Annotated in this window: 55 protein-coding genes and 2 pseudogenes (2 of these 57 cut by a window edge); 25 read left to right on the top strand and 32 right to left on the bottom strand. The window is 71.8% G+C overall.

Going from position 1 to position 57245, the window contains the following annotated elements; genetic code table 11:
- The 3 genes in view from LY41_RS21395 to LY41_RS21385 are tightly spaced (at most 5 nt apart) and all read left to right on the top strand, a layout consistent with a single transcriptional unit that may run on beyond the window.
- Positions 1–1080, top strand: the 3' portion of a protein-coding gene (locus tag LY41_RS21395) for a magnesium transporter MgtE N-terminal domain-containing protein (RefSeq protein ID WP_253866003.1). The gene continues 339 nt to the left of window position 1, outside the view; the window shows 1080 of its 1419 coding nt (coding positions 340–1419); its start codon lies beyond the left edge, outside the window; it ends in the stop codon at positions 1078–1080.
- Positions 1073–1615: a DUF1003 domain-containing protein gene (locus LY41_RS21390; RefSeq protein ID WP_253866001.1), complete on the top strand. Its 543-nt coding sequence runs from the start codon at positions 1073–1075 to the stop codon at positions 1613–1615. The genes LY41_RS21395 and LY41_RS21390 overlap by 8 nt, the downstream gene beginning before the upstream one ends.
- Before the next feature lie 5 nt (positions 1616–1620).
- Positions 1621–2757, top strand: a complete 1137-nt coding sequence (locus LY41_RS21385; protein ID WP_301297471.1) for an Mrp/NBP35 family ATP-binding protein — start codon at positions 1621–1623, stop codon at positions 2755–2757.
- A 561-nt stretch (positions 2758–3318) separates the two neighbouring features.
- Here the strand turns inward: LY41_RS21385 and tatB are convergent.
- The 4 genes from tatB to sigE form a co-directional block, all read right to left on the bottom strand.
- Positions 3319–3798 carry a Sec-independent protein translocase protein TatB gene (tatB, locus tag LY41_RS21380; RefSeq protein WP_253865998.1) on the bottom strand — a complete coding sequence of 160 codons (480 nt, stop codon included), beginning with the start codon at positions 3796–3798 and terminating at the stop codon, positions 3319–3321.
- Between the two features lie 48 nt (positions 3799–3846).
- Positions 3847–5394 carry a S1C family serine protease gene (locus LY41_RS21375; RefSeq protein WP_253865996.1) on the bottom strand — a complete coding sequence of 516 codons (1548 nt, stop codon included), beginning with the start codon at positions 5392–5394 and terminating at the stop codon, positions 3847–3849.
- Between the two features lie 188 nt (positions 5395–5582).
- Positions 5583–6449: a zf-HC2 domain-containing protein gene (locus LY41_RS21370; RefSeq protein ID WP_253865994.1), complete on the bottom strand. Its 867-nt coding sequence runs from the start codon at positions 6447–6449 to the stop codon at positions 5583–5585.
- Complete coding sequence (gene sigE, locus LY41_RS21365; RefSeq protein ID WP_372493336.1) at positions 6446–7090, bottom strand: RNA polymerase sigma factor SigE; 645 nt, start codon at positions 7088–7090, stop codon at positions 6446–6448. Before sigE ends, LY41_RS21370 begins: the two co-directional genes overlap by 4 nt.
- 386 nt (positions 7091–7476) lie before the next feature.
- Between sigE and LY41_RS21360 the strand changes: the two genes are divergently transcribed.
- The gene (locus tag LY41_RS21360) at positions 7477–8142 is read left to right on the top strand and encodes an O-methyltransferase (protein WP_253865990.1); all 666 of its coding nucleotides are present in this window, start codon (positions 7477–7479) and stop codon (positions 8140–8142) included.
- A 155-nt stretch (positions 8143–8297) separates the two neighbouring features.
- On the opposite strand, the gene LY41_RS21355 is transcribed toward LY41_RS21360, so the two are convergent.
- Entirely contained in the window at positions 8298–9431 is a 1134-nt protein-coding gene (locus LY41_RS21355; RefSeq protein ID WP_253866151.1) for an MFS transporter, read from the bottom strand.
- A 137-nt stretch (positions 9432–9568) separates the two neighbouring features.
- On the opposite strand from LY41_RS21355, the gene LY41_RS21350 reads away from it, so the two are divergent.
- Positions 9569–10528, top strand: coding sequence for a LysR family transcriptional regulator (locus LY41_RS21350; RefSeq protein ID WP_253865988.1), 960 nt, complete (start codon positions 9569–9571; stop codon positions 10526–10528).
- A gap of 122 nt (positions 10529–10650) precedes the next feature.
- On the opposite strand, the gene LY41_RS21345 is transcribed toward LY41_RS21350, so the two are convergent.
- Both LY41_RS21345 and LY41_RS21340 read right to left on the bottom strand, forming a co-directional pair.
- Positions 10651–12297 (bottom strand): leucyl aminopeptidase family protein, encoded by a 1647-nt coding sequence (locus LY41_RS21345; RefSeq protein WP_253865986.1) that lies wholly within the window; start codon positions 12295–12297, stop codon positions 10651–10653.
- 82 nt (positions 12298–12379) lie between these two features.
- The gene (locus tag LY41_RS21340; RefSeq protein ID WP_048807468.1) at positions 12380–12547 is read right to left on the bottom strand and encodes a DUF3117 domain-containing protein; all 168 of its coding nucleotides are present in this window, start codon (positions 12545–12547) and stop codon (positions 12380–12382) included.
- A 199-nt stretch (positions 12548–12746) separates the two neighbouring features.
- Between LY41_RS21340 and LY41_RS21335 the strand changes: the two genes are divergently transcribed.
- Entirely contained in the window at positions 12747–13547 is an 801-nt protein-coding gene (locus LY41_RS21335) for an enoyl-CoA hydratase-related protein (protein WP_253865984.1), read from the top strand.
- A gap of 131 nt (positions 13548–13678) precedes the next feature.
- Here the strand turns inward: LY41_RS21335 and LY41_RS21330 are convergent, their stop codons facing one another.
- The gene (locus LY41_RS21330; RefSeq protein ID WP_308292290.1) at positions 13679–14278 is read right to left on the bottom strand and encodes a DNA-3-methyladenine glycosylase I; all 600 of its coding nucleotides are present in this window, start codon (positions 14276–14278) and stop codon (positions 13679–13681) included.
- 152 nt (positions 14279–14430) lie between these two features.
- Positions 14431–14715, bottom strand: a pseudogene (locus tag LY41_RS21325) (DivIVA domain-containing protein); the annotation flags it as partial.
- Positions 14716–14793: 78 nt separating this feature from the next.
- Here LY41_RS21325 and LY41_RS21320 point away from each other — a divergent pair.
- Positions 14794–15468 carry a lysophospholipid acyltransferase family protein gene (locus tag LY41_RS21320; protein ID WP_253865982.1) on the top strand — a complete coding sequence of 225 codons (675 nt, stop codon included), beginning with the start codon at positions 14794–14796 and terminating at the stop codon, positions 15466–15468.
- Positions 15469–15597: 129 nt separating this feature from the next.
- Here LY41_RS21320 and LY41_RS21315 read toward each other — a convergent pair whose 3' ends face one another.
- The 4 genes from LY41_RS21315 to dapE all read right to left on the bottom strand — a co-directional run bounded on the left by LY41_RS21315 (position 15598) and on the right by dapE (position 19671).
- Complete coding sequence (locus LY41_RS21315; RefSeq protein ID WP_253865981.1) at positions 15598–17010, bottom strand: hypothetical protein; 1413 nt, start codon at positions 17008–17010, stop codon at positions 15598–15600.
- A gap of 90 nt (positions 17011–17100) precedes the next feature.
- Entirely contained in the window at positions 17101–17670 is a 570-nt protein-coding gene (locus LY41_RS21310) for an LOG family protein (RefSeq protein ID WP_253866148.1), read from the bottom strand.
- A 2-nt stretch (positions 17671–17672) separates the two neighbouring features.
- Positions 17673–18452: an LOG family protein gene (locus LY41_RS21305; protein ID WP_253866146.1), complete on the bottom strand. Its 780-nt coding sequence runs from the start codon at positions 18450–18452 to the stop codon at positions 17673–17675.
- A 145-nt stretch (positions 18453–18597) separates the two neighbouring features.
- On the bottom strand, positions 18598–19671 hold the full coding sequence (gene dapE / locus LY41_RS21300; protein WP_253865979.1) for a succinyl-diaminopimelate desuccinylase: 1074 nt from the start codon (positions 19669–19671) through the stop codon (positions 18598–18600).
- 193 nt (positions 19672–19864) lie between these two features.
- On the opposite strand from dapE, the gene LY41_RS21295 reads away from it, so the two are divergent.
- Together LY41_RS21295 and dapD are read left to right on the top strand one after the other, a co-directional pair.
- Entirely contained in the window at positions 19865–20335 is a 471-nt protein-coding gene (locus LY41_RS21295) for a hypothetical protein (protein WP_253865978.1), read from the top strand.
- A 21-nt stretch (positions 20336–20356) separates the two neighbouring features.
- A complete protein-coding gene (gene dapD / locus LY41_RS21290) occupies positions 20357–21343 on the top strand; it encodes a 2,3,4,5-tetrahydropyridine-2,6-dicarboxylate N-succinyltransferase (RefSeq protein ID WP_253865977.1) in 987 nt (328 codons plus the stop codon).
- A 182-nt stretch (positions 21344–21525) separates the two neighbouring features.
- On the opposite strand, the gene dapC is transcribed toward dapD, so the two are convergent.
- From dapC to LY41_RS21275, 3 genes are all read right to left on the bottom strand, one after another.
- Positions 21526–22617, bottom strand: coding sequence for a succinyldiaminopimelate transaminase (gene dapC, locus LY41_RS21285; protein WP_253865976.1), 1092 nt, complete (start codon positions 22615–22617; stop codon positions 21526–21528).
- Complete coding sequence (gene fdxA / locus LY41_RS21280) at positions 22614–22934, bottom strand: ferredoxin (protein ID WP_253865975.1); 321 nt, start codon at positions 22932–22934, stop codon at positions 22614–22616. The genes dapC and fdxA overlap by 4 nt, the downstream gene beginning before the upstream one ends.
- A gap of 146 nt (positions 22935–23080) precedes the next feature.
- The gene (locus LY41_RS21275; RefSeq protein ID WP_253865974.1) at positions 23081–23356 is read right to left on the bottom strand and encodes a hypothetical protein; all 276 of its coding nucleotides are present in this window, start codon (positions 23354–23356) and stop codon (positions 23081–23083) included.
- A 41-nt stretch (positions 23357–23397) separates the two neighbouring features.
- On the opposite strand from LY41_RS21275, the gene LY41_RS24200 reads away from it, so the two are divergent.
- From LY41_RS24200 to LY41_RS21250, 6 genes are read left to right on the top strand one after another with little or no spacing between them, the layout of a single operon-like run.
- Entirely contained in the window at positions 23398–23754 is a 357-nt protein-coding gene (locus tag LY41_RS24200) for a GNAT family N-acetyltransferase, cg3035/Rv0428c family (protein WP_443678875.1), read from the top strand.
- Entirely contained in the window at positions 23687–23938 is a 252-nt protein-coding gene (locus LY41_RS24135) for a GNAT family N-acetyltransferase (RefSeq protein WP_372493332.1), read from the top strand. Before LY41_RS24200 ends, LY41_RS24135 begins: the two co-directional genes overlap by 68 nt.
- Before the next feature lie 41 nt (positions 23939–23979).
- Complete coding sequence (cofD, locus tag LY41_RS21265) at positions 23980–24981, top strand: 2-phospho-L-lactate transferase (RefSeq protein ID WP_253865973.1); 1002 nt, start codon at positions 23980–23982, stop codon at positions 24979–24981.
- On the top strand, positions 24974–26311 hold the full coding sequence (locus LY41_RS21260; protein WP_253865972.1) for a coenzyme F420-0:L-glutamate ligase: 1338 nt from the start codon (positions 24974–24976) through the stop codon (positions 26309–26311). Before cofD ends, LY41_RS21260 begins: the two co-directional genes overlap by 8 nt.
- Positions 26312–26851: an NUDIX hydrolase gene (locus tag LY41_RS21255; protein ID WP_253865970.1), complete on the top strand. Its 540-nt coding sequence runs from the start codon at positions 26312–26314 to the stop codon at positions 26849–26851.
- A 43-nt stretch (positions 26852–26894) separates the two neighbouring features.
- On the top strand, positions 26895–27269 hold the full coding sequence (locus tag LY41_RS21250) for a GntR family transcriptional regulator (protein WP_253865968.1): 375 nt from the start codon (positions 26895–26897) through the stop codon (positions 27267–27269).
- A 176-nt stretch (positions 27270–27445) separates the two neighbouring features.
- On the opposite strand, the gene LY41_RS21245 is transcribed toward LY41_RS21250, so the two are convergent.
- The 4 genes and pseudogenes from LY41_RS21245 to LY41_RS21230 form a co-directional block, all read right to left on the bottom strand.
- The gene (locus LY41_RS21245; RefSeq protein ID WP_253865966.1) at positions 27446–28243 is read right to left on the bottom strand and encodes a putative hydro-lyase; all 798 of its coding nucleotides are present in this window, start codon (positions 28241–28243) and stop codon (positions 27446–27448) included.
- Positions 28240–29196, bottom strand: a complete 957-nt coding sequence (locus tag LY41_RS21240; RefSeq protein ID WP_253865964.1) for a 5-oxoprolinase subunit C family protein — start codon at positions 29194–29196, stop codon at positions 28240–28242. The genes LY41_RS21245 and LY41_RS21240 overlap by 4 nt, the downstream gene beginning before the upstream one ends.
- Before the next feature lie 125 nt (positions 29197–29321).
- Positions 29322–29924, bottom strand: a pseudogene (gene pxpB / locus LY41_RS21235) (5-oxoprolinase subunit PxpB); the annotation flags it as partial.
- 40 nt (positions 29925–29964) lie between these two features.
- Positions 29965–31350, bottom strand: coding sequence for an NRAMP family divalent metal transporter (locus LY41_RS21230; RefSeq protein WP_253865962.1), 1386 nt, complete (start codon positions 31348–31350; stop codon positions 29965–29967).
- 120 nt (positions 31351–31470) lie between these two features.
- Between LY41_RS21230 and LY41_RS21225 the strand changes: the two genes are divergently transcribed.
- Positions 31471–32181 carry a GntR family transcriptional regulator gene (locus LY41_RS21225; RefSeq protein ID WP_253865960.1) on the top strand — a complete coding sequence of 237 codons (711 nt, stop codon included), beginning with the start codon at positions 31471–31473 and terminating at the stop codon, positions 32179–32181.
- Positions 32182–32639: 458 nt separating this feature from the next.
- On the opposite strand, the gene LY41_RS21220 is transcribed toward LY41_RS21225, so the two are convergent.
- Together LY41_RS21220 and manB are read right to left on the bottom strand one after the other, a co-directional pair.
- Positions 32640–33536 carry a DNA-3-methyladenine glycosylase family protein gene (locus tag LY41_RS21220; RefSeq protein ID WP_253865959.1) on the bottom strand — a complete coding sequence of 299 codons (897 nt, stop codon included), beginning with the start codon at positions 33534–33536 and terminating at the stop codon, positions 32640–32642.
- Positions 33529–34617, bottom strand: coding sequence for a mannose-1-phosphate guanylyltransferase (gene manB / locus LY41_RS21215; RefSeq protein ID WP_253865957.1), 1089 nt, complete (start codon positions 34615–34617; stop codon positions 33529–33531). The genes LY41_RS21220 and manB overlap by 8 nt, the downstream gene beginning before the upstream one ends.
- Before the next feature lie 149 nt (positions 34618–34766).
- Between manB and LY41_RS24130 the strand changes: the two genes are divergently transcribed.
- Positions 34767–35471 carry a hypothetical protein gene (locus LY41_RS24130; RefSeq protein WP_372493331.1) on the top strand — a complete coding sequence of 235 codons (705 nt, stop codon included), beginning with the start codon at positions 34767–34769 and terminating at the stop codon, positions 35469–35471.
- A gap of 246 nt (positions 35472–35717) precedes the next feature.
- Here LY41_RS24130 and LY41_RS21205 read toward each other — a convergent pair whose 3' ends face one another.
- From LY41_RS21205 to LY41_RS21195, 3 genes are all read right to left on the bottom strand, one after another.
- A complete protein-coding gene (locus tag LY41_RS21205) occupies positions 35718–36581 on the bottom strand; it encodes a glycosyltransferase family 2 protein (RefSeq protein WP_253865955.1) in 864 nt (287 codons plus the stop codon).
- 312 nt (positions 36582–36893) lie between these two features.
- Positions 36894–38024 (bottom strand): glycosyltransferase family 4 protein, encoded by a 1131-nt coding sequence (locus LY41_RS21200; RefSeq protein WP_253866145.1) that lies wholly within the window; start codon positions 38022–38024, stop codon positions 36894–36896.
- A 211-nt stretch (positions 38025–38235) separates the two neighbouring features.
- On the bottom strand, positions 38236–39525 hold the full coding sequence (locus LY41_RS21195; RefSeq protein ID WP_253865953.1) for a glycosyltransferase family 4 protein: 1290 nt from the start codon (positions 39523–39525) through the stop codon (positions 38236–38238).
- A gap of 248 nt (positions 39526–39773) precedes the next feature.
- Between LY41_RS21195 and LY41_RS21190 the strand changes: the two genes are divergently transcribed.
- Genes LY41_RS21190 through LY41_RS21180 form a run of 3 tightly spaced genes read left to right on the top strand, consistent with a single transcriptional unit; the run spans position 39774 to position 44436 of the window.
- A complete protein-coding gene (locus tag LY41_RS21190) occupies positions 39774–40763 on the top strand; it encodes a glycosyltransferase family 2 protein (protein ID WP_253865952.1) in 990 nt (329 codons plus the stop codon).
- A gap of 30 nt (positions 40764–40793) precedes the next feature.
- Complete coding sequence (locus LY41_RS21185; protein ID WP_253865950.1) at positions 40794–43307, top strand: glycosyltransferase; 2514 nt, start codon at positions 40794–40796, stop codon at positions 43305–43307.
- Entirely contained in the window at positions 43300–44436 is a 1137-nt protein-coding gene (locus LY41_RS21180) for a glycosyltransferase family 4 protein (protein WP_253865949.1), read from the top strand. The genes LY41_RS21185 and LY41_RS21180 overlap by 8 nt, the downstream gene beginning before the upstream one ends.
- A gap of 105 nt (positions 44437–44541) precedes the next feature.
- Here LY41_RS21180 and rfbD read toward each other — a convergent pair whose 3' ends face one another.
- Together rfbD and rfbB are read right to left on the bottom strand one after the other, a co-directional pair.
- Positions 44542–45456 carry a dTDP-4-dehydrorhamnose reductase gene (rfbD, locus tag LY41_RS21175; RefSeq protein ID WP_253865947.1) on the bottom strand — a complete coding sequence of 305 codons (915 nt, stop codon included), beginning with the start codon at positions 45454–45456 and terminating at the stop codon, positions 44542–44544.
- Between the two features lie 44 nt (positions 45457–45500).
- Positions 45501–46475, bottom strand: a complete 975-nt coding sequence (rfbB, locus tag LY41_RS21170) for a dTDP-glucose 4,6-dehydratase (RefSeq protein ID WP_253865946.1) — start codon at positions 46473–46475, stop codon at positions 45501–45503.
- A 192-nt stretch (positions 46476–46667) separates the two neighbouring features.
- Between rfbB and LY41_RS21165 the strand changes: the two genes are divergently transcribed.
- From LY41_RS21165 to LY41_RS21155, 3 genes are read left to right on the top strand one after another with little or no spacing between them, the layout of a single operon-like run.
- Complete coding sequence (locus tag LY41_RS21165) at positions 46668–48338, top strand: LCP family protein (protein ID WP_253865945.1); 1671 nt, start codon at positions 46668–46670, stop codon at positions 48336–48338.
- A gap of 46 nt (positions 48339–48384) precedes the next feature.
- Positions 48385–50193 (top strand): LCP family protein, encoded by a 1809-nt coding sequence (locus LY41_RS21160; protein ID WP_308292289.1) that lies wholly within the window; start codon positions 48385–48387, stop codon positions 50191–50193.
- A 26-nt stretch (positions 50194–50219) separates the two neighbouring features.
- Positions 50220–50921, top strand: coding sequence for a TIGR03089 family protein (locus LY41_RS21155; RefSeq protein ID WP_253865944.1), 702 nt, complete (start codon positions 50220–50222; stop codon positions 50919–50921).
- Here LY41_RS21155 and LY41_RS21150 read toward each other — a convergent pair.
- Positions 50914–51342, bottom strand: coding sequence for a DoxX family protein (locus LY41_RS21150; protein ID WP_253865943.1), 429 nt, complete (start codon positions 51340–51342; stop codon positions 50914–50916). The genes LY41_RS21155 and LY41_RS21150 overlap by 8 nt on opposite strands.
- Before the next feature lie 868 nt (positions 51343–52210).
- Here LY41_RS21150 and LY41_RS21145 point away from each other — a divergent pair.
- A complete protein-coding gene (locus LY41_RS21145; RefSeq protein WP_253866141.1) occupies positions 52211–52720 on the top strand; it encodes a GNAT family N-acetyltransferase in 510 nt (169 codons plus the stop codon).
- A 14-nt stretch (positions 52721–52734) separates the two neighbouring features.
- Here LY41_RS21145 and LY41_RS21140 read toward each other — a convergent pair whose 3' ends face one another.
- Complete coding sequence (locus tag LY41_RS21140) at positions 52735–53316, bottom strand: hypothetical protein (protein ID WP_253865942.1); 582 nt, start codon at positions 53314–53316, stop codon at positions 52735–52737.
- A gap of 420 nt (positions 53317–53736) precedes the next feature.
- The gene (locus LY41_RS21135) at positions 53737–54906 is read right to left on the bottom strand and encodes an acyl-CoA dehydrogenase family protein (protein ID WP_253865941.1); all 1170 of its coding nucleotides are present in this window, start codon (positions 54904–54906) and stop codon (positions 53737–53739) included.
- A 195-nt stretch (positions 54907–55101) separates the two neighbouring features.
- On the opposite strand from LY41_RS21135, the gene LY41_RS21130 reads away from it, so the two are divergent.
- Positions 55102–55983 carry a LysR family transcriptional regulator gene (locus LY41_RS21130; RefSeq protein WP_253865940.1) on the top strand — a complete coding sequence of 294 codons (882 nt, stop codon included), beginning with the start codon at positions 55102–55104 and terminating at the stop codon, positions 55981–55983.
- Between the two features lie 243 nt (positions 55984–56226).
- Here LY41_RS21130 and purE read toward each other — a convergent pair whose 3' ends face one another.
- Positions 56227–56727 (bottom strand): 5-(carboxyamino)imidazole ribonucleotide mutase, encoded by a 501-nt coding sequence (gene purE, locus LY41_RS21125; protein ID WP_253865939.1) that lies wholly within the window; start codon positions 56725–56727, stop codon positions 56227–56229.
- Between the two features lie 136 nt (positions 56728–56863).
- A protein-coding gene (locus LY41_RS21120) for a 5-(carboxyamino)imidazole ribonucleotide synthase (RefSeq protein WP_253865938.1) crosses the window boundary here: on the bottom strand, positions 56864–57245 show its end. 821 nt of this gene lie beyond the right edge of the window; the window shows 382 of its 1203 coding nt (coding positions 822–1203); the start codon falls outside the window, past its right edge; it ends in the stop codon at positions 56864–56866.

The raw sequence follows: 57245 nt of genomic DNA, 5'->3' as shown, positions 1-57245 counted from the left end.
GTCGACGCGGCGATGGAACCGACCCGCACGCGCGACTGGGTACTCGCCAAGCTGGCGGTCCGGCAGCGCACGGCACCACTGAAACTCACCGGCCGCCGCGGCGAACTGCAGGTGCTGAGCTGGGACGACGTGTCCGGACTGGGCCTGGCCGACCTCGGCGCCCAGCCGCAGGGCGCAGGGCAGCTGCTGATGCTGTTCGACACGATGCGCGCGGTCGACGTCGCCGCGACACTGCGGGACCTGCCGCTCAAGCGCCGCCACGAGGTCGCCGACGCGATGGACGACGAGAAGCTCGCCGACGTCATCGAGGAGCTGCCGGAGGACGACCAGAAGGAGCTGGTCGACTACCTCACCGACGAACGCGCGGCCGACGTGCTCGAAGCGATGAGCCCCGACGACGCCGCCGACCTGCTCGCCGAACTCGGGCCCACCGAACAGACCCGGCTCCTCGAACTCATGCACCCCGACGAATCCGGGCCGGTGCGCAGGCTGCTGGCCTACTCGCCGGACACCGCGGGCGGCCTGATGACCCCGGAACCGGTCGTGCTCGCCCCGGACGCCACGGTCGCCGAAGCGCTGGCCCACATCCGCAATCCCGACCTGACCTCGGCGCTCGCCAGCATGGTGTTCGTGTGCCGGCCGCCGCAGGCCACCCCGACGGGCCGCTACATCGGCTGTGTCCACTTCCAGCGGCTCCTGCGCAGGCCACCCGCCGAGCTCGTCGCCTCCGTCGCCGACACGGACCTGCCGCCACTGCCGCCGGGCGCCCCGCTCACGCAGCTGACCCGCTACTTCGCCGCCTACAACCTCACTTGCGCACCGGTCGTCGACACCCGCGATCACCTGCTCGGCGCCGTCACCGTCGACGACGTGCTCGACCACCTGCTGCCCGACGGCTGGCGCGAGACCGGTCTGCGCGACCTCGACCCCGCCGCCCCGGACGGTCCCGATCCCCGCTCCGACACCGCGTCCCCTCCCGACACCGCAGCCCCTCCCGACACCGCAGTGTCCCCCGGCACGCCGACGTCCCCCGGCACCGCAGCGTCCCCCGGCACCACAGCGGAGAACGACCATGCCTGAACCGACCGGCCGCAGGCGTCTCGACCAGCCCCGGCAGCACTCGCACCGGCTCGGGCGCCTCACGCCGAACCTGGACTCGGAGTCGTTCGGCAGCATGGCCGAACGACTCGCCCGGTTCCTCGGCACGGGCCGCTACCTGTTCTGGCAGACGCTGACGGTGCTCGTGTGGATCACGCTGAACCTCACCGCAGTGACGCTGCGCTGGGACCCGTACCCGTTCATCCTGCTCAACCTGGCCTTTTCGACGCAGGCGGCGTATGCGGCCCCGTTGATCCTGCTGGCACAGAACCGGCAGGACGACCGCGACCGCGTCTCGCTCGAGGAGGACCGGGCCCGCGCCGCACAGACGAAGGCCGACACCGAGTTCCTGGCACGGGAACTGGCCGCGCTGCGACTGGCCGTCGGCGAGGTCGCGACCCGGGATTACCTGCGCAGCGAGCTGGACAAGTTACGCGAAGACCTCGACGGGACGCCACGTAGCATGGGGAGGCAACCGCAGTCCGCCAGCGACAGAAGGTCGGTGCCCGAGCAGTGACCACCATGCAAGAACAGCCCAGTGTCGAGACCGTCCGCACCGCGTTGAACTCGGTGCAGGATCCGGAGATCCACAAGCCGATCACCGAGCTCGGCATGGTCAAGGACATCACCGTCGGCGACGGCGGGGTCGTCACCGTCGAGGTGTACCTCACGGTGGCCGGGTGTCCGATGAAGGACACGATCACCAAGGACACCAAGGCCGCCGTGGCCGAGTTGCCCGGTGTGACCGAGGTGCAGGTCGAGCTCGACGTCATGAGCGACGAGCAGCGCACCGAGCTGCGCAAACAGCTCCGCGGCGACGCCGAGGAGCCGGTGATCCCGTTCGCCCAGCCCGGCTCGATGACGCGCGTGTACTGCGTAGCGTCCGGCAAGGGCGGGGTCGGCAAGTCCAGCGTCACCGTCAACATGGCCGCGGCGATGGCCGAGCGCGGGCTCAAGGTGGGTGTCGTCGACGCCGACATCTACGGCCACTCGGTGCCCCGCATGCTGGGCGCCGACGAGAAGCCCACGAAGGTCGAGTCGATGATCATGCCGCCGCAGGCGCAGGGCGTGAAGGTGATCTCGATCGGCATGTTCACGCCCGGCAACACCCCGGTCGTGTGGCGTGGCCCGATGCTGCACCGCGCACTGCAGCAGTTCCTCGCGGACGTGTTCTGGGGTGACCTCGACATTCTGCTGATCGACCTGCCCCCGGGCACGGGCGACATCGCGATCTCCGTGGCACAGCTCATCCCGAACGCCGAGATCCTGGTCGTCACCACGCCGCAACAGGCTGCGGCGGAGGTCGCCGAGCGTGCGGGCGCGATCGCGCTGCAGACGCGGCAGCGCGTGGCGGGCGTGATCGAGAACATGTCGTGGTTCGAAGCCCCGGACGGGTCGACGATGGAGCTCTTCGGTTCCGGCGGCGGGCAGACGGTCGCCGAGTCGCTGTCGAAGTCCGTCGGCGCCGAGGTGCCGCTGCTGGGGCAGGTGCCGCTCGACCCGCGGCTGCGCGAACAGGGCGACGCGGGTACGCCGCTCGTGCTGTCCGCGCCCGACGCGACCGCCTCCGAGGTCATGCGTGCGGCAGCGGACAAGCTGTCGGTCCGGGCCCGCGGCCTCGCGGGAATGATGCTGAACGTCTCCCCGGCAGGCAGCTGACCGACCCGAGTGTCCCTGCACTCGGCACCGCGTGTTCCGCACTCGTGCGGCCGTGGGCGCGCGGTGACTGTGCTGACGCGCCCACGGACCGCTCGGTCACCGCGCCGACCACTGCGACGACCACTGCGCCGGTGCCCGACGGCGTGAGCCGTGATCCCGAGGCCTCCACCCCCAGTGCGAGGGATGCCTCGGGACCACCGGCGCGGACACGACCCGCGCATGCGTTCCCTGCCGGAACACCGCCCGCCGGTACCGATCCCCGGTCCGGCAGCCGGTATCACCGCCGACGGTGCAGCGCCCCGCCATCCTGGTCCACGTTCGGGGCCGACGGCCCGGACGCGAGGCTCACGCGGTAGCCGCGACGATAGTTGCCTCGCCGGGACGAAGAATCCGACGAAAGTAGGATTCACCAGGCACGAGCCGTCCCCCGAGTGAGTGATCAGCGGATCGGACGGCGGGCCGAGTGCAGATCTCGGCGGGTCTGAGTGCAGAGCACGCGGGTCCGAGTACAAATCTCGGCAGGCCGAGTGCAGGACACGCGGGGTGGGGCCGTCGGTCAGGTCAGGTGGCGTCCGGGTCGACCGGGGGTTTCTCGCCGGACGTGAGCGGATCCTGGCGCGGTTTGGCCGCGGTTCCCGCACCTCCGGCGCCGATACCGCCGACGCCGGCACCACCCGTGTCGCCGCTCCTGTCACTCGCATTCGGCGTGGTCTGCGCGCCGTCGCCGCCGATGGGGCGGCTGCCGTTGAGGTTGTTCAGGCCTGCCGGATCGGAGTCGCCGTCGAACAGGTGCTGGGTCACGGCACGCTTGGGGTCGAAGTCACGCAGCCCGCGCAGATCCTCGATGGGCTTGCGGAACTCCTCGTACTCCGGGCCCATCTCGTCTTTGAGCTGCTGCCGGGCGCCGGTGGCGAAATCCCGGACCTTGCGCACCGACCGGCCCATCCACGCCGCTGCCTCCGGCAGCCGCTCGGGACCGAGGATGAACAGGGCAGCCACGAGCATGACGAGGATCTCGGACCAGCCAATGCTCTCGAACACCTGGGAAACCTCCGCCTTGTACTGCCGACGTGACCGAGCCTACAAGGTTCAGTCTGAACCCAGGGTGACATCGACGGTAAGTGCTCGTCCGCTGCGCACGAGCCGCACCGGGACGGTGTCGCCGACCTCGTGTTCGCGGACGGCAACGGTGAGTTCGGCGGCGTTGCGCACCTGCCGCTCGCCGACCTTGGTGATCACGTCGCCCTCCTGGACACCCGCCTTCCCCGCGGGCCCCTGACCCTGCACGTGCTGCACCTGAGCGCCCTCCGAGCTGCCGGCCGACACCGACGCGGCGTTGACGCCGATGTCGGCGTGCTGCACCTCGCCGTCGCTGATCAGGTCCTCGGCGATACGCATGGCCTGGTCGACGGGGATCGCGAAGCCGAGGCCGATGCTGCCACCCTCGCCTTCACCGACGGTGCGGATCATCGAGTTGATGCCCACGAGCGCGCCGCGGGAGTCGACGAGCGCGCCTCCGGAATTACCCGGGTTGATCGCGGCATCGGTCTGGATGGCGTCGTAGGTGACGTTGGCGTCGCCGTTCTCGCCGGGGGCGGTGACCGGGCGGCCCACGGCGCTGACGATGCCCTCGGTGACGGTGTTCTCGAGGCCGAACGGGGATCCGACGGCCACGACGCCGTCGCCGGGAGCGATGTCGGAGGACTTGCCGACCTCGAGCACGACGGGGTCGGACACGTTCACCTTGATGACCGCGAGGTCGGTCTTCGGGTCCGTGCCGACGACCTCGGCACCGGCCCGCGTGCCGTCGATGAACACGGCGGCGATGTCGGCGCCGTCGGCCTCGGCGGCCTGCGAGACCACGTGGTGGTTGGTGAGCACGTAGCCGTCGGAGTCGATCATCACGCCGGAGCCGACACCGCCGCTGCGGCCGGACGTGACCTCGAGGGACACGACCGCGGGCGCCACGCGCTTCGCGATACCGGCGATCGACCCGGCGGGGCGTTCCTTCGCGGCGTCGGCCTCGGCGACGTCGAGTTCACCGGTGAGTTCGTCCCCCGTGGTGGCCACGGCCCAGCCGACGAGGCCGCCCGCGCCGCCGAGCAGCACGGCGATCACGGCCAGTATCGCCAGTGCGGCCGGCTTGACGCGCCTGCCGAACAGCACCTCGGGCAGGCTCAGCTGCGCTCCCGGTGCCGTGGCGGCCTCGGCTCCGGCGTCGGACCCGGTGACGGCGGGCCTGCCGAGCACGGCGGGCGCGCCGGGGTCACGCCAGGGATCTGCCTCCGACGTCCACAACGGAGCCTCGTCGGTGTCGGCCGCGCCCGTCTCACCGCCGTCGGTGCCGTCGGCTCGCTGCAGCACGACGTCGTCCGCGCCGGGAGGGCGGCCGAACGCCTGGGCCAGCGATTCCGGGGTGGGCGGTGCGAGCACGGGGCCCGCAGCCCCGTTGCCGGGTGCGTTGCCGTTGCCCGTGGCCGATCCGGGGTGGGACAGCGCATCGAACGAGCCCTCCACGCCGCGCGGCCTGCCGAACGCCGAAGCGGCTGCCGAGTCCACGGACGGGCGCGCGATGGGCCGCGGCCGGAGCCGTTGCTCCTCGTCGCCCTCGTGGGACGGGGTCGGTGGCTGGCTCATCTTCCCCCGGCATCCGATTCATCGCGTGCTCGTGCCTCGCACGCAGAGTACGCGTGTGCGGCGCGTCGCACCGACGCACCATGAGGCATCTCGGGACGATCCTGTCGCGGCACCGGTGAAATGGGCGTGGGCCGCTTCCGGCCTCTGCTCCCGCGACCCGGTCACGGGGACCGGCGGTCCGGCACCGGTCAGCGTCCGCTCGAGGCCGGGGTGAGCTCGGGAGTGGTGGCCGCCGCGGAACCGCGGGATGCCGTGCCCGTGGGTACCGCCGCCCCCGCAGCTTCGCCTGCGGCCGGCGCGCCGGAGGCCGGAGCGCCCGTCGTCGTGCTCGTCGGCGTGCTCGTGCTCGTCCGCGCAGTCGTGCTCGTCGGCGTGCTCGTGCTCGTGCTCGTCCGCGATCCTGCGGCCGAACCCGACGAGCCGTCGCCGCCGAACTGCGCGCGCAGTACATCCGTGTTGGTCTGGCCCCCGCCGGGACGGGGCCGCTCCGGGTCGGCGGCCGTACCACCCGTCGTCGTCACGAGCGCGAGTGCGCTCAGGACGAGCCCGGACACGACCACACCCGCGCCCTGGGCGGCGCGGCGCCTGCCGTTTGCGGCGTCTCCGCCGAGAACACTGGCGGAACGGCCCAGCGGTGTCGCACCGCCGAGCGGCTCCGAACCGCCGAGCGGCTCCGGTCCGCCCACGGCGCTCGTGCCCGTGGAATTCCCGCGCAGGCCTGCCACCCGGTCGGGCCGCTGCACGGCGACGAGCTGTCCGTCCTCGGTCATCGCGAGGTTGTCCGGCGTCTCGTCGAGTTCGGTGTCCTGAGGGATCGACCGCAGGCTGGCCAGAAAACCCGCCGACATGGACGGTTCGTCCGCATCGCGCACGGCCGAGCGCACCTGCCGCTGGGCGTCGACGTCGGCCACGCACCACGGGCAGTGCGCGAGGTGTTCGGCGGCGCGTTCGGTGGCACCGGTCGACAGTTCGTTGTCGACGAACGCCACGACCGCGTCCGGCAGCAGGTGCGACTCGGGAAGGCCGAACCCGCCGGACCCGTGGTGACGGCTCATCCGAGCGCCTCCCGCTGACGTGTCGCGGACGCGCGCTCGAGCGACGCCTTCAGCGCCTGGCGGCCGCGGTGGATCCTGCTGCGCACCGTGCCGAGCTTGACGCCGAGCGTCGCGCCGATCTCCTCGTACGAGAGTCCTTCGACGTCGCACAGCACGACGGCGGCGCGGAACTCCGGCGGCAGCTCGGCGAGCGCGGCCTGCAGATCGGGGTCGAGGTGAGTCTCGGAGTAGACCTGCTCCGGGCTCGGATCGTCGCCCACGATGCGGTCGGTGTCGTCGGGCAGGCCCTCCATGCGCACGCGCGAGCGGCGGCGGGCCATGTCGAGGAACAGGTTCGTCGTGATGCGGTGCAGCCAGCCCTCGAACGTGCCGGGCTTGTACGAGGCGAGGGAACGGAACACGCGGATGAACGTCTCCTGCGTGAGGTCCTCGGCGTCGTGGGCGTTGCCCGAGAGCCGGTAGGCCAGCCGGTAGACACGGTCGGCGTGCTCGCGGACGACCTCGTCCCACGTCGGCGGGGTCCAGCTCGCCGCAACGTCGTCGCCGGGCGACGCGGTTCCGGGCGACGTGGTGCCCGCCGGCGCCGCACCCTCCGAGGCAGCTGCTGCAGGCGCCGTGGCTGCCGTGGGCGCTGCCGACACTGCAGATGCTGCGGGCGCGGCGTCACCGCCGGCCCGCTCGACGACCGGCACGCTCGCGTGCTCCTGTGTGGGTTGCGTCGTGCTGCTCCGAGACAGCTGAGGCACCTCCATCGGCCTGATCCCCTTCGTTAGCCGTTCAACGTTCGGCGTGGTCCACATGTTCCCGCCGGAGCGGTATGTCCCTCGTGAGCCGAGTTCGCGGGATCGGCCTGCCCTTCGCAGGCCGGACGCGGCCACGGATGAGACATCCTGTGACTGAGACGCAGTCTGGTCGGTTTCCTTACGGATTCCATGAGGTGCGACTGAGAAGGACCTGAGAACTTGCCGGCCCCGGCGGTGCCGTGGTGCTCCGGTCTGCTCGCGTGCGTCGCGCTAACCTTTCGCGCGTGACCTCGGAAACCGATCCCACTGCGGCGCTCGCCGACGCCGTCAGCGGGTTCGTCGACGGCTTCGCGGCCGAAGACGACGTGATCACCGGAGCCCGCGGCCGCGCGCGCGAACTCGGCTGTCCGGCCGTGTCCCCCGCCACGGGCGCCGCACTCGGGCTGCTGGCCACGACGGTGCAGGCGAGGTCGGTCGTGGAGATCGGGACCGGCACCGGGGTGAGCGGGCTGCACCTGCTGCGCGGCATGACCGCCGACGGAGTCCTGACCACCATCGACTGGGAGCCGGAGTTCCACCGGGCCGCGCGTCGCGTGTTCACCTCCGCGGGGTACCCGTCCGGCCGCGTGCGCACCATCACCGGGCGGGCTCTCGACGTGCTGTCGCGGCTCACCGCGGGCGGCTACGACCTGGTGTTCGCCGATGCCACTCTCGTCGAGTACCGGGGGTACTTCGACCAGGGCGTGCAGCTGCTGCGACCCGGCGGGGTGATCGTCCTGCACAACGTCCTCGCCGACGTGCACATCGGCGAGGACGGCAGGCGCGACCCGGAGCTGCTGGCCCTGCGCGACGTCGCCAGGACCATGCGCGACGACGACCGCCTCCGCCCCGCCGTACTGCCCTTGGGCGGCGGCCTGCTCGCCGCCGCCGTGGTCGGCCCTGCCACCTGACGCGTGCCGCCGCGTGCGTGCCCTCAAGGGCACCTTCGGGGCGTTCGACGCCCCAGATCTTCCCCTCACGCCCACACCGCAGTCGCACCGTGCCGGCCCGGCCCACCCGCCGGCTCGATACCTGCCCCGAGGACACCGGGGTACGGGCGTCTCGGTCAGCGTCGCCGTACGGACAGGACGGCCAGGATCCCGACGGTGAGCCAGCCCGCGACCGCCGCCACGAGGCCGCCCCAGCCGGCGTGGCCGTACAGCGCGGCGCCCGCCGCTCCCCCGGCACTGCTGCCGAGGTAGTAGCAGGCGTTGTAGAGCCCGCCCGCCTGCCCACGGCCCGCCGCCGGTGCCTCGGCGGCGGCCCACCCGCCCGCGACCGAGTGCGCGGTGAAGAATCCCAGCGTGAGCACCACGAAGCCGGCAGCCACCAGCGGAACCGAATCCGGCAGTGTCAGTACTGCGCCGGCGATCGTCAGCATCAGCCCCGCGCACGCCGACGGCACGCGCCCGAATCGCGCCACCAGCCGTCCCGCCCTGCTCGAGGCGACCGCCCCACCCGCGTAGGCCAGGAACACCAGCGAGGCGGCCGCCGGGTGCAGACCGAGATCACCGGTGAGCCGGAATCCGGCGACGTTGTACAGCGCGACGAACGAGCCCATCGCGACCGTGGCGACGACGTACTGGGCGAGCAGCACGCGGTCCGAGGCCGCTGCGACGAGTCCGCGTCCCACGTCGGCGAACGTCGGACGCGCGGTGCGGGCCGGCAGGCCGGGCAGGGTCGCCGCGGTGATCAGCGCACACACCAGGCCGATCCCGCCGACGACGGCCAGCGCCCCGTTCCAGCCGAGCGCGTCCGTGGTGAAGCCGACGCTGAGCCGTCCGGACAGCCCGCCGAGCGTGTTTCCCGCGATCATCGCCCCGACGGCACCGGCCACGCCTGCGGCGCCGAGGCGTTCGGCCAGATAGGCGGCCGCCACCCCCGGGAATCCGGCGATGGCCACGCCCTGCACCCCGCGCATCAGCAGCAGCGCCTCGAACGACGGCGCGAGCGGCAGCAGCAGTCCCAGTACGGCCGAGGCCAGCACCGACGCGACGATCACGGGTTTGCGCCCGACGATCTCCGACAGCACGGCCAGGGGCAGCACGGCGACGGCCAGAGCGCCGGTCGCCACGCTGATCGCCAGCGACGCACCACCCGGATCGAGCGCGTAGTGCTCGGCGAGCTGGGGCAACAGCGGCTGCGGCGCGTACAGCAGCGCGAACGAACACAGCCCGGCCGTGGTCACCGCCAGCCTCACGCGACGGACCGGGACCGCAGCAGCGGCGGCCACCGGCACGGATCCGACCGGCTCGGACGAACGAACGGACATGGTTTCCGACGCTAAGAATCCACAGACCGATACGTCTAATGCAGAACTGATGGATAATCGATTCAATGATGGATGAGTACGAGGATCTGCGGGTCACCGCGGAGCTGGCACCGCACGTGGCGCTGCTGCGGGTGCTCAAGGTCACCGGAAACCTCACCCGCGCGGCCGCCGAACTGGGCGTGCCGCAACCCACGGCGAGCAGGAGGCTGGCCACGCTGACGGACCTGCTGGGCACCCCGGTGACCGAACCGGACGGCCGCGGCATCCGCCTCACCCGCGCGGGCGTGCTGCTCGCCGACGCCGCCGAACGCGCGCAGGCCGAACTGGCCCACGGCGTGCGCAGGCTGCGCGAGGAGGTCGACCCCGAACGCGGGCACATCGCGCTCGGCTTTCTGCACCTGCTCGGCCGATCGCTCGTACCCGGTCTGCTGAGCGAATTCCGCCGCGACCGGCCGCACATCCGGTTCACGCTGGTCCAGGGATCGCGGCAGGACATCGTCGGCAGGCTCGGCTCCGGCGAGCTCGACCTCGCGCTCGTCGCGCCGGTCGCCGACGGGCCCGGCCTCGGCTCGCTGCCGCTGACCGAGCAGGAGCTCTTCGTCGCCGTACCGCAGGGTCACCGGCTCGCCGGCAACGCGCACGTCCGCCTCGGTGAACTCGAACGCGAGGTGTTCGTGATGCTCGAGCACGGCTACGGCCTACGGCAGATCACCGATGACCTGTGCGCGCAGGCGGGATTCGCCCCGGTGGTGGCGTTCGAAGGCCAGGAGTCGGAGACGGTGCGCGGCCTGGTCGCAGCGGGTATGGGCGTGGCGCTGCTGCCGAAGTTCGAGCCCGGCACGCCTGCGGGCGTCGTCGAGGTGCCGCTGCGCCCGCGGGTGAGCAGGACCGTCGGATTCTCCTGGCACGGCGACCGGCCGTTGCCGCCCGCGGTGGCCGCGTTCCGCGATCACGTACGCGCCCGCGCGCCGCTCCCGCCCGCACCCACCTCGGCAGACGGCACGGGCACGGGATCCGCCCGGTAATAGCCCGCTCGGCAGTAGCCCCTCAGTAACAGCCGTAGCGGCAAGTAGCCGCCCGGTAATTGCCGCTCAGCGACAGCTCCTCAGCGACAGCTCCTCAGCGACAGCTCCTCAGTGACAGCTCCTCAGCAGTAGGACGCGGCGAGCTCGACGAGCGTGCGGGCACCGAAACCGGTGCCGCCGGACGTCACCTCGTCGTAGGTCTTCTCGGCCCGCGCGGGGCCCGCGATGTCCAGGTGTGCCCACGGCAGCCCGCCCGTGAACTCGCGCAGGAACAGCGCCGCCGTCACCCCGCCGGGCCCGGGGGCTGCCTGCTTGACGTCCGCGATCTCGCTGCGCACGTCGCCCATGTGGTCCTCGAGCAGCGGCATCCGCCACCACTGTTCGCCCGCACGGTCCCCAGCGGCGCACACGCTCTCCGCGAGCGCGTCGTCGGTGGCGAACACGCCTCCGGTGCGCAGCCCGAGCGCGACCTTCATCGCGCCGGTGAGCGTCGCGGCGTCGACGACGGCGTCGGGACGGAACCGCTGGATGCCGTAGCCGAGCGCGTCGGCGAGCACCATGCGGCCCTCGGCGTCGGTGTTGCCGACCTCGCTGGTGCGGCCGCCGAAGTGGCGGACGATGTCACCGGGCCGGTAGGCCGAACCGGACACGTGGTTCTCCGCGGCGGGCACGAGCGCCGTGACCTTCACGGGCAGGCGCAGCGCCGCGATCGCGCGCACGGCGGCGATGACGGCACCACCCGCGGCCATGTCGGTGCGCATCAGGTGCATACCCGCGGCGGGCTTGATGGAGATGCCACCGGTGTCGAACGTGATGCCCTTGCCGACCAGCAGCAGGTGCGACGTCGCACCGCGCGGCCGGTAGGCGAGCTCGATCAGCCGCGGCGGGCTGGCCGATCCGCCGCCGACGGCGAGCATGCCGCCGAACGCCTGCTCCGCGAGCCACGTCTCGTCACGGACGGTCGCGGTCAGGCCCCGGGTCTGCTCGGCGACCCGGGCGGCCACCTCGGCCAGCCACTCGGGAGTCTTGATGTTGGAGGGAGCGTTGGCCAGGTCACGCGCCAGCGCGGACGCCGCGGCGATCTCACGGGCACGGGCGACGGCGGCGGTCAGCTCCTCGTCGAGGTCACCGTCGAACCGCACCGCAGTGACGGCAGGCTTCGGCTTCTCCCCGGTCACGCGGAAGCGGTAGCCACCCAGCACGAGGCCCGTCGTGAACGCGGCGACCTGCTCGGCGTCGGCACCGTCGGGCAGCCGCACCGCCACGTGGGACGGCACCCGCCTGCCCGCGTCGGACTCGGTCTCGGCGAACGCGTTGGCCGCCCGCACCAGCGCCGCCCCCGCCGACCGGTACCGGGCGGGTTCACCGTCGCCGACACCGACGAACCAGGTCGGCACAGGTGAGTCCGCACTCGCGGAGTGCACGCTCGCGGAGTTCGCGCTCGAGGTCGTGGCGCTCGAGGTCGTGGCATTCGGGGACTTGGCATTCGAGGACTTGGCGCCCGAGGCCTTCGCGCCCGGGGATGTGGCCTTCGAGGACTTGCCCTTCGAGGACGTCGCGCCGAGTGCCGTGACGGGAACGTCGACGATCTCGCTCGCCTTGCCCGTGGCCTGCAGCTCCGCCGCCAACTCGGCGTGCGGCGATCCGGCCCCGGCCAGGGCGTCGGGACCGGCGTGGACGACGGCGAGCCGCTCCCCTCGGCGGGCGGCACCGCCCGTCTCCACCTCGACGATCGGACTCGGTACGGGCGGCAGGACGGCACGCGCCATGTGTGGGACCCTCCAGGCACAAGAAGATCGGCCGGCCGGGCTCGTCCGCCCGACCGGCAGTGGGGACAACGGGGACGGTTGACTAGCTCGTGGCCTCCTGAAGGGCGGCGCCGAGGTCCTTGGCCTCCTCGGCCGTCAGCTCGACGACGAGGCGCCCGCCGCCTTCCAGCGGTACACGCATCACGAGGCCCCGTCCCTCCTTAGCAACCTCGAGGGGACCATCTCCGGTCCGGGGCTTCATGGCCGCCATAGCGTGCTCCCTCCATCTTCAGCCAGCACCCGGCTCGCGTTCGCGTCATGCTCCGGGTCAAGCACCTCACCACCATTGTCCCCCATCAGCAGTTGGCGGCGAACGCCGGACCGATCTTAGCCCCGGAGCATAGGCGCTGGTATGCGCTTCACAGGACTGACAGACTCGCGGCCGAGACAACGATTCGGAGGGCTTTCCCGTGACGACAGACGACGTCCTGCAGGTGACCGACAGTGGCGACCCCGGTGTGCGGACGCTGACGCTCAACCGCCCCGAGGCCTACAACGCGCTGACGGTCGAGCTGAAGGAGCGCCTGCTGACCGCGCTGCGCGAGGCAGCGGCCGACGACGGGGTACGGGCCGTCGTACTCACCGGGGCGGGCAAGGCGTTCTGCGCAGGCCAGGACCTGAAGGAACACGTCGGCCTGCTGCAGTCGGGCGACGACGCACCGCTGCGCACGGTCGCCGACCACTACACCCCGATCATCGAGGCGATCACCGGCATGGCCAAGCCCGTGATCGCCGGGGTGAACGGGCCCGCCGCCGGTGCGGGTGCAGCGCTGGCGTACGCGTCGGATCTGCGGATCGTCGCGGGGTCGGCGAACTTCCTGATGGCGTTCGCGAACGTCGGACTCGGCCCCGACAGCGGCGCCTCGTGGACGCTGCAGCGCCTCGTCGGGTACGGGCGCGCGATGGAACTGATGATGCTCGCGCGCACGGTCGACGCCACGGAGGCGTTGCGCATCGGCCTGGTCGGCGAGGTCGTGGCCGACGACGAGCTGGCCGCCCGGGTCCACGAGGCCGCCCTGAAACTGGCAGCCGGCCCGACGGTCGCCTACGCCAAGATCAAGTCGACTCTCGCAACGGCCGCCGAGGGCACGCTCGCCGACGCGCTGGCCGCCGAGGACGCGGCGCAGACCGTGCTCGGCGGCACCGCCGACCACACCGAGGCGGTCGACGCGTTCGTCAACAAGCGCAAGCCGGTCTTCACCGGCAAGTAGTACCGGCAGCGCCAGGGGCCGTGTTGCGGATTCCAGGGGCCGTGTTGCGGATTCCAGGGGCCGTGTTGCGCGTCCCCGGTCTACACCGGGGACGCGCACCGGTCACGTCCGTCGGCGGTGCGGGCCGCCGGTCACCCGACGCGGTGACAGCCCGCGACGTGGTCGTCGACCATGCCGGTGGCCTGCATCATCGCGTAGCAGGTCGTCGGCCCGACGAACGTGAATCCGCGCTTCTTCAGTGTCTTGGCCATCGCCGTGGACTCGGGCGTCACCGCGGGCACGTCGGCCATCGTCGCCGGGCGGTCGTGCCGGTCCGGGGCGAACGACCACAGCAGCTCGTCCAGCGGGGTGTCCAGCTCGGCGATCGCGCGAGCGTTACCGATCGTGGCCCGGACCTTCGCGCGGTTGCGGACGATGCGGGCGTCGGCGAGCAGCCGCGCCACGTCGTCATCGGTGAACGCCGCGACGGCCCGCGGCTCGAACCCGGCGAACGCGCTGCGGAACGCCTCCCGTTTGCGCAGGATCGTCAGCCACGACAGGCCGGACTGGAACGCCTCGAGCGACAGCCGTTCGAACAGCGCCGTCTCGCCGCGCAGCGGGACGCCCCATTCGGTGTCGTGGTACTCGGCGTAATCGGGGGCGGTGTTGCCCCACGAACAGCGGACCACCCCGTCCGGTCCGGTCAGCCCCTCGCCACCGGCCACGATCTCCCCGGCCCCGTCCGTGCTCACTGCGACCCCCTGTCCGTGCGCGGCTCCGCACCGGTGGCCTGCTCCGCACCGATGGCCTGCTCCGCCCCGGTACTCTGCTCCGCCCCGGCGCTCTGTCCCACGCCCGGTCCCACGCCCGCGGCCTGCCCGGTGCGTGCGGACCGCGCGTCGAGTTCGGTCTCCAGTTCGGCGATCCGCGCGCGCAGGCCGTCGATCTCACCGCCGAGCCGTGCGATCACCCAGTCCACCTCGGACATCTTATAGCCACGGGCCGTGAGCTGGAACTTCACCGCCGTCACGTCGTCACCCGCGAGGTCCCCGGCGGGCAGCCTCGTCGGCGAACCGCCCGGTGCCAACGGCGCGAGTTCCTCGCCACGGCCGAACACGAGCGCCGAGAGCAGGAACACGACCGCCGCCACAAGCAGCATGACGAGCAGGTAGATGAGCGCGGTGGTCACGGGTCGATCGTGGCACAGTCGCCGCGTCGATCGCGCGGACCTCACCATCGTCTTGCCGCGTCGTGCGATGCTGGAGGGGTGCTGCACCTGCTGATCCGCCGCGGAGTCGCCCCTCTGGCCAGGACGTTGTGGCGACCGGACGTCTACGGCGCCGAGAACGTGCCGCTCGACGGTCCGGTGATCTTCGCGTCCAACCACCGTTCGGCCGTCGACACGGCCGTGATCCCGTTCGTCGCACCACGTCCCGTGGCGTTCCTCGGCAAGGCCGAGTACTTCGAAGGCACGAGCCCGAAGGACCGGCTGCGCGCATCGTTCCTGTCGGCGTTGGGATACGTCCCCGTGGAACGCGGCAACGCCGCCGCCGGACTCGCCGCGCTCGGCGCGGCACAGAAGGTGCTCGATTCCGGCGGCGCGTTCGGTATCTACCCGGAGGGCACGCGATCGCTGGACGGCAAGCTGCACCGCGGGCACACCGGCGTCGCCGCGTTGACGCTCGCGACCCGCGCGCCGGTCGTACCGGTCGCCCTGTCCGGCACCGAGAACCTGCTGCCGATCGACAAGAAGATCCCGCGGCCGGTGAAGGTCACGGTGCGGTTCGGCGAGCCGCTCGACTTCACCCGCTACGACGGCCTTGCCGCGTCCCCGCCGATCCGGCGCGCCGTCACCGACGAGATCATGTACTCGATCCTCGAGCTCTCGGGCCAGGAGTACGTCGACGCCTATCACAAACGCCCCGAGAGCGACGCCGCCTGATCCGGTCCGTCCGGACCAGTCCGCCGGGACCGGTGCCGGGGCCGGGTTCGGCGCGGCCCGGCCCACAGCGAGCCGGCCCTGCCCGACGCGATGCGCCGCTCGGTCGCGACGAGGTCAGCCGCGACGAGGTCAGCCGGGGTCGGTCGCGTAGATCATGCGTTTGCCGTAGTGCTCGGCGACGGTCCACATCTGCCCGAGGTTCCGCCCGCCGGTGCCGTCCTCCCAGTGCGACAGGTCCTCCGGGCCGATCGACGCGCGGTGCGTCGTCTCGGCGGTCAGCTTCTCGGTCGCGGGGTCGACGGCCGGTGTGACGTGCAATGCGCCGTTGCGCACGTCGCCGTCGCTCTGGCTCAGATACCACCGGCCGTGGAACCGGGATGCGCCCTGCACGTTGCCGGCCAGCTTCTCGCCGGAACCGCCGGGCAGCAGGTGCGCCGCATCGGCCTGCCAACGATGGTCGGGATCGATGATCAGCTCACCGTCGGAGTCGACGGTGTCGGCGATCGGCCACGCCGCGACCCTGCCGATGCCGTCGCCGCTGCAGTACTCGCCCGCCAGCACGTGGTCGAGGCCGCTGCGGTCCAGACCCGCGTACGAGAACTTCATCGCCTCGGCCGACGGCGTGCACCGGCCGTCCTTGCCCGCGGTCACGGTCCAGGAGCCGACCTGCGGCATGACGTACCGGTAGCCGTGTCCGTAGTAGACGCCGTAGCGGCGGCCGATGCGGTCCGAATCGCCGGTCGTACCGTTGTCGGCAGCGGCGAGGTCGTAGATGTGGCGCATGTCGAACACGCGGAAACCCCGGTCGGTGTCGGCGACGTAGAGGTAGTTGCCGTACCAGACGATGCCGCCGCCGTGCAGCGACGTGCCGTCGGCGGTCTGCGAGGTCTTCACCGCCTCGTACGTCGGATTGCCGTAGCTGTTGATCTTCGGGTAGGCGAGCAGCACGTGCCGGTACCTGCCGGTGTCGGTGTCGACGAACGACACCCGGACGCCCTTCTCGAGATCGTCCTGGCCGTCGTCGACGCCGTCCTTCTTGCTGCTGTCGTACCAGGAAACGAGCACCGGCTGGGTCTCGCCCCAGTGCTTGTCGTCCTGCGCATCGGCCACCGTGCTGACACCCTGCGGATACCACAGCCGCGTGTCGTCGTCACCGTCGTTGAAGCAGATGCTGCGGGCCAGGCCGTCGATGCCGTCGCCTGCGGCCGCACCGTTGCACCCGCCCGACGACACGGCACCCGCACGGTTGGCATCGGCCAGCAGGCGCGTGACGCCGACGTTCGGCAGCTCACCGTCCAGCTGCGACACCCGGTCACCGAGAGCACCGCCGAGGCTGTTGGGGCGGAGCTCGAAGTTGGCGAGGGCCAGTGGATCGGCTGCAGAATCGGCCGTGACCGCAGGTTCGACCGCAGCCACCGGTTCGACCGCAGCCACAGGTTCGACCGTGACCGCAGAATCGACCGCAGCCGCAGGAGCGACCGTCGTCGCCAGCAGGCCGGCGACCGCAGCCACGGTGGCCAGGCCCCGCATCCGAGTGCGCATTCGACGTTCCCTTCGCCTGCACAACAGTGTCCGAAGGAAACGGTAGAGCGCCGCACGCCTGCGCGCGTCTGACTTTCGGTGGTTTCGCCCCTACACGTCCCACTTGTCGATGACGACATCACCGTGCTGCGCGAACGCCTCGAGCAGTCGCTCCGGATCGGAGTCGAGCCGCACCAGCTCCCGGCTCGGCAGGTTCAGGAACCCGGAATCAACCATGTGGTCGAGGAATTCGCCGAGCTTGGCGTAGTAGCCGGCCACGTCGACGATGCCGAGAGGTTTGGCGTGCAGGCCGAGCTGGGCCCACGTCCAGATCTCGAACAGCTCCTCGAGCGTGCCGATGCCGCCGGGCAGCGCGAGGAACGCGTCCGCCAGCGAGGCCATCGTGGCCTTCCGCTCGTGCATGTCCTCGACGATCTTCAACTCGGTGACGCCGTGGTGGGCCACCTCGGCGCGCACGAGATGCTCCGGGATCACGCCGATGACCTCGCCGCCCGCCTCGAGCGCCGCGTCGGCCACCGCGCCCATCAAGCCGACGTTGCCGCCGCCGTAGACGATGTCGAAACCCCGGCCTGCCAACAGTTTGCCCAGCGAGACGGCCGCCTCGGTGTACACCGGGTCGCCTCCGGCCGACGAGCCGCAGAAAACGCAGATCCGCCGCAGCACTAGTGCGTGTCCTCCCAGGCCTGGTACGACTCCTGAACGACCGCCACCGCGTCGTCGACGTCGTCGGTGAGGTACAGCAGATCGGCGTCGGACGCGCCGATCTTGCCGTCGGTGAGCACGGTATCGCGGATCCAGTTGTACAACCCGCCCCAGTACTCGCTGCCGAACAGCACCACCGGGAACTTCGTGACCTTCTTGGTCTGCACGAGCGTGAGTGCCTCGAACAGCTCGTCCAGCGTGCCGAAGCCACCGGGCAGGCAGATGAACGCCTGCGAGTACTTGATGAACATCGTCTTGCGGGCGAAGAAGTACCGGAAGTTCACGCCCAGGTCGACCCACGGATTCAGGCCCTGCTCGAACGGCAGCTCGATGCCGAGCCCGATCGACAGGCCGCCCGCCTCGGACGCGCCACGGTTGACGGCCTCCATCGCGCCGGGGCCGCCGCCGGTGATCGCGGCGAAACCGGATCGCGCCAGCTTCGCGCCGATCTCGGCACCGGCGACGCACTCGGCCGAGTCGCGTTCCGTGCGCGCCGAGCCGAACACGGTCACGGCACGCGGCACCTCGGCCAGCGCACCGAAGCCCTCCACGAACTCCGCCTGGATCCGCAGCACGCGCCACGGGTCGGTGTGCACCCAGTCGCTCGGCCCGCGGGAATCGAGCAGGCGCTGGTCTGTCGTCGAGCCGGGGCCGGCCTTCTGCTCGCGTCGCAGCACGATCGGCCCACGGAACGCTTCGGACGGGTAGTCGTTCTCGCCCGGGTCACCGGGGTTGTTCACGGCGTCGGTCACACCGCAAAGCCTACGAGGCTGCCCGTGGGCGCTCCGGTTCGGGCGGCCACGGCACGACCCCGTTTCGGCAGGCCGCCTCGGACCTCCGGCCGGCTGCCGGTCGGTCGCCGGTCGGCCGCCGGCCGGTCGCCGGTCAGCTGCCGGTGAGGAACCGCCGCAGCACGTCGGCGTGCCGCGTGATGTCGGCGACCGCGACCTGCTCGGCCTGCGTGTGCGCGAACGTCGGGTCACCGGGGCCGAAGTTGACCGCGGGCATGCCCAGCGCGGAGAACCGGGCGACGTCGGTCCAGCCGAGCTTGGCGGTCGCCGCGGTGCCCGCCGCCGCGACGAGCTCGGCCGCCGCCGGCTCCGACAGCCCGGGCCGCGCGCTCGGTGAGACGTCGACGACCGTCACCTCGTAGCCCTCGAACACCTCGCGCAGGTGCGCCTCGGCCTCCTCGGCGGTGCGATCCGGGGCGAACCGGTGGTTGACACCCAGCACCGCGCCGTCCGGCACCACGTTGCCCGCCACGCCGCCGCCGACCCGCACGGCCTGCAGGCCCTCGCGGTAGGTCAGCCCGTCGATGTCGACCACCCGTGGTTCGTACCGTTCGAGCCTGCGCAACGGTTCGCCGAGCGCGTGGATCGCGTTGACGCCCATCCACGCACGCGCCGTGTGCGCCCGCGCGCCCGAGGTCGTCACGTCGATGCGCATCGTGCCCTGGCAACCCGCCTCGATCGCCGCGTTCGACGGCTCCCCCACGATCGCGAGGTCTCCGCGCAACCACTCGGGTGCCTCCCGCTGGATGCGGCCGAGACCGTTGCGGCTGGCGTCGATCTCCTCACAGTCGTAGAAGACGAACGTGATGTCGCGCTCCGGCTCGGGCAGCGTCGCCGCGAGGTGCAGGAACACCGCGTCGCCGCCCTTCATGTCGACCGTGCCGAGGCCGTACATCGTCGCGCCGTCGTCGCTGCGGCTGCTGGGCAGGTTCGCGTTCTCCGGCACCGTGTCGAGGTGGCCCGCCAGCACGACCCGCGACGGCCTGCCGAGATTCGTCCTGGCCAGCACGGCGTCGCCGCTGCGGACGACCTCGAGGTGCGGCGCCTGGCTGCGCAGCGCCGCCTCGACCGCGTCCGCGATCGTCTGCTCGTGGGTGGACTCGGACGGGATGTCCACCAGCGCGGCGGTCAGGTCGACGGGGTCGGCGTGCAGATCGAGCGTGGCCATGCCGAGCACACTAGCCGTGCGCCGCCGGCGAACCGGGGTCCGGTGGCGGTGCTGCGGGCGGGCGCACGCGCCCCGGAACCCGCAACACGCTCCCCCGAACCCGCAACACGGCCCCCGGAATCCGCAACACGGGCCGGGTGGCGGGCGGCACGGGTGCCGACGGTCACATGCGGGCGATGCGTACGGTGAACGCGTGCGTATCCGGACATTGCTCGTGGTCGTGGCAGGCGTGCTCGTGGTGCTGACGTCGGCGTGCTCGCGCGAGGCCGGTCCGATGCCGAGCGGCGGCGGCGAGGACCCCGGACCCGCGGCACTGGCGACGAAACTGCGGGCCCTGACCCAGGACGTGTGCTACCGCTCGCCCGCCGACATCGAACCGACGGCGTGCGAGAAGTACGTCACCCAGCTGGGCAGTATCCCGGGTTCGGCGCGGGACTTCGCGCAAGGCCAGTACGGCCGCGACGACCGCCCGCGGCTGATCGAGGCGGCCGACACCCTCGAGGAGGGATTGTCGTCGTACAACAACGGGCAGTGCGGACGCAGCGCGGACGGCAGCGGTGACGACGACGAGTGCACGCAGACGCTGCAGGACATCGCCGGCGCCCTCGACGACGTGCAGACCGGGGTACAGCAGCTGCCCCAGGTGTCCGGGCAGGGCGGCTGACGTGCGGGTTACCGTTACGGCGTGAGTGAGCAGACCCCTGATCCCGAAACGACCGGCGCGAGCGGCGTCGGCCTGGCCACCGTCACGGCGTCCGGCACGGTGCTGGACACCTGGTTCCCGCACCCGCGGCTGACCGAGCCCGCCGCCGAGTCCGGCACCGTGCGGCTGTCGGCCGAGGAGGCCGCGGAGTCGCTCGGCCCCGAGGTCACCTCGCTGCTGGGCACGGACGACGCCCGTGGCGTCGAGGTCGTGGCCGTGCGCACCGCGGCGGCGACCCTCGCGACGGCGCCCGCCGACGGGCACGACGTCTACCTGCGCCTGCACCTGCTCTCCCACCGGCTCGTGCAGCCGCACGGGCTGAGCCTGGACGGGCAGTTCGGCTTCCTGCAAAACATCGTGTGGACCAACCACGGGCCGTGCCCCGTGGAGGGCTTCGAGGCGACGCGCATGCGCCTGCGCGCCCGGGCACCGGTGACCGTCTACAGCGTCGACAAGTTCCCGCGCATGGTCGACTACGTGACGCCCAGCGGCGTGCGGATCGGCGACGCCGACCGCGTGCGCCTCGGGGCGCACCTGGCCAGCGGCACGACCGTCATGCACGAGGGTTTCGTGAACTTCAACGCGGGCACGCTGGGCGCGTCGATGGTCGAAGGCCGCATCTCGGCCGGCGTCGTCGTGGGAGACGGCTCCGACATCGGCGGCGGCGCGTCGATCATGGGCACGCTGTCCGGCGGCGGCAAGGAGATCATCTCCCTCGGTGAGCGCTGCTTGCTGGGCGCGAACGGCGGCGTCGGCATCTCGCTCGGTGACGATTCGGTGGTCGAGGCGGGCCTGTACGTCACGGCGGGCACGAAGGTGCTGGTCGACGGCAAAGCCGTGAAGGCCGGTGAGCTGTCGGGCATCTCGAACGTACTGTTCCGGCGCAACTCGGCCACCGGCGCCGTGGAGGTCGTCCCGCGCCAGGGCACGGGCATCGAGCTCAACGAGGCCCTGCACGCCAACGACTGACCGATACCTGCCACGAGAAACGCCGCCGGGCTCGCGGGCCCGGCGGCGTTTCTCGTGCGCGTGTCCTGCGCTCAGCCGCGCGTGTTGTCGGCCGTGTTGCACCACACGAACCCCGGAACCCGCAACACGGGCCCCTGGATCCGCAACACGGACTCCGGAAAGCGCAACACGGTGGTTGCCGGTTACTCCGACAGGCGTTTCGCGGCGGCGGCGACGCGTTCGTCGGTGGCGGTCAGGGCGACGCGGACGTGGGATCCGCCGCCGGGGCCGTAGAACGTGCCGGGGGCGACGAGGATGCCGCGTTCGGCGAGCCAGGCGACGGTGTCGTCGGCGGACTCGTCGCGCGTGGCCCAGAGGTACAGCCCCGCCTCGGAATGATCGATACGGAAGCCCGCACCGGCCAGCGCCTCCCGCAGCAGCTCACGGCGCGCGGTGTAGAACTCGCGCTGCCGGTCCAGCGGGGAGTCGTCGGCGAGCGCCACGCGCATGGCTTCCTGCACGGGACGCGGCACGATCATCCCCGCGTGCTTGCGAACGGCCAGGAGGTCGGCGATCAGCGCGGGGTCGCCGGTGAGGAACCCGGCGCGGTAGCTCGCGAGGTTGGCCGATTTCGACAGCGAGTGCACCGCGAGCAGCCCCTCGTGGCTACCGCCGCACACATCGGGGTGCAGGATCGACACGGGTTCGGCGTCCCAGCCGAGCGCGAGGTAGCACTCGTCGGAGACGACCACGACGCCGCGCTCGCGGGCCCAGTCGACGACCTTGCGCAGGTGGTCGACACCCAGCACGCGGCCGGTGGGGTTCGACGGCGAGTTGAGCCAGACCATCGCGGGCGTCTCGGGCCCGAGTGCGGTCAGGCTGTCGGCGCGACGGGCCGTCGCGCCGGCGATCAGCGCCCCGACCTCGTACGTCGGGTACGCGAGTTCCGGGATGACGACAGCGTCGCCTGCGCCCGCGCCCAGCAGCATCGGCAGCCACGCGACCAGTTCCTTCGAACCGATCGTGGGCAGCACGGCATCCGGCTGGAGGCCGGTGACACCGTGCCTGCGGCGCAGTGCCTCAACGGCGGCCTCCCGCAGCTCCGGCGTGCCGTGCGTGGCCGGATAGCCGGGGATGTCCGACACCGACGCCAGCGCATCCCGGACGGCCTCGGGCACCGGGTCCACCGGTGTGCCGACCGAGAGGTCGACGATCCCGTCCGGGTGCGCCTTCGCCCGTGCGGTGTGCCCGGCCAGCGAGTCCCAGGGGAAGCCGGGCAGCTGGAGCCGGGTCATTCGCCCTGCGGGGGCAGGTCCTTGATCCACTGCGGGTCGTGCGAGGCCTTGCCGACCTTGGCCGCCCCGCCCGGCGAGCCGATCTCGTCGAAGAAGTCCACGTTCGCCTTGGTGTAGTTGACCCACTCCTCCGGAACGTCGTCCTCGTAGTAGATCGCTTCCACCGGGCACACCGGCTCGCAGGCTCCGCAGTCGACGCACTCATCGGGGTGGATGTAGAGCATCCGGTCACCCTCGTAGATGCAGTCGACGGGGCATTCGTCGATGCATGACTTGTCGAGCACGTCGACGCAGGGCTCGGCGATAACGTAGGTCACTGCGCTCTCCTGCTGTTGCTGTATTCCTCTGGCCGGTCGGCCGGTCCGCACGGTGGCGGACGCCTTCGGACATTACGTGGTGTCGGCAGGCATCCTAAGACCAGGCCACCCTTATCCGGGGCCGACGGAGACGTGACGAACAACGCTCACGGGCGCCGGTTACGTCCGGTACTGCGGCGGTCGCCGGTGATCACGAACCGTGGTCGTTGCTGCTCGTCACCCACGGCACCGTCACTCGCGGCACCGTCACTCGCGGCACCGTGGTCACCGTCGTTCTCCTCGTCGCCGGGCCCCGTCCCGTCGGGACCCGTGCCGGTGCCGGGGGCGGCGGTCTTCCGCTCCCCGAGTGCGCGGTTGAAGCTGTCGGAGATCTCCTGCGCGAGGTCGGCGTTGTGACGGTCGTCCCTGCGCGAGATATTCATGCGTCTCCTCTCGCCGGTTCCCGGTACCCATCGTAGGCGTGATGACTGCGATGCGAATCGAACACGCCTGTGCCGACGCCTGGCCCGCCGTCGTCGACGAGCAGCTCGGCGAGTGGCGGCTGCGGGCTGCGGGCGACTTCACCGGGCGGGCCAATGGGGCACCTCCCGCCAATGAGGGCGTAGCCGGCGGGGGAAGTGCGCTGGCCGTCGGCGACCCCGGCAGGGAGCTGCCCGCCGCCCTCACTGCGGTCTGTGACTTCTCCCACCACCATGCCATCCCGCCGATGCTGCAGACGGTGCAGCACGGGCCACGACGGAACGCGCGCGGCGGTGCGGGGAGCTGTCGCCGACGGCCTGCTGTTCGTCGCCCGGCTCGCCGTGCACCCGGCGTACCGTAGGCAGGGCCTGGCGAGGGCGCTGATGGCCGCGATCGGCGCGTGGGGCGAGCGCCACGGCGCCGCGGCGTGCGTGCTCCAGGTCGCCGCCGACAACGCCGCCGCGCTGGCCCTGTACGCACGGCTCGGTTTCCGCGAACACCACCACTATCGCTACTGGGCGCCGTGCGAGGATCGAACGCGGTAAGGACGGACGAGGGGTCGGGCGAAGACGAAAGAGGCAGGGTCGTGAAGGTCGTGGTCGTGGTCGGCGGAGTGGGCGGAGCCCGCTTCCTCCTGGGGGTCAAAGCCGCACTGGGGCTGCCGCCGACGGGAGCACCGGACGCCGGGTCGGAACACGAGGTCACGGCGCTGGTCAACACCGGCGACGACGTGTGGATGCACGGCCTGCGGGTCTGCCCCGACCTCGACACCTGCATGTACACGCTCGGCGGTGGCATCGACACGGAACGCGGCTGGGGTCAGACCGACGAGACGTGGTCGGTGATGACCGAACTCCAGGCCTACAACGCGGACCCGACGTGGTTCTCGCTCGGCGACAAGGACGTCGCCACACACCTGATTCGTTCCCGGATGATCCGTGCGGGCTATCCGCTGTCGGCGGTCACCGAGGCGCTGTGCAACCGCTGGCAACCGGGCGTGCGACTGCTGCCGATGTCGGACGACCGGGTGGAGACGCACGTCGTCGTCGACGATCCCGAGGACGAGACGAAGCGGAAGGCGATCCACTTCCAGGAGTGGTGGGTGCGGCACCGGGCCGAACTGCAGGCGCATTCGATCGTGCCGGTCGGCGCGGAGGAGGCGGCTCCGGCGCCGGGCACGCTGGAGGCGATCGCCGAGGCGGACGCGGTGCTGTTCGCGCCGTCCAACCCCGTCGTGTCGATCGGGTCGGTGCTGTCCGTGCCCGGCATCCGCGAGGCACTGCGCAAGACCGAGGCGGGCGTCGTCGGCGTGTCGCCGATCATCGGCGGCAAGGTACTGCGCGGGATGGGCGACGCGTGCCTGTCCGCGATCGGCGTGGAGACCTCCGCCGAGGCCGTGGGCGCCCACTACGGCTCACGGCAGACCTCCGACGAGGGCCTGCTCGACGGCTGGCTGGTGCACTCGGGCGAGCGCGTGGACGTTCCGGGCGTCGCGGTGCGCGCCGTGCCGATCATGATGTCCGATGTGGACGCCACGGCGCAGATGGCACGGGACGCCCTGGAACTGGCCGGAGTGCAGGTTGGCTGACCACGCGGGAGGGCGCGTCGAGGTCCTGCCCGTCGAGGGCCTGCCGGAGTTCCGCCCGGGCGACGACCTCACGGGCGCGATCGCCTCGGCCGCACGGTGGCTGCGTTCCGGCGACGTCGTGGTGGTCACGAGCAAGATCGTGTCCAAAGCGGAGGGACGACTGATCCGGGTTCCGTCCGATCCGGACGAACGCGACGCCGCCCGGCGCGAGCTGATCGACGCCGAGTCCGAAGGCGTGCTGGCGCAGATCGGGCGGACCCTGATCACCCGCAACCGCAACGGGATCGTGCAGGCCGCCGCGGGCGTCGACGCGTCCAATGTGAACCGCGACGAGATCGCACTGCTGCCCTACGACCCCGACGCCTCGGCGCTGGCGCTGCGGCGCGGCCTGCGCGAGCGCCTCGGCGTCGAGGTCGCCGTACTGGTCACCGACACGATGGGCCGCGCGTGGCGCAACGGCCAGACCGACGAGACGATCGGCGCCTCCGGCCTGAGCGTGCTGCACGCCTACGAGGGCAAGGTCGACGACCACGGCAACGAGCTGGCGGTCACGGAGATCGCGGTGGCCGACGAGATCGCCTCGGCCGCCGACCTGGTCAAGGGCAAGCTCGGCGGCCTCCCGGTTGCCGTGGTGCGCGGCCTGGAGATCGGCGACGAGGAGTCGACGGCACGGGATCTGGTGCGGTCGGCCGATTACGACCTGTTCCGGCTCGGCACGGACGAGTCGATCGCCCAAGGCAGGCGCGAGGCGGTGCTGACGCGGCGATCGGTGCGCGAGTTCACCGGTGACGCCGTGGATCCCGAGGTGCTGCGCCGGGCCGTCGGCGCAGCACTCACGGCACCCGCGCCGCACCACACCCGCCCGGTCCGGTTCGTCCGGCTGCGCGACCCCGGCACGCGGACGAAGCTGCTCGAGGCGATGCGCGAGGCGTGGCGAGACGACCTGACAGCGGACGGCTTCACGGCGGAGCAGATCGAGAAACGCCTGCGCCGCGGCGACATCCTCGTTGACGCGCCCGAGGTGATCGTGCCGTTCCTGGTGCCGGACGGCGCACACACCTACCCCGACGAGCGGCGCAATGCCTGCGAGAACACGATGTTCACCGTCGCCGGGGGCGCGGCCGTGCAGGCGCTGCTGGTCGCGCTGGCCGCCGAAGGGCTCGGCTCGTGCTGGATCGGCTCGACCATCTTCGCGGCCGACATCGTGCGCGCGAGCCTCGGACTCGACGCGTCGTGGCGGCCGCTCGGCGCCGTCGCCGTCGGCCATCCGGCCGAGCCCCTCGCGCCGCGCCCGCCCCGTGACGTCGACGACGGATTCCTGGAGCTGTAGATGGCCGCCCTGCACGCTGCCGCCACGTCCACTCTGGACGGCTGGAAGCCCGACACGGCCGCACAGGAATCGCTGCGGCAGGCCTACCTCGGTTTCCTCGCCGCCCGCCCGGACGCGTGTGCGCGCTCGTGCGAGGCGGGCCACCTCACGGCGTCGGCGATCGTGCTGGACTCCACGGGCGGGCACGTGCTGCTCACGTTGCATCCGCGGGTCGGCCGGTGGCTGCAGCTCGGCGGGCACTGCGAACCCGAGGACACGTCGCTGACCGCGGCGGCGCTGCGCGAGGCCGCCGAGGAGTCGGGCCTGTCCGGGCTGACGATCGACGACGACCCGCTGCGGCTCGACGTCCACCCGATCACCTGCTCGCTCGGCGTGCCCACGCGGCACTTCGACGTGCAGTTCCTCGTGCGCGCGCCCGCGGGTGCCGAGCCGGTGGCCAGCGACGAGTCCGACGACCTGCGCTGGTGGCCGGCACACGCGCTGCCGCCCGGCACCGAGGACCTGACCGAACTCGTGGCGGCCGCGCTCGACAGGGCGTGAGGACTGTGCGCACGTCACCACGAGCCTGCGAAGGTTTCCCGCGATGAGTGAGACGGAGCCGCTGGTCGGCGTCGACCCGGAGTCGAAGGTGCCGCCGTTCGAACAGATCCGCTCCGGGCTGGCCGAGCAGATCAACGACGGCGCGTTGGCCGTCGGCACGAAGCTGCCGACCGTGCGCAAGCTCGCCGCGGACCTCGGCATCGCACCCAACACGATCGCGCGCGCCTACCGGGAGCTCGAGGAAGCCGGGCTGATCGAGACGAAGGGCCGTTCAGGCACGTTCGTGGCAGCCACCGGCGACCGCACACGGATCCGGGCCCGCGACGCCGCCCGGCAGTACGCCGACACGGCACGCAAACTCGGCCTGAGCGAGGACGAGGCCCTCGCCATCGTCACCGCCGCCCTCCGCTCCCACTGACGCCCGAGCGCCCGTGTTGCAGATTCCAGGGCCCGTGTTGCGGGCTCCGGGGCCTGTGTTGCAGATTCCAGGGCCCGTGTTGCGGGCTCCAGGGGCCGTGTTGCGGGCTCCGGGGGCCGTGTTGCGAACTCCGGGGGCCGAATCGCGGGCACGGCGGCGGAGGCAGGACCGGTGTGTCAGCCGCCGACGAGGTAGTCCGTGTCGCGGGCGTCGGTGATCGCCATGTGCCCGGGTGCGTGACCGATCGCCAGCGGCGGCTTCGACCGCATCACGGCGGCCTGCGGCGTCACTCCGCACGCCCAGAACACGGGAACCTCGCCGGGTTCGATGCGCACCGGATCGCCGAAATCGGGCCGGGTGAGGTCGTCGATCCCGAGGAGCTCGGGGCGTCCGATGTGGACCGGCGCGCCGTGCACGCTCGGGTGACGCGCCGTCACCCGGATCGCGTCCTCGACCCGGTCGGCCGGGATCGGGCGCATCGACACGACCAGCGGCCCCGCCATGCGGCCCGCCGGGCGGCACGCGACCGACGTGGTGTACATCGGCACGTTGCCGCCGTCCTCGAGGTGCCGCACCGGCACGCCGGCCGTCAGCAGCGCGGCCTCGAACGTGAAGCTGCAGCCGATGAGGAACGTGATCAGGTCGGCGCGCCACAGGTCGACGACGTCGGTGCGGTCACCGGCGAGCTCGCCGCGGTCGTAGACCCGGTACGCGGGCAGGTCGCGCCGCAGGTCGCCGTCGAAGATCGGCAGCGACACCGCACCGGGTTCGGTGACGCCGAGTACCGGGCACGCCTGCGGGTTGCGCTGCGCGAAGCGGAGGAAGTCCTCGGCGAACTCCTGCGGCAGTGAGATCAGGTTGGCCTGCGTCCATCCCGGACAGTGTCCCGCCGTGGGAGTCCGCAGTCCGCCGCGGTAGGCGGCCCGTGCCTCGCGCGGATCGGTGAACACGGCCGGTGTGCCGGATCCGGTCATGACGACCTCCCGGAACTCGGCGTCCCGGAACTCGGCGCCCCGGATCGGTGCGGGCCGGTCCGGGCCGGAGCGGCGGGCGCGGGCCTCCCGGGCGCGCGGACCGGGGCGAAGCGCACGCGCATCCCGGGGCGCAGTTGGGCCGCAGCGTCCACATCGGAGGCGACGAGAACGGCGATCACCGGATAGCCACCGGTGACGGGATGGTCGGCGAGGAACAGCGTCGGCTTTCCCGACGGCGGCACCTGCAGCGCCCCCGCCACCATGCCTTCGCTCGGCAGTTCTCCCACGCTCGCGCGGCCCAGCTCCGGGCCGTCGAGCCGCACGCCGACGCGGTCGCATTCGGACGTCACCGTGTAGGGCTCGGTCAGCAACGCATGCAGGGCACGGGAGCTGAACCAGTCGTCGCGGGGACCGGTCACGACGCGCAGGGTCACCTCGTCGGCGGCGATCGGTCTCCCCGGGGCGCCGTCAACGACGGGGAAGTGCGCAGGCGGCGGGCCGACGGGCAGTACGTCGCCCGCCCGCAGCAGTTGCGGGCCGAGGCCGGACAGCAGGTCGGTCGATCGCGATCCGAGTACGGCCGGCACGACCAGTCCGCCGCGCACGGCGAGGTAACTGCGCAGGCCACGGACGGGAGCCGCGAGACGGATCTCCGCTCCGGCGGGAAGGCGCAGCACGCTGTTCGGCGCCGCGCCACGGCCGTCGACGGTGACCGGGCACGGCGCCCCGGTCACGGCGATCGTCACCGGAGTTCGCGTGCGGGCCGCAAACCCGCCGAAGGTGACCTCGACGCACGCCGCGTCCTCCTCGTTGCCCACGAGCCGGTTCGCCAAGCGCAGCGATCCGCGGTCCGCCGCGCCGGAGGCACCGACACCGATACCCGCGTTGCCCGGCCTGCCCAGGTCCTGCACCGTCGCCAGCGGCCCCGGTGCGAGCACGTCGAGATCCGTCACGAGCCGCCTCCGGCCGTCCGGTCCGGTCCCGGTTCCCCGCGTTCCGCGGCCTCGGGTTCCGTGCCCTCGAATCCTGTGGCCTCGGGTTCCGTGGCCTCGAATCCTGTGGCCTCGGGTCCTGCGGCCTCGACGAACCGCACCCGCACGCCCGGACGCAGCAGTGCGGGCGGGTCCCGGTCGACGTCCCAGGTCACCAGGTCGGTGCGGCCGATGAGCTGCCAGCCGCCGGGCGAGGCACGCGGATAGACCCCGCTGAACGTGCCGGCCAGCGCGACCGAACCGGTCGGCACCCGCGTGCGCGATTCGCCGCGCCGCGGCACCTCCAGTCGCGGCGACCCGCCCGTCAGATAGCCGAACCCGGGGGCGAACCCGCCGAACGCGACCGTCCACTCGCAGCCGGTGTGCTCGGCGATCACGTCGCGTTCGGACAGTCCGGTGTGGTGGGCGACGTCGGCGAGGTCCGGCCCGTCGTAGACGACCGGGATCTCCACCAGCTCGCCCTCGGACCGCGCCACCGCCACGGGGTTCGCCTCCCGGACGGCCCGTTCCACGGCGACGGCGCCGGTGCGGGCCGGGTCGAATCGCAGCAGCAGCGTCCGGGCGGCGGGAACGAGGTCCACGACGCCGGCCGGGCGGTCGGCGTCGAGCGCCGCGTGCAGGGCCAGGACGTCGTCGAGCCCGGCCGATTCGACGAGCAGCCCCGTGTCCCCGCACGGCAGCACCCGCAGCGTGGTCGTGTCCATCGGCACCTCCCTCGTCCTCGCGCCGTCAGCCCCACAGGTCCGCGATACCGCTGAGTGAATTCCACCCGAGGTAGAGCGTCAACAGCCAGGCCGCCACGCCGATCACGAGCAGCCAGCGCGGATACCGGTACCCGCCGAGCAGGTCGCTGCGCCGCGCCGCCACCCACATCAGCACGCCGAACCCGACGGGTAGGATCAGCCCGTTGAGCGCGCCCGCGAGGATCAGCAGCGTCGTCGGTGCCTGGTCGAGCAGGACGAACCCCACCGCGGAGACGACGACGAACCCCGCGACGAGCCAGTTCTGCCGCTGTTTCAGCGCGGGTGAGAACGACACGAGGAACGACACCGAGGTGTAGGACGCACCGATCACCGACGTGATGCCCGCTGCCCACAGCACCATGCCGAACAGGCGCATGCCGACCTCACCCGCCGCGTGGCCGAACGCCTCGGCGGTCGGGTTTCCGCCGGTCAGCGCCGCTCCGCCGGCGACGACACCGAGGATCGCCAGGAACAGCACCACCCGCATGACACCCGTGACCAGCAGCGCCGTCACCGAGCTGCGGGACACGCGCGCGACCTCGTCGGGGCCGCTGACGCCCGAGTCGATGAGCCGGTGGGCGCCCGCGTACGTGATATAGCCGCCGACGGTCCCGCCGATCAGCGTGGTGATCACCAGGACGTCGATCGTGTCGGGCACGACCGCCTGCGTCATGGCCTCGCCCACCGGCGGGGACGAGACGATCGCGACGTACGTCGTCAGCGCGATCATCACGAAGCCCAGCACGACGACGAGCCGGTCCATCGCGACACCGGCGCGCTTGCTCAGGAAGACCGCGATCGCGATGGCCGCGGAGATCGTGCCGCCGATCTTCACGTCGAGTCCGAACAGCGCGTCCAGGCCGAGCGACGTGCCGGCGATGTTGCCGATGTTGAACACGAGCCCGCCGAGGACGACGAGCACCGCCATCAGATAGCCGACGCCGGGCAGCACCCGGTTGCCGAGTTCCTGCGCACGCAGGCCCGAGATGCCGATGACGCGCCAGACGTTCAGCTGCACCGCGATGTCGACGAGGATCGACAGGAGGATCGCGAAGGCGAACGCCGCGCCGAGCCGGGCGGTGAACTCGGTGGTCTGCGTGATGAATCCGGGACCGATGGCGCTCGTGGCCATCAGGAAGATCGCACCGGCGAGGGCGCCGCGCTTGGTGGAGCCCGCCAGCGCGCCCGTGCCGGTCTTCGCTCCGTCGGTCTTCGCATCACCGGTCTTCGCGCCACCGGCACCTCCGCCGGTGCTGTCTCCACCGGTCCTCACCTCGCCGGTGTCGCCGCCGGTGCCGGCTCCGCCGGTGGTGCGGTCGCCGTTGTCGCCGACGTCGTTGCGGTCGGCGCCACTGCCCGCGGTCTCGGCCATATCGGTCTCCCGGGTCGATGGGGTTTCGCAAGACCGTAGCCAGTTGTTCAACAATCCGACAAGGGGGCAATCCGATTGCTACACTTCGAGAGCCCGACGACACGGAGGTCGACACCACCGATGGCCAGCCCCAGCGCATCCGGCCAGGCCGACGCCGAACCCTGGTCCGACCTACTCGCGGGTAACCGCTCGCTGCTCGACCGAACCAGTACGGCCGAGCGGGTCGCCGATGCGCTGCGGCAGTGGATCATCGACGGACGACTGCTCCCGGGAACCCAGCTCTCGGAGCACAGCGCGGGTAAGGCACTCGGGGTGTCACGCAACACGCTGCGTGAAGCGTTTCGCCTGCTGGTGCACGAACGACTGCTGGTGCACGAGTTTCACCGAGGCGTGTTCGTCCGGATGCTCGACGCCGACGACGTGACCGATCTGTACCGCACGCGGCGGCTACTCGAACCGGGTGCGATCCGGGCGGCGTCGGACGTGCCGCCGGAGCGGCTGGCGGCGATCGAAGCGGCGATCACGTCCGCCGAGCAAGCCGCCGCCGAGGAACGCTGGCTGGACGTCGGCACCGCGAACATGCGCTTCCACCAGGCGATCACGGCACTCGCCGGCAGCCCGCGGGCCGACGAGATCATGCAGCAGCTCACGGCGGAACTGCGACTGGCGTTCCACGCCACACCGGCACTGCGCCGGTTCCACGAGCCGTACATCGAGCTGAACCGCGGCATCGCGCGCCTGCTGGCCGACGGCGACCTCGACGCCGCAGCCCGCACCCTCGACGACTACCTCACCACGGCCCAGCACCAACTCCTCGACGCCTTCCCCTGACCCACACCCTCCCCGGCGTGTTGCGTTCTCCGGGGGCCGTGTTGCGTTCACCGGGGCGCGTGTTGCGTTCTCCGGGGGCCGTGTTGCGTTTCCCGGGGGGGGGGCGCGTGTTGCGTTCGGCCGCGCGTGTTCTGCGTTCGGCACGCGCCGTGGGTTCCTGCCCTTCACCCGAGTCCACGCACTTTCGCTGCGGTGATCGTCAACTCGCCGTACGGTAACGAACTGCGCTCAGGATCCGTACGACTGGCGGAAATCCGACCGGGCACCGGCCGCGGTGCAGAGTGCGAGCGTCCGGGTGCGGGCCCCGTGGACGACGGCAACCCGTGCCGATGCATCGCAGAGGGGCCGGCCGGGTGGCGACCGGCGCAACACGGCTCCGCAAACACAGTCGCGCGCCAGCGCGTCCCCGAGGGGTGTTGGCCGGGCGACGCGCGGTGCCGAGTGCAGGACACGCGGGGTCAGATGGCGCGGTGGTCGCGGATCGGGTGGCGGGGGCCGTAGCGCGGGCGCGTGTGGCCCGCCGCCTCGAGGTAGCGCACCGCGCGGTGGCGGTGCGGCGCGTACGGGGCGAGCACCTCGTGCATACCGGCGTCGTCGAGTTCGCGGCCGAGCAGGGCATGGCCGACGACCGAGGGGACATGGAAATCGCCGAAGCTGACCGCGTCGGCATCGCCCCACGCGCGCTGGGCCACCTCGGCCGCGGTCCACACGCCGATGCCCGGTACCGTCCGCAACAGCTTCCTGCCCTCCGCGCCGCCCAGCGACGCAGCGCGTTCCAGCCGGCGGGCCACCGTCGCCGCGGCCCGCAACGCCCGCCTGCGCGAGGAATCCACACCAGCCCGATGCCAGTTCCAATCCACAATGGACAACACGGCCGCGGGTGTCGGCGGTACGTGCATCCCCTCCGGTGCCGGGCCGGGGGCGGGCTCACCGAACCGCCGGCACAGTTCCCGCCACGACCGGTGCGCCTCGTACCCGGTCACCTTCTGTTCCAGCACCGCGGGCACGAGCACGTCCCACACCCGCCGCGTCGCGCCCAGTCGCAGCCGCGGCAGGTTCCGCCGCGCCCTCGCGACCGCCTCGTGGTGCGCCACGAACCCGGAGTCATCGTCGTCGGCGCCCAGCAGTGCGGGCAGTCCGTCGAGGACCGCCTCGGCACCGTCTCCCCACGCGGTTCCGAGGACGTCCACTCCGGACCGCGACACCCGCAGCGTGGCGGACCCCTCCGCGGTGTTCGCCGTCAGCCAGAATCCGCCGTCATGCCGCACACACGGATCGGCGTGACCACGCCGCAGCGGCGCCAGCACGGCATCGAGGTCGACATCGAATCCGGGTCGTAGGCGGCGTTCACGCATCGCTCGAGAACCGGATCGCGCCCGCAGGCAGCTCCACCTTGGGCCACACGCGCGCCCCGTCGAGGAGTTCGCACCCTGCGCCGACACTCGCGCCGTCACCGAGTGTCACACCGCGCAACACCGCACCCTCGCCCACGCGCGAGTCCGCACCGAGCACGGACCGCTCCACCATGGCTCCCGCCTCGACCACCGCGCCGTCGAACAGGACCGACGCCTCGACCCGCGCACCGGCGCCCACAACGGAGTCCGCACCCAACGTCGACCCGCCCGCGACCTCGGCGTCGGCTGCCACGGACGCACCCGCCAGCCGGAGCGCGTCACCCGTCGGCCCCGCCAGCGCCGACGTCGGCGCCACACCGCGCACCAGGTCCGCACTCCCCCGCACGAACGTCTCCGGTGTGCCGACGTCGAGCCAGTACGAGTCGTCGACGAACCCGTGCACGTGCGCGCCCGCCTCGAGCAGTCCGGGGAACGTCTCGCGCTCCACCGACACCCGCCTGCCCTCCGGGATCCCGCCGACGACCTCGCGCCGGAACACGTAACACCCGGCGTTGACCTGGTCGGTCGGCGGATTCTGCGTCTTCTCGAGGAACCCCGTCACGCGGCCCTCGGCGTCGGTGGGGACGGAACCGAACCGGCTGGGGTCGGCCACCCGCTGCAGGTGCAGGGTGACGTCGGCGCCCGCGGTGCGGTGCGTACCGATGAGCGCGCCGATGTCCGTACCGGAGAGGATGTCGCCGTTGAAGATCACCACGTCGTCGGCGCGGAGCCGGTCGTAGACGTTGCGGATCGCGCCGCCGGTGTCGAGCGGTTCGTCCTCGACGACGTACTCGAGCTCGAGGCCGAGTGCGCTGCCGTCGCCGAAGTGCTCCTCGAACACCTCGGCCTGATACGACGTGCCGAGCACCACATGTGTGATCCCCGCCGCGCGGATCCGCGACAGCAGGTGCAACAGGAACGGCACGCCCGCCGTCGGCAGCATCGGTTTCGGCGCGGAGAGGGTCAGCGGGCGCAACCTGGTGCCTTTACCGCCGACGAGCACCACGGCGTCGACCGTACCGCCTCCGGACGAGGACCCCATTCGAGTGTGCACCTACCCTTTCTCGTGGCCCGCCGGCGACAAACCGGGGGAAACGCTGACGGTATCGAACCGGAGGGCCTACCCTAGTGGCAGAATCCGGCGGCCCTTCCACCGAGAGGGCCTGGTCGAGCATCGGGGAGGGCGTGGGCATGGACCCCCGCGATCGAGCGGACGCCGTACTGGCTCGGGCGCAGCGGCGCACGGGCGTGGTGACGCCGGACAACATGGAGTCACCGATGGACTCGGCCGACACGCAGGTCATTCCGTCCTCGGTCGTGCGCGGGGCCGAACAGGACCCCGACGCGACCGCGAAGGTGCCGGCATCGGTGATCGAACGTAACGACGAGAGCCACCTCTCACAGCCGGCGCCGACCGTGCCGTTGAACCAGCGGGACGCCGCGGCGGCCGCGTCCGGGGCCGCCGGTTTCCAGGGCTCCGGTTTCGAGGGCTCCGGTTTCCAGGGCTCCGGCTCCCCGGGGGCTGCTGTGGGGCCCGCGGCAGGCCCGCCCGCGGCCTCCCCGACGCCGGACTCGCGGGACTCGGTTCCCCGTTCCGCTGCTCCCGCGCTGGCGGAGAATGCGCGTACCCAACCGCTGAACACCGCGGCGGCACAGCCGGTCGACACGGCGAACGCGCCGCCGGACATGACGTTCACCGGCGTTCCGGTGACGCCCGGCGGCCCCAACCCTGCGACGCAGGCCGGTGGCCCACCGAACCCGACCCATCCCACGAGGGAGGACTCCGGCGCCGCGGCCGCCGGTGACGACGCACCGAAGGGTGGGTTCGTACCGACCACGAAGGCCGATCCGGGGGCAGGAACGTCCGAGCTCGCCCGCCGTCTCGACGGTCTGTGACGACCGAGCGGCGATGCCACCACCGGAGCTCGGCCCGCTCGCGCAGCCGTCGCCGGCGGCGATGCAGAGCCGATGCTGGGCGGCGGGGATCGCGCCGGCCGGGCCGCGGCTCGGCGGTGGTGAGGAGCGCGGTGGTGAGGAGCGCGGTGGTGAGGAGCGCGGTGGTGTAGGTCGCGGTGGTCGAGGTCGCGGTGGTCGCCGCCCTGCCGTCGGCCGCGTGCCGGTGGGCGTGACCGTTCCGGCCGGTCAGGCGCCGCGGGTCTCCAGTTTGAGGCGTAGTTTCAGGCCGAGTTTGACGGCGGCCAGGAACGGCTTCCACCGGAGTCCGCGGTGCCGGTCGGCGAGGTAGCGGTAGGCGCTGTCGTGGTGGACGGCGAGCATCGTCGTCGAGGCCTTCGACGTCGATTCCCCGCCGATGTGCATCACGGCGGCCGACGGGGCGTACACGTTGAGCCAGCCCGCCCTGGCGATGCGGTCGCCGAGGTCGACGTCCTCGAAGTACATGAAGTAGCGCGGGTCGAACCCGTCGACCGAGTCGAACGCCTCGCGGCGGACCAGCAGGCACGAACCCGACAACCAGCCCGCCGTCCGCTCGGTGGGCTCGCCGCTCTCCTGGCGGTAGGCGCGGGTCCACGGGTTGGACGGCCAGATCCTGCCGAACACGGCGTGGCCGATGCCGCGGCCCGGCGAGGGCAACAGCCGCGCCGACGGGTAGACCGAGCCGTCGGGTTCACGGATCAGCGGACCGAACGCGCCGCCGCGGGGCCAGCGCTCGGTGACGGCGAGCAGCGCGTCCAGCGAACCGGCGTCCCATTCGAGATCGGGGTTGGCGACGACGACCCAGCCGATGTCGTCGCCGAACTCGGCCACACCCCGGTTGGCCGCGGCGCCGTAGCCGAGGTTCTCGCCCATCGCCGCGAGCCGCACGTTCGCCCGCTCGGCAGCCTTCTCGGGCGCCCCGTCGACGGAGCCGTTGTCGGCGAGCACGACCTGCACGTCGCGGTCGGTCGCCGTGGCGAGGGTGTCGAGGAAACGTTCGAGGGTCGCGCCCGGGGAGTACGTCACGGTCACCACCGCGACGCCGTCACCGTAGGTCTTCGGCTCGGTCACGCGCACATTCTGCACCCGCCGCGCCGGGGTGGCCCCGATGCCCCCAAGGGACCCTTTGGGGCACAGCCGCGCCGAGCGTGTCCGGTCGGGTGGCGGTGGTGACGGGTGGGAGCAGGGCATGCGCGGAATGCCTCCGGGGTCGGCGGAGGGGCCCGCACAACGCAACACAGTCCCCGGAGTCCGCAACACGACCCCCGGAATCCGCAACACGGTCCCCGGAGTCCGCAACACGGCGCTGGGAGGTGCACCTCGAGGGGCACGAGTGCAGGACACGCGGTGCTCGACGCAGGACACGCGCCGGGAACGGACTCGTCAGGCCGGCGCGCGGGCGGCGTGGGCGGCTCTGGCGTAGGCCTCGCGGTGGCGTTCGGCGGTGGCGCCCCACGAGAAGTCCTTCGCCCGGCGCTGCGCTGCCGATGCCAGCCGGGAGCGGCGCGCCGGGTCGTCGAGCAGCTCCCGCAACGAGGCCGCGACGTCGCCCGCCCCGACCCCGCAGTAGGCCACCGAATCGCCGCCGACCTCGGGCAACGCAAGCCTGCGGGTGGTCAGCACGCACGCGCCCGACGCCATCGCCTCGAGCACCGGCAGGCCGAAGCCCTCCCCGAGGCTCGGATATGCGACGAGTTCGCTGCCGCCGAGAAAACCCGACAGCCCGTCGAACGGCAGGTACCCCGCACGGATCACACGCAGCCGGTGCGGCACGGAGTCGAGCGCGGACTCGACCTGCCGGTCCCAGCCGGGTTGCCCCGCGAGCACCAGCGCGGGCGGTTCCGGCATGTCGGCGACGGCATGGGCGAAACCACGCACCAGCGCGGGCACGTTCTTGCGCGGTTCGAGCGCTCCGAGGAACGCGACGTACGGCGTGGCGCCGATGCCGATCGCCTCGCGTGCGGTCCGGATCTCCTCCGGCGACGGAACATGGAACCGCTCCTCGTCGACACCGTGGTGGATGACCTCGATTCGCGCGCCGGATGCGGGGGTGGCACGCGCCAGTTCGTGGGAGGTCGCCTCACTGGGGACGACGCACACGTCCGCCCGCCGCAACGCCGTGGACGTCCACGCGCGGAAGAACCGCGCCTTGACCGACGAGTGCAGGATCGGGTCGGTGAAGAACGTCGCGTCGTGCAGGGTGACCACCGAGGCGGCGCGGCTGGCCAACGGCATCGTGTAGTGCGGCGAGTGGACGACATCGGCGCGGAGCCTTCCCGCGAGGCGCGGCAGCGTGGTCTGTTCCCAGGTCAAGCGGGCCGTGCGGGTGGCCGTCGACTCCGCGGCGGGCACGATCTCGGCGTGCGGAGCGAGTCCGCCGTACAGCTCGGTGTCCCGTGGCTGGCACACCACGGAGAGTGCCACCCCGTCGGAATCGAGGGCGGCAACCAGGGAATCGACATACCTGCCGACGCCACCGCGGTCGGCAGGCACAGCGGTGGCGTCGATCAACACTCTGGGGTCGGCCACCCGAGCAGGGTACGACTCCGCAACCGACGTGTGTCGGGTGTTCGCGAAAGTCACGACGATGTCACGGGTGCATCACAGCCGGTCAGCGTACTGTTGGCCACCCCGGCGTTCGTCGGTTCCGGGACACGGTCGATCCCGGCCCGGCCGGTTCTCCGGCCCGGCCTGTTCCCGGGGCCCGGCCGGAGCCGGGGCTCGGTCAGTTCTCCGGCGTGGCGGGCGCGGTGGCGGTTGCCGTGTGCAGCCGCCAGACGGCCGCCGCGGCACGGCGCCACGTGAACGCCTGCGCGCGCGTGTACCCGGCGCGGGCGAGCGAGGCAGCACGCTTCCCCCCGGTCAGGACCTCCCGTAGCGCCGCCGCCAGTGCGTCCACGTCACCGCGCGGCACGCACACACCCGCACCACCGGCGACCTCGACCAGCGCGGGCGCGTCCGAATGCACCACGGGCACACCCTCGGCCATCGCCTCCAGCACGGGCAGGCCGAAGCCCTCGGCGAGGCTCGGCGCAGCCAGCACGCTCGCACCGCGCAGCACGGTGGCCAGGTCGGCGTCGGCGAGCCTGCCGAGCACGCGAACCCGCCCGGGCGGCAGGCCGGCGTCGGCCGCGACCCGCCGCGGGTCCAGGCCACCCCAGCCGGACTGTCCGGCCAGGACGAGCGGCACCTCGTCGACGCCGACCATCGCGCGGATCAGGACGTCGATGCCCTTGCGCGGTTCGACGGTGCCGATCGCGAGCACGTACCGCTCGGGCAGGTCGACCGGCGCGGATTCGGACGGTGCGGAACCGGACGGCGCGGAACCGGACGGCGCGGAACCGGGCGACGCCGGTTCGGGCGGTGCGGGGCCCGGCCGTGCCGCGTCGGGTCGTACCGCTCCGGGCCGTGCCGCGGGTCGTGCCGACTCGGCCCGTTCCGACTCGGGCCGTGCGGAGTCCGGCCGTGCGGAGTCCGGCCGTGCGGGGTGGGGCCAGGTCGTCGTGCCGTGGCCGACGACCTGCACGGGATCCGGTCCGGCGACGTGGCGTGCCAGGTCGCCGGCGACCGCGCGGGTGGGCACGACGACGGCGTCCGCACGCTGCAGCGCTGTCGTGATCGCGGCGCGGTGCCAGGAAACGCCGCGCGGAGTGAGCGTCTCGGGGTGGGTCCACGGGACGGTGTCGTGCACGGTCACCGACAGCGTGCGACCGCGGGGTGCGCGGGGCGGCGCGAGGGGCGTCGGTGCGTGGACGGCGTCGCCGCCGGGCCACCAGGGCAGTCCGCGGCGCCACAGTTCGGTCAGCACGCGGCGGGGCACCGGCAGCACCCGCGGACCTGCGACACCGTCGATGCGGGCGGCCCCGACGTCGGCGTGCCGCGCCACGACACTGCCCACCCGCCACCCGTCCGGTGCGGTCTCGGCCAGCGCGCGCAGCAGTTCCGCCGTGTACCGGCCCGTTCCACCCGGTACCGGCGCCAGTAACTGCTCGGCCACGACCGTCAACTCCCGCACGCGGCCATTCTGCCCCCAAGGGCACCTTCGGGGCGTTGAGCGCCCCCAAGGGTCCCTTCGGGGCATGGAACACAGCCACGCGCCAGCGTGTCAGTGAAGGGTGGTGGTCGGGCCCGCGGGGGCGCCCCGATTCTTCCCCTGATCATGCCCGCCCACGGCGACCTCTGATCATGCCCGACCACGGCGACCTCCCGCCCACCGCAGCACCACAGCACCACAGCACCGCCGCACTCGCTACGGTGCTACCCATGCCCGCCACCACCGTCGTCGTCGTGACGTGGCGCGGTGCAGCCCACCTCGGCGACTGCCTCGACGGACTCGCCGCACAGACACGTCCACATCGGATACTCGTGGTCGACAACGCGGCCGACGTCGACACCCGGCGGATCCTCGCCGAGCACCCGAGCGCACCCGACGTGCTCCGCCTCGAGCGCAACACGGGCTACGCCGGCGGCATCGCGGCAGCGCTCGACGACGTCGACACCGAGTTCGTGGCCTGGCTGAACGACGACGCCGTACCGTCGCCGAGCTGGCTCGCCGACCTCGAAGCGGCCGCAGGCCCGGCCACCGCGGCCGTCACCTCCCGGCTGCTCCGCCCCGACGGCACGGTGCAGTCCACCGGCGTCGAGCTGACGGCCGACGGGCACGGCCGCGACCTCGCCGAACCCGCCGCAACGTCGCCCGGGGCGACCCCAGCCCCGTTCACGCCGAGCCCGGCACCGTTCGGGTTCTGCGGCGGCGCCGCGCTCGTGCGCACACGCGCGCTCCGCGACGTCGGCGGGGTCCCCGCCGAGTTCTTCTGCTACTACGAGGACACCGACACGTCCTGGCGGCTGCGTCTGGCCGGCTGGGACGTCGCGGCGGCGGCGACCGACGTCCACCACCGCCACGGGGCCAGCACGCGGCCGGGCTCGGCGGCCTTCCACCGGTGGAACGAGCGCAACCGGCTGCTGATGCTCCTGCGCTGTGCTCCCGCCGGGGTCGCGCTGCGCGAGCTCGCCCGGTTCACTGTCCTCACCGCAGTGCTGCCGCTGCGCACGCTCGCCGCACGCCGGCGACCCGGCGTCCGGCCCGGCCCGGCCGTACCCGACGCGGCGAACTTCGACCCGCGACTGCGCCTGCGGGTCCTGGCCGACGTCACCCGCAGAACGCCCTGGACACGGCGGACCCGACGGGACATCACGCGCCGCTCCACGGTCGGCCGAGGCTCCCTCTGGCGGCACTGGACCGGCGGATAAGCTGGGACGATCCGAGGGGAAGGAGCGCCCGTGTCGCAGCAGGACCCGGCAGCACCGCTGGTCTCGGTCGTCGTGGTGAACTATCGCGGCGCCAACGACACGATCGCGTGCCTGCGCGCACTCGCCGAACACGACTACCCGAACCTCGAGGTCATCTGCGTCGACAACGCCTCCGGCGGCGACGACGTGGCGCGCATCCGCGACGCGGTGCCGGGGGCCCGGCTCGTCACGTCGGCGACGAACCGCGGATTCGCGGGCGGCTGCAACCTCGGCGCGCGCGAGGCGAACGGCACCGTGCTGGCCCTGCTCAACAACGACGCCCGGCCCGCGCCCGGCTGGGTCGGCGCCGCCGTGGCGACGCTGCGGGCCGAGCCTGCCGTCGGCGCGGTCGCGAGCAAGGTCCTCGACTGGGAGGGCACGGGCACCGACTTCGTCGACGCGGGGCTCACCTGGTTCGGCATGGGCTACAAACGCCACGCGGGTGGCCCGATCGCCGACGTGCCGCACGCCGAGCACGCACTCGCCAAGGACGTGCTGTTCGCGACCGGGTCGGCGATGTTCGTGCGCTCGTCGGTGTTCGCCGAACTCGGCGGGTTCGACGAGCACTTCTTCATGTTCTACGAGGACGTCGACCTCGGCTGGCGACTGAACCTGCGCGGGTGGCGGGTGCGCTACGTGCCGGAATCGCTGACCTACCACCGGCATCACGCCACGATGTCCGAAGTGGACGCACCGGACAGCGGCAGGGAGACGTTCCTGCTCGAGCGCAACGCCCTGGCCGCGCTGTACAAGAACGCCTCCGACGAGACGCTCGCCCGCGCACTGCCCGCGGCGCTGGCGCTCACCGTGCGCCGCGCCACCGCCCGCGGTGAGCTCGACCCCACGCGGCTGGATCTCGAACACGGCACTGGCCCCGCGGAGACAGCGGCCGTACCGGTGCCACGCAGCACGCTCGCGGGCGTACTGGCGATCGATCAGTTCGTCGAACAGCTGCCGTCGCTGGCCGAGTCCCGCGCCGCCGAGCAATCCGCGCGCGTACGCACCGACGCCGACCTGCTGCCGTTGCTGCGCAACGCACTCGAACCGGCCTACCCGCTCCCCCGCTACCTCGCCGCGCACGACCTCCTCGTCGAGGCGTTCGGCATCGAGCGGGCGTTCGGCACCCGGCGCAAGGTGCTGGTGCTCACGGGCGACGCGATCACCGAGCGCATGGCGGGTCCGGCGATCCGCGCGTGGCACATCGCCGAGGTCCTCTCCGGCGAACACGACGTCCGCCTCGTGACGGTCAACCCGCTGGCCGAGCCGCCTCCCGCACCGTTCCCCGTGAGCGCCGCACGCCGGCGCGACCTCAGCGAACCGATCCGGTGGGCCGACGTCGTCATCCTGCAGGGCCACGTGCTGGAGATGGCACCGGCGCTGAAGGCCGAGTACGCGCACAAGATCGTCGTGTGCGATCTGTACGACCCGATGCACCTCGAACTGCTCGAGCAGACCAAGGACGTGCCCGACGACCGCCGCGCCGCGGATCTCGACGGCGTCACCCGCGTGCTGGACGCCCAGCTGCAACGCGGTGACTTCTTCCTGTGCGCCTCCGAGCGGCAACGGCACCTGTGGCTCGGCCACCTCGCCGCGACGGGCAGGCTCACCCCGCGGCTCTACGACGCCGATCCGACGACGGAGTCACTGCTGTCGGTCGTCCCGTTCGGACTGTCGACCCGGCCGCCGCAGCGCACCGGCGCCGGTCTGCGCGCCTCGCTCGGACTGTCCGAAAGCGACCACGTCGTGCTGTGGGCGGGCGGCGTGTACAGCTGGTTCGACCCGCTGACGCTCGTGCGTGCCGTGGAGCGCCTCAGCACCCGCCGCGACGACGCACGCCTGGTCTTCCTCGGCATGAAGCACCCGAACCCCGAGGTGACCGAAATGGACATCGGCGCGCAGACCATGCGGCTGTCCGATTCCCTCGGCCTGACCGGTAAACACGTGTTCTTCAACGAGCAGTGGGTGCCCTACGACGACCGCCAGAACTGGCTGCTCGACGCCGACTGCGGCGTCACCACGCACTTCGAGCACATCGAGACGACGTTCGCCTTCCGCACCCGCGTGCTGGATTATCTGTGGGCGGGTCTGCCGATCGTCACGACCGACGGGGACGCGTTCGCCGACCTGGTCCGGAGCGAGCGGCTCGGCGTCGTCGTACCGGCCGAGGACACCGACGCGCTCGCCGACGCGCTCGAGAAGTGCCTGTACGACACCGAGTTCGCCGACGGCTGCCGCGAGCGCATCGCGACGGTCGCGGAGCGGTACACGTGGCCGAACGTGCTCGACCCGCTCGTGACGTTCGTCCGTGATCCGCGTCCGGCCGCCGATCGGCTGGCGGGCTCGGCCGATCTCACGACGGAACCGCCACTGAACCGGGTGCAGAAGGTGCGCCGCGACGTGGCCCTGTTCAAGGAGTACCTCGCCGACGGCGGGCCTGCCGAGCTGACCCGCAGAGCGGCCGGACGGGTACGCAAGGTCGTACGGACGAGGCTGGGCCATGGCTGAGTCGGACGAGTTGCCGGGCGGGACGTCGCGCGGGAAGCGGGGCGGCAAGCCGTTGCGGGTGCTGCTCGACGGCACCCCGCTGCTGGGCGACCGCACGGGCATCGGCCGGTACACCGCGTCGCTGTCGGAAGAACTGGCGTCGCTGGCCGACGACGTCGAACTGCGCGCCGTCGCGTTCACGCTGCGGGGATGGCGGAAGCTGCGGACGGTGCTGCCGCACGACGTCGCCGCACGCGGTATGCCTGTCCCCGCGCGGATCCTGCGCAAGCTGTGGGTGCGCTCGCCGCTGCCGCCCGTGGGCCTGTTCGCGGGCCGCTACGACGTCGTGCACGGCACGAATTTCGTACTGCCGGCCAGCATCCGCGGCGCGGGCGTGCTGACGATCCACGACCTGGCGTTCCTCGACGCCCCGGAGGAGCTGGCTCCGAGCGACGCCGAACTGCCGGAACTCGTAGGCCGGGGCGCCGCGCGGGCGCACGTGATCTGCACGCCGACCGAGGCCGTCGCCGACGCCGTCGCGCAGCGGCTCGACGTCGACCGCGGCAAGATCGTCGTGACGCCGCTGGGTGTCGACGCGGGCTGGTTCACCGGACGTCCGCCGAGCCCGCGGGCCCGCCAGCGGCTCGGCCTGCCGTCGCGTTACCTGTTGTTCGCGGGTGCACCGGGCCCGCGCAAGGGCCTCGACTGGCTGCTGAAGGCGCATGCCGCCGACCCGTCGCTGCCGCCGCTGGTGTTCGCGGGCCCCGGCCGGTTTCCGCGCGGCGAGCGGCGCCACCACGTCGGCTATCTGTCCGATGTGGACCTGCAGCGCGTGGTGGCGGGCGCGTCCGCGCTCGTGCTGCCGTCGCGCGACGAGGGTTTCGGACTGCCGGTACTCGAGGCCATGGCGTGCGACACTCCCGTGGTGTGCACGGACGTCCCCGCACTCCGCGAGGTCTCGGGCGGGTTGGCGCACCTCGCGCCGTACGGCGACGTCGGCGCGCTCACCGCCGAGCTGCGCGCCGCCGTCGACGAACCCGACGCGGCATCGGCCGCCGCCACCCGCCGCGCCCACGCCGGCAACTTCACCTGGCTCCGCTGCGCCGAAACCACCCTCGCCGCCTACCGCACGGCCGCCGGCACCACCTGACCAGCCCGTGCCGCGCCCTCCCGGCCGCGAAGACGCAGTCGTGCGTCAGCGCGGCCGTGGGGAGTGGTGGTCGGGCGACGGGCGGGCGCAGAACACGCGGGCGGGTCAGCTGCCGACCAGGGCGCTCCTGGGGTCGGCGGCGAAGGCGGACAGGGCTTCCCGCCACGGGCGCAACGGCGTCAAACCCGCCTCGCGCCACGCGGCGTTGGACAGCACCGAGTAGGCGGGCCGCGGCGCGGGGCGCGGATACTCCGCCGTCGTACACGGCGACACCCGGTCGGGGTCGGCGCCGAGCTCCTCGAACACCGCACGCGCGAACTCGTACCACGTGGTCTCGCCGCCGCCCGTGCAGTGCAGCACCCGCCGCTCCGGGGCGGTGCCGCCGGTCACCGCCGACGCCAGCTCCAGCAGGCCCGACGCCAGGTCGGCCGTCCACGTCGGACTGCCGCGCTGGTCATCCACGACGGACGGGTTCGCTCCCTCGGAAGCCAGTCGCGCCATGGTCCTCACGAAGTTGCCGCCGCCCACGCCGTAGACCCAGGCGGTCCGCACGATCCACGCCCGCGCACCCGAGCCGAGCACGGCGTCCTCGCCTGCGGCCTTGGTGCGCCCGTAGGCGGTGCGCGGCCCCGGCGGCGTGTCCGGCTCGTAGGGAACGTCGCCGTCCCCGCCGAACACGTAGTCCGTCGACACGTGCAGCAACGGCACCCGCCGTGACGCACACACCGCGGCCAGCACGCGTGGCCCGTCGGCGTTGACCGCGAACGCACGGTGCTCGTCCTCCTCGGCGGCGTCGACGGCCGTGTAGGCCGCCGCATTGATCACCACCGGCACCCGCCCCTCGGCTCGCGCCTGGTCCACCAGCTGGGACACGCCCTCCAGCACGGCGCCCGGGCTGGTGACGTCCAGTTCCGCCGACCCGGGAGCTCGCACAGCGGCGTCACGCTCCGCGCCGACGGCCGACAGGTCCTTCCCGAGCTGGCCCGATCCTCCGGGCACCAGCACCGCGAGGCGGCTCATCCGATCACCTCAAACAACGACAGACGGCAGGCGACGCCGGCGCGTCACCGGTTCTTCAGCGGCTCCCACCACGCACGGTTCTCGGCATACCACCGCACCGTGTCGGCGAGTCCGGTCTCGAAATCGATCCGGGGACGATAACCCAGTTCGGTACTGATCTTGGAGATGTCGACCGAATACCGGCGGTCGTGACCCTTACGGTCCTCGACGGGCTGCACCCTCTCCCACCCGACGCCGACGGCTGTGAGCAGGCGTTCGGTCAGCTCCCGGTTGGTCAGCTCGGTGCCACCGCCGATGTTGTAGATCTCGCCGGCCCGTCCCGACGCGGCGACGAGAGCGATGCCGTGACAGTGGTCGTCGATGTGCAGCCAGTCGCGCACGTTCAGGCCGTCGCCGTACAGCGGCACCTGCTTGCCGTCGAGCAGGTTCGTCACGAACAGCGGGACGACCTTCTCCGGGAACTGATACGGCCCGTAGTTGTTCGAACACCGTGTGATGCACACGTCGAGGTCGTAGGTGCGGTGGAACGAACGGGCGAGCAGGTCGGACGAGGCCTTGGACGCCGAGTACGGCGAGTTCGGCTGCACCGGGTGATCCTCCGGCCACGATCCGGCCTCGATCGAGCCGTACACCTCGTCGGTCGAGACGTGCACGAACCGGCCGACACCGGCCTCGAGCGCCGCCTGCAGCAGGGTCTGCGTGCCGGCCACGTTGGTGAGCACGAAGTCGGCCGATCCGGCGATCGAACGATCCACATGCGACTCGGCCGCGAAGTGCACGACGAGGTCCACACCACGCATGGCGTCGGTGACCACACCGGCGTCACAGATGTCGCCGCGCACGAACCGCAGCCGCGGGCTGTCGGCGACGGGATCCAGATTGGCCTGGTTACCGGCGTAGGTCAGCTTGTCCAGCACGACGACCTCGGCGCCGGCCAGCTCCGCATACGCATCGCCGAGCGTCTGCCGGACGAAGTGCGACCCGATGAACCCGGCGCCGCCCGTGACCAGCACCCGCATGTGTCCTCCCGTACCCGTGACCGGTGCGGACGTGCCCGCCCGCACCACCGCTCCGTACTCCGCATCCGGGCGATTCGCACCCTCCGAAGAAGGGAAATCGACAACAAGGTGACAACAGCTTCGCGGCCGAACAAGCGTTACACACACCGATCAGTAGGGTGAGAAGAGGCAGCGATCCGGGAGGAGCTACAGGTGACCGACTGGCCGGGGACAGCGGTCGTGGTCGGCTCCCGCCGACGGCGCAGTCAGCGGAGGAGACGCCGCCGGCGGCAGGACGGCCATCGCGACGACGGTCCGTCGCGTGCACACACGAACGCCGCGCGGCGGCGCAGCGCGGCCACGTGGACGAGGCGAGGCGGCAAGAGCGTCGTCGCGCTCGTGTCGGCGATGGTCATGGTCGTGTCGTGGTACGGCTGGCAGTTCATCGGCGACGTCAACTCGGGCCTGTCGACCACCGACGTCTTCGGCGACGACCGGGCCGGCGCCGCGCCCATGGACGGTGCGATCGACATCCTCCTCGTCGGCCAGGACAGCCGCACCGACGCCCACGGCAACCCGCTGCCCCGCGAAGTCCTCGACAAACTGCACGCGGGCGACGCCGACGGCCAGCGCCAAACCGACACGATGATCCTGGTGCACATCCCGCAGGACGGACGGGGCGCCTCGGCGATCTCGTTCCCCCGCGACGCCTGGGTCGACCTCGCCAACGAGTACGGCACACACAAGCTCAACAGCGCGTTCGGCCGTGCCTACACCTATACGTCGAAGCAGCTGCACGCCCGCGGCGAGCTCGACCAGGAGGAGATCGAGGACCGTGCGCAGGTCACCGGCCGGAAGAACCTGATCGCGTCCGTCGAGAAGCTCATCGATCGGCCGGGCATGATCGACCGCTATGCGGAGGTCAACCTCGCCAGCTTCTACGAGATCACCTCGGCACTCGGCGGCGTGGAGGTGTGCTTGAACAACGACGTCGAGGAGGAGCGGTCCGGCCTCGACCTCAGTGCGGGCAGGCACACGTTGAAGGGCGCTGATGCGTTGTCGTTCGTACGGCAGCGCTACGACCTGCCCGGCAACGACCTGGACCGGATCGCGCGCCAGCAGGCGTTCCTGTCCGGCCTGGCGCGGAAGATGCTGTCGTCGGACGTGCTGTTCGACCCGGGCAAGATCGGCGAGGTCGTCGAGGCGGTGCAGTCGTCGGTCGTGCTGTCGGAGGGCTGGGACCTGATGCAGTTCGCCACTCAGATGCGGAACATGTCGGGTGGCAACATCGAGTTCCGCACCATTCCGGTGGAGGGCAACGCGAGATTCGGCGACGCCTCGGCATTGGAGATCGACGTCGACGAGGTGCGCTCGTTCATCGACGAGATCGTCGGCGACGAGGGGCACGACGACACCGCAACGCCCGATGTGGACACCGGCGAGTACACCGTGGACGTCTACAGCGGATCGGCGGATCCGGCACACGGCGAGTCCGTGCGGTCGCTGTTGCGGGACAACGGCTTCCAGGGCGAAGGTGCAGCCATTGTCGATAGTGTGGCCGAACCGCTGGTCCGTCACGCTCCGGGCGAGGCCGGCGCCGCGGAGGCCGTCGCAGCACTGCTCGGCCCCGACGTCGGCATCGAGGAGGCCCCGGCACTGCCCGCGGGCAGGCTCGAGGTGCACGTCGACCCCGGATTCATCCCGGACGAACCGGCAGGCGGCATGGACACCCCCGGATCGGTGGCACCGGCGTCGCTGCCCGGACCCTCCGTAGCCGATCGGGCGGGCCTGCAACGGTCGCTCCAACCGGCACAGGTGCAATCGGACGAATCCGATGACCCGTCCGACCCCATCACCGCCGGTGACATCCCGTGCGTGAACTAGGCTTACGGCAGGCCTGAGCAGCACACGCCGGATGGGGAGGGGCCGCGTGGACGAGCGCGAGGAGTGGGACGCCGAGCGCCGGGGCCCCGCAGCAGAACAGAGCCCCGCAGCAGAACAGGGCTCCACAGCAGACCGGGACTCCGAGGACAGCGACGCGGAGCCGGGTGCCGGCACCGGGGCAGTCGGCGCCGACGGCACCGACGATGACGGCACTGCCTACGACGACGGCACTGCCGACGACGGCTCCGAAGCCGGCGACGATCCCACCGGAAACGGCATCGACGACGAGGAGCACGCCGCGGAGTCGCAGAGCGGCACACCGCGGCCCACGCCGCATCGACGCACGTCGGCCGCGGCCACCGAGCCCCACGCCACAGCCGGAGCACCCGACACCACGACCACTGCGTCCCACGCCACGACCACTGCGTCGAGCGCGGCGGCCACGACGTCGGCAGCACCTCCCGCAGCCTCCCCGACCGGGACCCCTGCCGGGGCGTCTCGCCGGAGCGGGCTCCGCCGCACCGGCCGGGCGGCGGGGCGCACGTTCGTCGCGCTGCTGTCGGTGATCGCCCTCGGCATCACCGGCTACGCGTACGCGCAGCTCGACCAGCTCCACGATGCGATCCAGACCACGGATGCGCTCGACGACTGGCACTACGAGTCGAACGGCGACGAGGAAGCTCCGCCGCCACCCCCGAAGGACGACGGCGCGACGGACATCCTGCTGGTGGGCGCCGACTCCCGCACGGACATGCAGGGCAACCCGCTGCCGCTCTCGGTGCTCAAGGCGTTGCGCACGGAGAGCACGAGCGGCATCAGGACCGACACGATGATCATCCTGCGGATCCCGAAGGACGGCGGCGACCCGGTCGGCGTGTCCGTTCCGCGGGACACATGGGTCGACGTGCCGAACGGCGACAAGGACAAGGTCAACTCGGCCTACGGTCAGGCGAAGAGCGACGAGTGGCAGCGGCTGCAGGCCGAGGGGGTCACCGACCGGGCACAACTCGAGCGGGACTCGAACCAGTCGGGCAGGCGCGCCCTGGTGCGCACGCTGCAGGACTTCACGCAGATCCACATCGACCACTACGCCGAGATCAATCTTCTCGGGTTCTACCTGCTCACCGAATCGATCGGCGGCGTCGAGGTGTGCCTGAACGCGCCGACGAAGGACAAGGACTCGGGCGCCGACTTCGAGGCCGGGGTCCAGACCGTGACCGGTGGTGAGGCGCTCTCGTTCGTCCGGCAGCGCAAGAACCTCCCCAACGGCGACCTCGACCGGATCGTCCGGCAGCACACGTTCCTGTCGTCGGCGCTGGACAAAGCGATGTCGACGGGCACGCTCACGGATCCGGAGAAGTTGTCGAACCTCATCGACACGGTCCGCCGTTCGCTCGTACTCGACCCGGACCTCGACGTGCTCGGGTTCGCGCAACAGGCCAAGGACCTGCTCGGCGACGGGCTGGACTTCGAGACGATCCCGGTCACCGACATCACCGCCCGCAGCGACGACGGCCAGAGCATCGTGACCGTCGATCTGCAGCAGGTGCGCTCGTTCGTCCGCGGCCTGGTGCGCGGGCAACGCGGAGAGACCGGCGACGACCCGTCCGGCGGCGGTGGCGGTGCAGCCCCTGCCACGACGAACACCGCCGGTGGCGGCGGTGCGGCCCCGGCCGACGGCGGTGGCCTCGCCGGTGGCGGTGCGGCGCCCGGTGGCGGTGCGCTCGCCGGTGGCGGTGCGGCACCCGGTGGCGGTGCGGCACCCGGTGGCGGTGCGGCACCCGGTGGCGCCGGCACTGACGCACCCCGCCGTGCTCCCGGCCAGACACCCAGCCAGGTCCCCTGCGTCAACTGACGCCCCGGCAGGGGAGAATCGCGGGCGTGAATCTCACCGATCAGCTGCTGCGCCCGTTGCTGTCCTCGTCCGCGCGTCCGGCGGTGACGCACTACGACGACGCCGCGGGCAGCCGCGTGGAATTGTCCGTGGCGACGCTGGCCAACTGGGCGGCGAAGACGGCGAACTGGCTGGTCGAGGAGTTCGACGTCGAGCCGGGCGACCCGGTGGCCGTCGACCTGCCCGCGCACTGGCAGACGGCGGGCGTGCTGCTGGGCACGTGGTGGTGCGGCGGGCACGTGGTCGCCGGCGCCGACGGTGCGCGGGTCGCGTTCACCGGACCGGACGGTGCGACCGGGGCCGCCGACGACACGGCCGTCGTCGCGCTCGACCCGCTCGGCCGCGGCCTCGGACCGCAGGGGGCGCCGGACAGTGCGTTCGACTACCTGTCGGATGCGCGCACCGCGGGTGACGACTTCACGCCACTGATCCCCGTACCCGGTGACACGCCTGCGCTGCTCGGGTCGACGGTCGACGAGGTACTGGCCACCGCCGCGACGCGCGCAGCCGAACTCGGCATCGGGGCGGGCGACCGGGTGCTGTCCACGCGCCCGTGGACGTTGCCCGGCGGCGTCGTCGATGCTCTGGTCGCGCCGCTGGCGGCGGGTGCGCACGTGGTGCAGGTGTCCAGCCCGGCCAAGTTGGATGCGCACCGCGCCGCCGAGGCGGCGACCGTCGACCTCAGCTGACCGGTTCGGCCTCCTTGCTGCTGCGGCGACGACCGACGAGCACCTGGTCGAGTGCCAGCCTGCCGCTGTTGAAGCCCAACGCGAGACCGGCGAGGGCGAGCAGGAGGACGAGTTCGTAACCGCCGTCGCCGGTGAGCCCGGCGTCGAGGTGGACGGCGAACGTCGCGCCGAGCCCGACGATCGCGAAGCCGATACCGACCAACGGCGTCGCGAAGCCGACGATGAACATGATCGCGCCGATGACCTCGACGGCGATGACGAAGACCGCCGCGACGGTGGGCAGCGGAATGCCGACGGCCTCGAACATCTGGGCCGTCCCGTCGATGCCGGCGTTCCACTTGTCGAGCCCGTGGGCGAGGAACACGACACCGACCGCGATGCGCCCGATCAGCGCCGCAACGTCCTGGATACGTGCGTACATACTTGGCCTCCGCCGGTTGTTCGAACGACTGTCGGTCGGCCGACCGCACAGCCGCGCGCGTCCATGCTTGTCGAGTTCACGGCTCACCGCGGCCATGACTTATCGAGGTCATGGCTGTGTCGAAGTCATGGCGTCGTTGAATCCGTGACTTGATGTTGAACCTTCAACCATTGTGGCAGGCACGATGTAAAACCCGGTTGGCCCCTCGCCACCCGAAGCCCGCCGTGTTGCGTTTTCCGGGGCCCGTGTTGCGGGTTCCGGAGCCCGTGTTGCGTTTTCCAGGGCCCGTGTTGCAGCCCCCGGGGAAGCCGCAGCGTCGTGCCGTAAGGCCGAGGCCGCGCTGGTGCCGGCCGGCGGCACCGTGTCACCAGCGACTCGGGTGCATCGCCTGGTGGTCAGCGATTCGACTCGGGATACGGACATGCGCTGATCTTCGCACCGGAGCCGCGCCACCATCCCGCCACGGCCCAGCCAGGACCTCGCTGTCAACCACCGCGTGCGCCTCGCGCGCCGACGGATCGTCGACGGATTGACGCCCCTGCCGCGCCGGTACCGTTCCGGCACCACGTGTCCTGCACTCGGCACCACGTGTTCTGCGTTCAAACACGCGTGTCCTGCGCGCACCCCCGTCGCCCGACCGGCTCCCCTCGTCGACGCGCGACTGCACCTTCTCGCGTGTACTGCATTCGGCCGCGACCGGAAGCCGGAACCGAGGACCGGCGTGCGTACTCGTCGGCCGACGGACCACCGTGATCGCCGGTCCCGTGGTGAGCAGCGCCGACACGACCACGTGGACGCACTTCCACCGGTTCGAGGGCTGCCGCAGAATGTCGGGGATGATCACTGGCGACCTCGTCACACGCGGCCGATCGAAACACTGCGGCCGATCGAACCCGAGGACGCGGACACGTACTGGCGTTGGCATCGCGACCCAGCCGTCACCCGGTGGCTCGCACACGACTACGACGAATCGCTGGCGCAGATCCGCAACCGCTTCACCGAGCGGCCGGTCAATTCGTACTCGTCAGCGGTGTTCGCGGTGGAGACCCTCGCCGACCGCACGCTGATCGGAACAGTGGCGCTCCGCGATGCGACACCCGAGACCGCGCTCGCCGAGCTGGACGTCTACCTCGGCGAGGAGCGCTATCGCGGTCACGGCTACGGCACCGACACCGTGCGCACGATCTGCCGCTACGGCTTCGACACGATGCGACTGCACTCGATCCGGCTGTGGGTCGTGGCCGACAACGACGCGGCCATCCGGTCGTATCAGAAGGTCGGCTTTCGCACCGACGGCCGGGGCCGCGATGCGTTCCGCCGCGACGGTTGCTGGTACGACACGGTCCTGATGAGCCTCCTCGAAGGCGAACTCACGTAGGCGTGCGGCGGCGCTCAGCCGACGAGTATCGCCAGCCCCGCGGTGATCAGGACCCACACGAGCACGTGGACGATGCCGAGGGTGCGCCAGCCGCCGCGCGGGGTGTCGCGGTCACCCCGCAGGACGCCGAACACGTACGCCGCGGACACGAACACGACCGCGACGACGACGAGACACGTCGGCAGCAGCGCGTTCGCCACGCCCGCCGACGGCCCGATCTGCAGGTCGCGCACCACGTCCTCGACATGCGTTCGCTCGGGCACCAGCAGCACGAGCGCGCTGCCGATCGCCGCGGGAATCATGCCGAGCAGCCACCACTGCGCACCGAATCGCGCCGCGAGCCGGTGGATGCCGTACACCATCGGCAGGGTCGCCGCAGCCAGGACGCCGATGACGACGATCAGCCCGCGAACGGTGCCACCGCCCAGCGCCCACAGCCCCTGCGCGATCGGCACGCGCAGCAGTACGGCCAGCACCGGCATCGCACACGCGGCCGCGATGGCCAGGCCGTAGTACGGCGACCTGCGGGTTCCGGCACCGATCGCACCGGTCGGCTCGGTCGCCCCGGCGGAGTCGGCGGATGCTTCGGGGTCCATACGTCGGCACTGTGACAGACGTGCTCCGGCCCGGTGCGAGGCCCCGTCGCGAACCCGCGCCTCGGCGTGAAAACGCCGTACCTGCGAGCGGGCCCCGGCGCCGTGGCCGTAGGGCAGAACACGCGGTGCCGAGTGCAGAACACGCGAGAGGTCAGTCGCGCGTCAGCGCGTCAGCGCGTCAGCGCGTCAGCGCGTCAGCGCGTCAGCGCGTCAGCGCGTCAGCGCGTCAATGAGGGGCGACGGGCGGGTGACGGGAGGGCGCAACACGGTCCCCGGAAGACGCAACACGGGCCCCGGAAACTGCAACACGGTCCCCGGAAGGCGCGACACGCGCCCCGGGAGCCGCAACACGGCCGGGGCTGCCGGGGCCGCCGGGGACGTCGGTTCCCGGCGGCCCCGGCGGCACTGTCCGTCTGCTTCTCAGCCCTTCAGCAGGCTCCGCGCCATCACCAGCTGCTGGATCTGGTTCGTGCCCTCGTAGATCTGGGTGATCTTGGCGTCGCGCATCATGCGCTCCACCGGGAAGTCGGACGTGTAGCCCGCGCCGCCGAACAGCTGCACGGCGTCGGTCGTGACCTCCATCGCGATGTCGGAGGCATACTTCTTCGCCGCCGATGCCATGAACGAGGCCCGCTCGTCACCGCGTTCGCTGGCCGCGGCCGACGCGTACACCATGTGGCGTGCCGTTTCGACCTTCATGCCCATGTCGGCGAGCATGAACTGCACGCCCTGGAACTCGCCGATGGCCTGACCGAACTGCTTGCGTTCCTTGACGTAGTCGACCGTCGCGTCGAGCGCACCCTGCGCGATGCCGAGCGCCTGCGCACCGATCGTCGGTCGCGTGTGCTCCAGCGTCATGAGCGCGGTCTTCAGGCCCGTGCCCGGCTCGCCGATGATGCGGTCCCCCGGGATGCGGCAGTCCTCGAAATAGATCTCCCGCGTCGGCGAACCCTTGATGCCGAGTTTCTTCTCCTTCGGCCCCACCGAGAATCCGGGGTCGTCGGCGCGTACCGCGAACGCCGAGATGCCCTGCGACGGCTTGGCCGCATCCGGGTTGCTGACGGCCATGACCGTGTACCAGGTCGACTCGCCCGCGTTGGAGATCCAGCACTTGGTGCCGTTGAGCACCCAGTCGTCACCGTCCTGCTTCGCGCGCATCCGCATGGCCGCGGTGTCGGAACCGGCCTCGCGCTCGGACAGGCCGTAGGAGGCGCTCTTGCCCGCCGCGATGTCCGGCAGGACCTGCTTCTTCAGCTCGTCCGAGGCCGCCAGGATGATCGGCTGGGTACCCAGCTTGTTCACCGCCGGGATGAGACCGGCCGACGCGTCGACGCGCGAGACCTCCTCGATGACGATGCACGCCGCGACGGCGTCCGCGCCCTGGCCGTCGTAGGCCTCGGGGATGTGCACCGCGTTGAAACCGGCCTTGTTGAGCGCGCCGAACGCCTCCGTCGGATACCGCGCCTGCTCGTCCACCTCCGCGGCGTGGGGAGCGACCTCCTTCTCGGCCAACGCCCGCACGGCCGCGCGCAGTTCCTCGTGCTCCTCCGCCAGCTGGTAGAGGCCTGGGCCCTCGCTCACCTGCGTCACCTTTCGTCCGAAGCCTGCTACGTCGGTTGCCGCACCGATGTTAGCCGTCGTTCACGCCGACTGCCTGTGTCGTTGACCGCAGTATCGACCCTGCCTGATGTTACTCGCGCGTAGAAGTCAGTGCGTACGAGGTGAAAGCAACAGTTCAGCCGAATACTCCTGACAGAATGTTCAGTGCCGAAATACAGTTGCGACATGCTCGATGTTGCGAAACTGCGCCTGCTCCGGGCGGTCATCGCGACCGGATCCGTCCGCGCGACCGCCGCCTCACTGGGGTACACGCCGTCGGCGGTCAGTCAGCAGCTCGCCGCGCTGCAACGCGACACCGGGCTCCGGCTGTTCGACCGGATCGGCAGGGGTATCGAACCGACGTCGGCGGGCCGCACGCTCGCCGGCGAGGCGGAGCAGGTCTTCAGTGCGCTGTCGGCGCTGGACGGCGTCGTCGACGACCTGCGCGCGGGCCGCGTCGGCAGTCTCTCGATCGGCTACTTCGCCTCGGCGGGCGCCACCTGGCTTCCCCCGGTCGCGGCCGCACTGCAGACCGAGTTCCCCGAGCTCCGGCTCGACCTGCGCATGACCGAACAGCGCGACGGCCTCGAACTGCCGGACATCGACCTGTTCGTCGACGCACCCGGTATCGAGCACGCCCCGCACGCCGACGTCCACCCGCTCGTCGACGATCCGTTCCTCGCCGTCGTCCGGCACACCGATTCGCTGGCGGCCCGCGACGAGGTACCGCTCGCCGAACTCGCAGGCAGGCGCTGGATCGACAACGACCTGCAGCGCGGCGCGTGCCGGAGAGTGCTGTTGGACGCGTGCGCGGAGGCCGGGTTCTCCCCGCAGTTCGCCGTCGAGACGCACGACTACCAGACCGCGATCCCGTTCGTCGCCACCGGAATCGGCATCACCGTGGTTCCCCGGCTGGGCGTCGGCGACCTGCCTCCCGGGCTGACGACGGTGCGGCTCTCCTCCCCGCAACCGATGCGCCACATCGCGGTGTCGGTCAAGAAGACCGTCGCCGACCACCCCGCAGCCGTACGTGCCCTCCAGGTGCTGAGGTCCGTCGCGGGTCCGTGACCGGCGCGGGGCGTGACGGTGCGGGCGTGCCGTCGCAGGGCGTGCCGGTGCTGCGGCGTGACGATGCTGCGGCGTGACGGTGCCCGTGGTCGATGCAGCGTGACGCGACGGCCGATCCTGCACCATGATCAAGGGAGGATCAGGGGCGTTGAGTGCCCCCAAGGTGCCCTTCGGGGCACCTTGGGGGCACTCACAGCGGGGCACGCGCGTCTGAATGCAGGACACGCGGGCGGGCGGTGGCGGTCAGTCGGCGAGCTTGGCGCGCAGGGCCGCGTCCTTGTCGTGGACGAGCCGTTCGAGGTCGGCCTGGAACTCCGTCATCCGCTGCTGCAGCGCAGGGTCGCCCGCCGCGAGCATGCGCACGGCCAGCAGGCCGGCGTTGCGGGCGCCGCCGACCGACACCGTCGCCACCGGCACACCCGCGGGCATCTGCACGATCGACAGCAGCGAATCGAGCCCGTCGAGGTGCTTGAGCGGCACGGGCACGCCGATCACCGGCAACGGCGTCGCCGACGCCACCATGCCGGGCAGATGCGCCGCACCGCCCGCGCCCGCGATGATCACCTTGAGCCCGCGCCCCGCGGCCTCGCGCGCGTAGTCGAGCATCCGCTGCGGTGTCCGGTGTGCCGAGTACACGCCGACCTCGTAGCCGACGTCGAACTCGTCGAGCGCCTGCCCGGCCGCTTCGAGCGTCGGCCAGTCCGAATCGCTGCCCATGATCACGCCGACGTCCGGTGTACTCACGTCCTGCCTCCCACGAGTTTCGTCGTGCCCGGTGACTCCGTCCGGACCCAGACCCCGAAGCCCGAACCTCAGAGCCCGGAGCCCCGCCGATTCCGGACCCCCGGCGGAGCCCGACCCCGGAGTCCGGTCCGGTGCCTCAATGAATGCTGTAGCCGTCCGGCCATTCGGCGGCCGACAGCCAGTGCGCCGCCATCCGCGCCTTGGCCCGCGTCGTCTCGTCGACCGGGCCGAGCACGTTGACGTGTCCCAGCTTGCGCCCCGGACGTTCACCCTTGCCGTACAGGTGCACCTTGACGTCGGGATACCGCGCGTACAGGTGGTGCAGGCGCTCGTCCACGCTCATCGTCGGTGTCTCGGGCGCGCCGAGCACGTTGGCCATGACGGTCGGCGACAACGGGTCCGTCGTGCCGAGGGGATAGTCGAGGACCGCGCGCAGGTGCTGTTCGAACTGCGACGTGCGGCTGCCGTCCATCGTCCAGTGCCCGGAGTTGTGCGGGCGCATCGCCAGCTCGTTGATC

The organism is Prauserella halophila, assembly GCF_024171895.1.
Taxonomy (GTDB): Bacteria; Actinomycetota; Actinomycetes; order Mycobacteriales; family Pseudonocardiaceae; genus Prauserella; species Prauserella halophila.
Note: the sequence above shows the minus strand (reverse complement) of the source record. Positions and strands in the feature narration are given on the sequence as shown.

Excerpts from the sequence above, each read along its gene's own strand:
- LY41_RS21140 (WP_253865942.1), bottom strand. The coding sequence starts at position 53,316 with ATGGACCCCGAAGCATCCGCCGACTCCGCCGGGGCGACCGAGCCGACC.
- LY41_RS21220 (WP_253865959.1), bottom strand. The coding sequence starts at position 33,536 with ATGCGTGAACGCCGCCTACGACCCGGATTCGATGTCGACCTCGATGCC.
- LY41_RS21255 (WP_253865970.1), top strand. The coding sequence starts at position 26,312 with ATGGCCGCCCTGCACGCTGCCGCCACGTCCACTCTGGACGGCTGGAAG.
- LY41_RS21375 (WP_253865996.1), bottom strand. The coding sequence starts at position 5,394 with ATGAGCCAGCCACCGACCCCGTCCCACGAGGGCGACGAGGAGCAACGG.
- LY41_RS21150 (WP_253865943.1), bottom strand. The coding sequence starts at position 51,342 with ATGTACGCACGTATCCAGGACGTTGCGGCGCTGATCGGGCGCATCGCG.
- manB (WP_253865957.1), bottom strand. The coding sequence starts at position 34,617 with ATGGGGTCCTCGTCCGGAGGCGGTACGGTCGACGCCGTGGTGCTCGTC.
- LY41_RS21180 (WP_253865949.1), top strand. The coding sequence starts at position 43,300 with ATGGCTGAGTCGGACGAGTTGCCGGGCGGGACGTCGCGCGGGAAGCGG.
- LY41_RS21315 (WP_253865981.1), bottom strand. The coding sequence starts at position 17,010 with ATGCGCACTCGGATGCGGGGCCTGGCCACCGTGGCTGCGGTCGCCGGC.
- LY41_RS21340 (WP_048807468.1), bottom strand. The coding sequence starts at position 12,547 with ATGGCGGCCATGAAGCCCCGGACCGGAGATGGTCCCCTCGAGGTTGCT.
- LY41_RS24200 (WP_443678875.1), top strand. The coding sequence starts at position 23,398 with ATGACTGCGATGCGAATCGAACACGCCTGTGCCGACGCCTGGCCCGCC.
- LY41_RS21275 (WP_253865974.1), bottom strand. The coding sequence starts at position 23,356 with ATGAATATCTCGCGCAGGGACGACCGTCACAACGCCGACCTCGCGCAG.
- LY41_RS21130 (WP_253865940.1), top strand. The coding sequence starts at position 55,102 with ATGCTCGATGTTGCGAAACTGCGCCTGCTCCGGGCGGTCATCGCGACC.
- LY41_RS21370 (WP_253865994.1), bottom strand. The coding sequence starts at position 6,449 with ATGAGCCGTCACCACGGGTCCGGCGGGTTCGGCCTTCCCGAGTCGCAC.
- LY41_RS21245 (WP_253865966.1), bottom strand. The coding sequence starts at position 28,243 with ATGACCGGATCCGGCACACCGGCCGTGTTCACCGATCCGCGCGAGGCA.
- LY41_RS21225 (WP_253865960.1), top strand. The coding sequence starts at position 31,471 with ATGGCCAGCCCCAGCGCATCCGGCCAGGCCGACGCCGAACCCTGGTCC.
- dapE (WP_253865979.1), bottom strand. The coding sequence starts at position 19,671 with ATGGCCACGCTCGATCTGCACGCCGACCCCGTCGACCTGACCGCCGCG.
- dapC (WP_253865976.1), bottom strand. The coding sequence starts at position 22,617 with ATGACCCGGCTCCAGCTGCCCGGCTTCCCCTGGGACTCGCTGGCCGGG.
- LY41_RS21350 (WP_253865988.1), top strand. The coding sequence starts at position 9,569 with ATGATGGATGAGTACGAGGATCTGCGGGTCACCGCGGAGCTGGCACCG.
- LY41_RS21250 (WP_253865968.1), top strand. The coding sequence starts at position 26,895 with ATGAGTGAGACGGAGCCGCTGGTCGGCGTCGACCCGGAGTCGAAGGTG.
- LY41_RS21385 (WP_301297471.1), top strand. The coding sequence starts at position 1,621 with ATGCAAGAACAGCCCAGTGTCGAGACCGTCCGCACCGCGTTGAACTCG.
- rfbB (WP_253865946.1), bottom strand. The coding sequence starts at position 46,475 with ATGCGGGTGCTGGTCACGGGCGGCGCCGGGTTCATCGGGTCGCACTTC.
- LY41_RS21230 (WP_253865962.1), bottom strand. The coding sequence starts at position 31,350 with ATGGCCGAGACCGCGGGCAGTGGCGCCGACCGCAACGACGTCGGCGAC.
- LY41_RS21190 (WP_253865952.1), top strand. The coding sequence starts at position 39,774 with ATGCCCGCCACCACCGTCGTCGTCGTGACGTGGCGCGGTGCAGCCCAC.
- LY41_RS21390 (WP_253866001.1), top strand. The coding sequence starts at position 1,073 with ATGCCTGAACCGACCGGCCGCAGGCGTCTCGACCAGCCCCGGCAGCAC.
- rfbD (WP_253865947.1), bottom strand. The coding sequence starts at position 45,456 with ATGAGCCGCCTCGCGGTGCTGGTGCCCGGAGGATCGGGCCAGCTCGGG.
- LY41_RS21345 (WP_253865986.1), bottom strand. The coding sequence starts at position 12,297 with ATGGCGCGTGCCGTCCTGCCGCCCGTACCGAGTCCGATCGTCGAGGTG.
- LY41_RS24130 (WP_372493331.1), top strand. The coding sequence starts at position 34,767 with ATGGACCCCCGCGATCGAGCGGACGCCGTACTGGCTCGGGCGCAGCGG.